The organism is Bradyrhizobium ivorense (assembly GCF_900696085.1).
Taxonomy (GTDB): domain Bacteria; phylum Pseudomonadota; class Alphaproteobacteria; order Rhizobiales; family Xanthobacteraceae; genus Bradyrhizobium; species Bradyrhizobium ivorense.
This window is the reverse complement of the sequence record NZ_CAADFC020000022.1, coordinates 112,500-167,573: the sequence shown is the minus strand read 5'-3', so window position 1 is coordinate 167,573 and position 55,074 is coordinate 112,500. Positions and strand designations below refer to the sequence as shown.

At 65.5% G+C, this 55,074-nt stretch carries 55 protein-coding genes (2 of these 55 running past the window's edge); 21 read left to right on the top strand and 34 right to left on the bottom strand.

Features of this window, described 5'->3' with window-relative positions:
• From CI41S_RS28475 to CI41S_RS28430, 11 genes are all read right to left on the bottom strand, one after another.
• Positions 1-572, bottom strand: partial view of a tripartite tricarboxylate transporter substrate binding protein BugD gene (locus CI41S_RS28475; protein ID WP_139862594.1) — the 5' portion only. It extends 397 nt beyond the left edge of the window; 572 of the gene's 969 nt are visible here — the first part of the coding sequence; it begins with the start codon at positions 570-572; its stop codon lies beyond the left edge, outside the window.
• A gap of 127 nt (positions 573-699) precedes the next feature.
• Positions 700-1,941, bottom strand: a complete 1,242-nt coding sequence (locus CI41S_RS28470) for a threonine synthase (protein WP_139862593.1) — start codon at positions 1,939-1,941, stop codon at positions 700-702.
• A gap of 168 nt (positions 1,942-2,109) precedes the next feature.
• A complete protein-coding gene (gene lpdA, locus CI41S_RS28465; protein WP_139862592.1) occupies positions 2,110-3,531 on the bottom strand; it encodes a dihydrolipoyl dehydrogenase in 1,422 nt (473 codons plus the stop codon).
• A 17-nt stretch (positions 3,532-3,548) separates the two neighbouring features.
• Complete coding sequence (locus tag CI41S_RS28460; protein ID WP_139483780.1) at positions 3,549-3,791, bottom strand: hypothetical protein; 243 nt, start codon at positions 3,789-3,791, stop codon at positions 3,549-3,551.
• Positions 3,791-3,967: a hypothetical protein gene (locus tag CI41S_RS43710; protein ID WP_172626934.1), complete on the bottom strand. Its 177-nt coding sequence runs from the start codon at positions 3,965-3,967 to the stop codon at positions 3,791-3,793. The genes CI41S_RS28460 and CI41S_RS43710 overlap by 1 nt, the downstream gene beginning before the upstream one ends.
• 12 nt (positions 3,968-3,979) lie before the next feature.
• Positions 3,980-5,341, bottom strand: a complete 1,362-nt coding sequence (locus tag CI41S_RS28455) for a pyruvate dehydrogenase complex dihydrolipoamide acetyltransferase (RefSeq protein WP_139862591.1) — start codon at positions 5,339-5,341, stop codon at positions 3,980-3,982.
• 2 nt (positions 5,342-5,343) lie between these two features.
• Positions 5,344-5,649, bottom strand: coding sequence for a DUF5076 domain-containing protein (locus tag CI41S_RS28450; protein WP_139862590.1), 306 nt, complete (start codon positions 5,647-5,649; stop codon positions 5,344-5,346).
• A 5-nt stretch (positions 5,650-5,654) separates the two neighbouring features.
• Complete coding sequence (locus CI41S_RS28445; RefSeq protein WP_139862589.1) at positions 5,655-7,055, bottom strand: pyruvate dehydrogenase complex E1 component subunit beta; 1,401 nt, start codon at positions 7,053-7,055, stop codon at positions 5,655-5,657.
• Between the two features lie 44 nt (positions 7,056-7,099).
• Positions 7,100-8,119: a pyruvate dehydrogenase (acetyl-transferring) E1 component subunit alpha gene (pdhA, locus tag CI41S_RS28440; protein ID WP_139862588.1), complete on the bottom strand. Its 1,020-nt coding sequence runs from the start codon at positions 8,117-8,119 to the stop codon at positions 7,100-7,102.
• Between the two features lie 159 nt (positions 8,120-8,278).
• Positions 8,279-8,596, bottom strand: a complete 318-nt coding sequence (locus CI41S_RS28435; RefSeq protein WP_139483785.1) for an FtsB family cell division protein — start codon at positions 8,594-8,596, stop codon at positions 8,279-8,281.
• 55 nt (positions 8,597-8,651) lie between these two features.
• Positions 8,652-9,203, bottom strand: coding sequence for an NADPH-dependent FMN reductase (locus CI41S_RS28430; RefSeq protein WP_139862587.1), 552 nt, complete (start codon positions 9,201-9,203; stop codon positions 8,652-8,654).
• A gap of 267 nt (positions 9,204-9,470) precedes the next feature.
• Between CI41S_RS28430 and CI41S_RS28425 the strand changes: the two genes are divergently transcribed.
• Positions 9,471-10,580 (top strand): D-alanine--D-alanine ligase family protein, encoded by a 1,110-nt coding sequence (locus CI41S_RS28425; protein ID WP_139862586.1) that lies wholly within the window; start codon positions 9,471-9,473, stop codon positions 10,578-10,580.
• 23 nt (positions 10,581-10,603) lie between these two features.
• Here the strand turns inward: CI41S_RS28425 and CI41S_RS28420 are convergent, their stop codons facing one another.
• Entirely contained in the window at positions 10,604-11,743 is a 1,140-nt protein-coding gene (locus CI41S_RS28420) for a zinc-binding dehydrogenase (RefSeq protein ID WP_139862585.1), read from the bottom strand.
• Between the two features lie 45 nt (positions 11,744-11,788).
• Positions 11,789-13,072, bottom strand: a complete 1,284-nt coding sequence (gene eno / locus CI41S_RS28415; RefSeq protein ID WP_139862584.1) for a phosphopyruvate hydratase — start codon at positions 13,070-13,072, stop codon at positions 11,789-11,791.
• Between the two features lie 122 nt (positions 13,073-13,194).
• Between eno and queF the strand changes: the two genes are divergently transcribed.
• Positions 13,195-13,671 carry a preQ(1) synthase gene (queF, locus tag CI41S_RS28410; RefSeq protein WP_139862583.1) on the top strand — a complete coding sequence of 159 codons (477 nt, stop codon included), beginning with the start codon at positions 13,195-13,197 and terminating at the stop codon, positions 13,669-13,671.
• A gap of 40 nt (positions 13,672-13,711) precedes the next feature.
• Here the strand turns inward: queF and CI41S_RS28405 are convergent, their stop codons facing one another.
• The 5 genes from CI41S_RS28405 to kdsA all read right to left on the bottom strand — a co-directional run bounded on the left by CI41S_RS28405 (position 13,712) and on the right by kdsA (position 18,694).
• Positions 13,712-15,463: a SulP family inorganic anion transporter gene (locus CI41S_RS28405; RefSeq protein ID WP_139862582.1), complete on the bottom strand. Its 1,752-nt coding sequence runs from the start codon at positions 15,461-15,463 to the stop codon at positions 13,712-13,714.
• Between the two features lie 212 nt (positions 15,464-15,675).
• Positions 15,676-16,116: a VOC family protein gene (locus tag CI41S_RS28400; protein ID WP_139862581.1), complete on the bottom strand. Its 441-nt coding sequence runs from the start codon at positions 16,114-16,116 to the stop codon at positions 15,676-15,678.
• 127 nt (positions 16,117-16,243) lie between these two features.
• Positions 16,244-16,504: a hypothetical protein gene (locus CI41S_RS28395; RefSeq protein ID WP_139483793.1), complete on the bottom strand. Its 261-nt coding sequence runs from the start codon at positions 16,502-16,504 to the stop codon at positions 16,244-16,246.
• Positions 16,505-16,611: 107 nt separating this feature from the next.
• Positions 16,612-17,820, bottom strand: a complete 1,209-nt coding sequence (locus CI41S_RS28390) for an MFS transporter (protein ID WP_139483794.1) — start codon at positions 17,818-17,820, stop codon at positions 16,612-16,614.
• Between the two features lie 16 nt (positions 17,821-17,836).
• Positions 17,837-18,694: a 3-deoxy-8-phosphooctulonate synthase gene (kdsA, locus tag CI41S_RS28385; RefSeq protein ID WP_139862580.1), complete on the bottom strand. Its 858-nt coding sequence runs from the start codon at positions 18,692-18,694 to the stop codon at positions 17,837-17,839.
• Positions 18,695-18,859: 165 nt separating this feature from the next.
• Between kdsA and CI41S_RS28380 the strand changes: the two genes are divergently transcribed.
• A complete protein-coding gene (locus CI41S_RS28380) occupies positions 18,860-19,198 on the top strand; it encodes a PAAR domain-containing protein (protein WP_139483796.1) in 339 nt (112 codons plus the stop codon).
• A 127-nt stretch (positions 19,199-19,325) separates the two neighbouring features.
• Here CI41S_RS28380 and CI41S_RS28375 read toward each other — a convergent pair whose 3' ends face one another.
• Complete coding sequence (locus CI41S_RS28375; protein ID WP_018271819.1) at positions 19,326-19,652, bottom strand: NIPSNAP family protein; 327 nt, start codon at positions 19,650-19,652, stop codon at positions 19,326-19,328.
• A 180-nt stretch (positions 19,653-19,832) separates the two neighbouring features.
• Between CI41S_RS28375 and CI41S_RS28370 the strand changes: the two genes are divergently transcribed.
• The 3 genes from CI41S_RS28370 (at position 19,833) to CI41S_RS28360 (ending at position 22,667) form a co-directional block, all read left to right on the top strand.
• The gene (locus tag CI41S_RS28370) at positions 19,833-20,507 is read left to right on the top strand and encodes a response regulator transcription factor (RefSeq protein WP_139483797.1); all 675 of its coding nucleotides are present in this window, start codon (positions 19,833-19,835) and stop codon (positions 20,505-20,507) included.
• A 19-nt stretch (positions 20,508-20,526) separates the two neighbouring features.
• Entirely contained in the window at positions 20,527-21,906 is a 1,380-nt protein-coding gene (locus CI41S_RS28365; protein WP_139862579.1) for a sensor histidine kinase, read from the top strand.
• A 92-nt stretch (positions 21,907-21,998) separates the two neighbouring features.
• Positions 21,999-22,667 carry a class I SAM-dependent methyltransferase gene (locus tag CI41S_RS28360; protein WP_139862578.1) on the top strand — a complete coding sequence of 223 codons (669 nt, stop codon included), beginning with the start codon at positions 21,999-22,001 and terminating at the stop codon, positions 22,665-22,667.
• A gap of 8 nt (positions 22,668-22,675) precedes the next feature.
• Here CI41S_RS28360 and pyrG read toward each other — a convergent pair whose 3' ends face one another.
• Together pyrG and secG are read right to left on the bottom strand one after the other, a co-directional pair.
• Entirely contained in the window at positions 22,676-24,307 is a 1,632-nt protein-coding gene (gene pyrG / locus CI41S_RS28355) for a CTP synthase (RefSeq protein WP_139483800.1), read from the bottom strand.
• Positions 24,308-24,474: 167 nt separating this feature from the next.
• Positions 24,475-24,867, bottom strand: a complete 393-nt coding sequence (gene secG / locus CI41S_RS28350) for a preprotein translocase subunit SecG (protein WP_139483801.1) — start codon at positions 24,865-24,867, stop codon at positions 24,475-24,477.
• 205 nt (positions 24,868-25,072) lie between these two features.
• Here secG and CI41S_RS28345 point away from each other — a divergent pair, with 205 nt between their 5' ends.
• Both CI41S_RS28345 and CI41S_RS28340 read left to right on the top strand, forming a co-directional pair.
• Positions 25,073-25,639: a helix-turn-helix domain-containing protein gene (locus tag CI41S_RS28345; protein WP_139862577.1), complete on the top strand. Its 567-nt coding sequence runs from the start codon at positions 25,073-25,075 to the stop codon at positions 25,637-25,639.
• Between the two features lie 3 nt (positions 25,640-25,642).
• Positions 25,643-26,173: a GNAT family N-acetyltransferase gene (locus tag CI41S_RS28340; protein ID WP_139862576.1), complete on the top strand. Its 531-nt coding sequence runs from the start codon at positions 25,643-25,645 to the stop codon at positions 26,171-26,173.
• A 124-nt stretch (positions 26,174-26,297) separates the two neighbouring features.
• On the opposite strand, the gene tpiA is transcribed toward CI41S_RS28340, so the two are convergent.
• A complete protein-coding gene (gene tpiA / locus CI41S_RS28335) occupies positions 26,298-27,047 on the bottom strand; it encodes a triose-phosphate isomerase (protein ID WP_139862575.1) in 750 nt (249 codons plus the stop codon).
• Positions 27,048-27,265: 218 nt separating this feature from the next.
• On the opposite strand from tpiA, the gene CI41S_RS28330 reads away from it, so the two are divergent.
• From CI41S_RS28330 to moaC, 4 genes are all read left to right on the top strand, one after another.
• The gene (locus CI41S_RS28330; RefSeq protein WP_172628223.1) at positions 27,266-29,167 is read left to right on the top strand and encodes a peptidylprolyl isomerase; all 1,902 of its coding nucleotides are present in this window, start codon (positions 27,266-27,268) and stop codon (positions 29,165-29,167) included.
• 88 nt (positions 29,168-29,255) lie between these two features.
• On the top strand, positions 29,256-30,269 hold the full coding sequence (gene trpD, locus CI41S_RS28325; RefSeq protein ID WP_139862573.1) for an anthranilate phosphoribosyltransferase: 1,014 nt from the start codon (positions 29,256-29,258) through the stop codon (positions 30,267-30,269).
• A gap of 57 nt (positions 30,270-30,326) precedes the next feature.
• Positions 30,327-31,148, top strand: coding sequence for an indole-3-glycerol phosphate synthase TrpC (trpC, locus tag CI41S_RS28320; RefSeq protein ID WP_139862572.1), 822 nt, complete (start codon positions 30,327-30,329; stop codon positions 31,146-31,148).
• A gap of 4 nt (positions 31,149-31,152) precedes the next feature.
• Positions 31,153-31,662 carry a cyclic pyranopterin monophosphate synthase MoaC gene (moaC, locus tag CI41S_RS28315; protein ID WP_139862571.1) on the top strand — a complete coding sequence of 170 codons (510 nt, stop codon included), beginning with the start codon at positions 31,153-31,155 and terminating at the stop codon, positions 31,660-31,662.
• Positions 31,663-31,773: 111 nt separating this feature from the next.
• Here the strand turns inward: moaC and CI41S_RS28310 are convergent, their stop codons facing one another.
• Together CI41S_RS28310 and CI41S_RS28305 are read right to left on the bottom strand one after the other, a co-directional pair.
• Positions 31,774-33,753 carry an autotransporter domain-containing protein gene (locus tag CI41S_RS28310; protein ID WP_172628222.1) on the bottom strand — a complete coding sequence of 660 codons (1,980 nt, stop codon included), beginning with the start codon at positions 33,751-33,753 and terminating at the stop codon, positions 31,774-31,776.
• Between the two features lie 108 nt (positions 33,754-33,861).
• Positions 33,862-34,731 carry a helix-turn-helix domain-containing protein gene (locus tag CI41S_RS28305; protein ID WP_172628221.1) on the bottom strand — a complete coding sequence of 290 codons (870 nt, stop codon included), beginning with the start codon at positions 34,729-34,731 and terminating at the stop codon, positions 33,862-33,864.
• 311 nt (positions 34,732-35,042) lie between these two features.
• Here CI41S_RS28305 and CI41S_RS28300 point away from each other — a divergent pair, with 311 nt between their 5' ends.
• Positions 35,043-37,778, top strand: a complete 2,736-nt coding sequence (locus CI41S_RS28300) for a bifunctional diguanylate cyclase/phosphodiesterase (protein ID WP_139862568.1) — start codon at positions 35,043-35,045, stop codon at positions 37,776-37,778.
• A gap of 169 nt (positions 37,779-37,947) precedes the next feature.
• Here CI41S_RS28300 and CI41S_RS28295 read toward each other — a convergent pair whose 3' ends face one another.
• Both CI41S_RS28295 and CI41S_RS28290 read right to left on the bottom strand, forming a co-directional pair.
• Positions 37,948-39,312, bottom strand: a complete 1,365-nt coding sequence (locus CI41S_RS28295; RefSeq protein WP_139862567.1) for a S41 family peptidase — start codon at positions 39,310-39,312, stop codon at positions 37,948-37,950.
• A 125-nt stretch (positions 39,313-39,437) separates the two neighbouring features.
• On the bottom strand, positions 39,438-40,622 hold the full coding sequence (locus tag CI41S_RS28290; protein WP_139862566.1) for an NADH:flavin oxidoreductase/NADH oxidase: 1,185 nt from the start codon (positions 40,620-40,622) through the stop codon (positions 39,438-39,440).
• Positions 40,623-40,906: 284 nt separating this feature from the next.
• Here CI41S_RS28290 and CI41S_RS43705 point away from each other — a divergent pair, with 284 nt between their 5' ends.
• The gene (locus CI41S_RS43705; RefSeq protein WP_172628220.1) at positions 40,907-41,062 is read left to right on the top strand and encodes a hypothetical protein; all 156 of its coding nucleotides are present in this window, start codon (positions 40,907-40,909) and stop codon (positions 41,060-41,062) included.
• Positions 41,063-41,108: 46 nt separating this feature from the next.
• Here the strand turns inward: CI41S_RS43705 and CI41S_RS28285 are convergent, their stop codons facing one another.
• The 3 genes from CI41S_RS28285 to CI41S_RS28275 all read right to left on the bottom strand — a co-directional run bounded on the left by CI41S_RS28285 (position 41,109) and on the right by CI41S_RS28275 (position 42,845).
• Positions 41,109-42,125 carry an ABC transporter substrate-binding protein gene (locus CI41S_RS28285; RefSeq protein ID WP_244622315.1) on the bottom strand — a complete coding sequence of 339 codons (1,017 nt, stop codon included), beginning with the start codon at positions 42,123-42,125 and terminating at the stop codon, positions 41,109-41,111.
• A gap of 177 nt (positions 42,126-42,302) precedes the next feature.
• The gene (locus CI41S_RS28280; protein WP_139862565.1) at positions 42,303-42,533 is read right to left on the bottom strand and encodes a transcriptional regulator; all 231 of its coding nucleotides are present in this window, start codon (positions 42,531-42,533) and stop codon (positions 42,303-42,305) included.
• Between the two features lie 99 nt (positions 42,534-42,632).
• Positions 42,633-42,845, bottom strand: a complete 213-nt coding sequence (locus tag CI41S_RS28275; protein ID WP_139483815.1) for a cold-shock protein — start codon at positions 42,843-42,845, stop codon at positions 42,633-42,635.
• Positions 42,846-43,110: 265 nt separating this feature from the next.
• On the opposite strand from CI41S_RS28275, the gene CI41S_RS28270 reads away from it, so the two are divergent.
• On the top strand, positions 43,111-43,344 hold the full coding sequence (locus CI41S_RS28270) for a DUF6894 family protein (RefSeq protein ID WP_139862564.1): 234 nt from the start codon (positions 43,111-43,113) through the stop codon (positions 43,342-43,344).
• 40 nt (positions 43,345-43,384) lie between these two features.
• Here the strand turns inward: CI41S_RS28270 and CI41S_RS28265 are convergent, their stop codons facing one another.
• The 4 genes from CI41S_RS28265 to CI41S_RS28250 form a co-directional block, all read right to left on the bottom strand.
• Positions 43,385-44,308 carry an amino acid ABC transporter substrate-binding protein gene (locus CI41S_RS28265; RefSeq protein ID WP_139862563.1) on the bottom strand — a complete coding sequence of 308 codons (924 nt, stop codon included), beginning with the start codon at positions 44,306-44,308 and terminating at the stop codon, positions 43,385-43,387.
• Positions 44,309-44,432: 124 nt separating this feature from the next.
• Positions 44,433-45,611, bottom strand: coding sequence for an MFS transporter (locus CI41S_RS28260; protein ID WP_139862562.1), 1,179 nt, complete (start codon positions 45,609-45,611; stop codon positions 44,433-44,435).
• A gap of 27 nt (positions 45,612-45,638) precedes the next feature.
• Positions 45,639-46,823, bottom strand: coding sequence for an MFS transporter (locus CI41S_RS28255; protein ID WP_172628219.1), 1,185 nt, complete (start codon positions 46,821-46,823; stop codon positions 45,639-45,641).
• Positions 46,824-46,966: 143 nt separating this feature from the next.
• Positions 46,967-47,284 carry an ArsR/SmtB family transcription factor gene (locus CI41S_RS28250; protein ID WP_139483870.1) on the bottom strand — a complete coding sequence of 106 codons (318 nt, stop codon included), beginning with the start codon at positions 47,282-47,284 and terminating at the stop codon, positions 46,967-46,969.
• A 205-nt stretch (positions 47,285-47,489) separates the two neighbouring features.
• Between CI41S_RS28250 and CI41S_RS28245 the strand changes: the two genes are divergently transcribed.
• From CI41S_RS28245 to CI41S_RS28225, 5 genes are all read left to right on the top strand, one after another.
• Positions 47,490-48,128: an HAD family hydrolase gene (locus tag CI41S_RS28245; RefSeq protein ID WP_139483871.1), complete on the top strand. Its 639-nt coding sequence runs from the start codon at positions 47,490-47,492 to the stop codon at positions 48,126-48,128.
• A gap of 12 nt (positions 48,129-48,140) precedes the next feature.
• Positions 48,141-49,352 carry a molybdopterin molybdotransferase MoeA gene (locus tag CI41S_RS28240; RefSeq protein ID WP_139862560.1) on the top strand — a complete coding sequence of 404 codons (1,212 nt, stop codon included), beginning with the start codon at positions 48,141-48,143 and terminating at the stop codon, positions 49,350-49,352.
• 207 nt (positions 49,353-49,559) lie between these two features.
• Positions 49,560-50,264, top strand: coding sequence for a transcriptional repressor LexA (lexA, locus tag CI41S_RS28235; protein ID WP_139483821.1), 705 nt, complete (start codon positions 49,560-49,562; stop codon positions 50,262-50,264).
• Positions 50,265-50,589: 325 nt separating this feature from the next.
• Positions 50,590-51,018: a hypothetical protein gene (locus CI41S_RS28230; RefSeq protein WP_139483822.1), complete on the top strand. Its 429-nt coding sequence runs from the start codon at positions 50,590-50,592 to the stop codon at positions 51,016-51,018.
• 184 nt (positions 51,019-51,202) lie between these two features.
• Positions 51,203-51,430, top strand: coding sequence for a hypothetical protein (locus CI41S_RS28225; RefSeq protein ID WP_139483823.1), 228 nt, complete (start codon positions 51,203-51,205; stop codon positions 51,428-51,430).
• On the opposite strand, the gene CI41S_RS28220 is transcribed toward CI41S_RS28225, so the two are convergent.
• Entirely contained in the window at positions 51,427-53,712 is a 2,286-nt protein-coding gene (locus CI41S_RS28220; protein WP_139862559.1) for a ComEC/Rec2 family competence protein, read from the bottom strand. The two genes, CI41S_RS28225 and CI41S_RS28220, sit on opposite strands and share 4 nt — an antisense overlap.
• Before the next feature lie 433 nt (positions 53,713-54,145).
• Between CI41S_RS28220 and CI41S_RS28215 the strand changes: the two genes are divergently transcribed.
• Positions 54,146-55,074: the 5' portion of an MFS transporter gene (locus CI41S_RS28215; RefSeq protein WP_139483825.1), read on the top strand. The gene runs 400 nt beyond the window's last position; 929 of the gene's 1,329 nt are visible here — the first part of the coding sequence; the start codon lies at positions 54,146-54,148; the stop codon falls past the right edge of the window.

Genomic DNA, 55,074 nt, shown 5'->3' with positions numbered 1-55,074 from the left:
ACGAGATCGTTCAGCGCCGGACCGGTGCCGCGATACGGCACGTATTGCAGCTTGATGCCGGAGACGTTTTCAAAGTAGAGCCCGGCGATGTGGCTGCCGCTGCCCGCCCCGGCGGTGCCCGCGGTCGGTGGCTGCGGCCGCGACTTCAGCCAGTCCAGGAGCTCCTTCAGCGACTTGGCCGGCACCGCGTTCTTGCTGACGATGATCATCGGATTGCTCGGCAGCAGCACCACCGGCTCGAGGTCCGCCACGAGGTCGTAGCCGAGCTTGTAGATCGCACCGTTCGCGACATGGGTGCCGAGATGGCCGAACGAAACGGTGTAGCCGTCAGGCGCGGAGCGCACCGCGCGGCCGACGCCGATCGAACCGCCCGCGCCGGTGACGTTCTCGATCAGCAGCACCTCGCCGAGCGACTGCTTCATGCGCTCGCCGAGCACGCGCGCCATCGCATCCGACGGCCCACCGGCCGAGAACGGCACGATGATGGTGATCGGGTGCGCCGGATAGCTTTGCGCCAAACCGGCCCCGGTGAACGCCAACATCGCCAGCACGGCCAGAACCAGTCTCCGCATCGCTCACTCCCTCAAAATGACCTCGTCTTTGCAAGGAGCGAAGCGACGAAGCAATCCATGCTTCAGCATATGCGGTGAGATGGATTGCTTCGCTTCGCTCGCAATGACGACCTACAAATGATCGCGCTTAAAACTGCGAGAAATCGATCGGCTTGTGCCGGTCCAGCGTGCGCGTCACCGGCGGCAGCGGGTATTTCAGGCCGCTGGCGCAATTGAACAGCATCACGCGGTCATTCTTGTTGACCCGGCCATCGGCGAGGCTCGCCTTGTAGGCGGCGTAAGTCGCGGCGCCCTCGGGGCACAGCAAAAGCCCCTCCTCGCGCGCGACCTCGTTGAGCGCGGCCGAAATCTTGTCGTCGTCGACCGCGATCGCAAAGCCCTTGCTCTCGCGCACCGCGCGCAGGATGAGGAAATCGCCGATCGCCTGCGGCACGCGGATGCCGGAGGCGATGGTGTGGGCGTCCTCCCAGCGCGCGGCGTGCTCGGTGCCGGCCTCAAAGGCGCGCACCATCGGCGCACAGCCGGAGGCCTGCACCGCCACCATGCGCGGGCGCTTGCTTCCGATGAATCCGATCTTCTCGAGCTCGTCGAACGCCTTCCACATCCCGATCAAGCCGGTGCCGCCGCCGGTCGGGTAGAAGATCACGTCGGGCACGTCCCAGCCGAGCTGCTCGGCGAGCTCGAGGCCCATCGTCTTCTTGCCCTCGATCCGGTACGGCTCCTTCAAGGTCGAGGTGTCGAACCAGCCGACCTTGGCTTTGCCCTCGCCGACGATCTTGCCGCAATCGTCGATATAGCCGTTGACGCGATAGACGGTGGCGCCCTGCAGCTCGATCTCGCTGACGTTCACCTCAGGCGTATCGGCCGGACAGAAGATCGTGGTCTTGATGCCGCAGGAGGTGGCGTAGGCGGCGAGCGCAGCGCCGGCATTGCCGTTGGTCGGCATCGCCATGTGCTTGATGCCGAGCGCCTTGCCCATCGACACCGCCATCACCAGCCCGCGCGCCTTGAACGAGCCCGTCGGCAACCGCCCCTCGTCTTTCACGATGATCTCGCCGCCGCCGAGCTTTGCGGAGAGCTTCGGCAGCCGGATCAGCGGCGTCGTAACCTCGCCGAGCGAGACGATGTCCTGGCACTTGCGCACCGGCAGCAGCTCGCGGTAGCGCCACAGATCGGCCGGACGCTCGGCGAGCGCCTGTTTGGTCAGCGCCTTTTTCACGCCGGCGAGGTCATAGCGCACCAAGAGCGGCTTGCCGGCCTTGGAGAGATTATGCACCTGGTCAGCCGGATAGTGATCGCCCTCCATCGCGCATTCGAGATGGGTGACGAAGGTCGGGCGTTCGATGGTGAGGTTGTCGTTGTCTTTCACGGTTTCCGTCTTTCTTGTTTTTCGGTTCACCACTCCAAGACCCGTCACCCTGAGGTGGCCGCTCCTTCAGCGGCCCTCGAAGGGCGACGAGCCCGGCTGCTAGATCTCGGCCGTGCATCCTTCGAGGCTCGCTTCGCGAGCACCTCAGGATGACGGGGACGGCGTTCGTCAAATATTCAGCACCCGGCCATACGCGTCGAGCACCGCTTCCTTCATCATTTCGGATAGGGTCGGATGCGGGAACACGGTGTGCATCAGCTCCTCTTCCGTGGTCTCCAGGTTCATCGCGACGACATAGCCCTGGATCAGTTCGGTCACCTCGGCGCCGATCATGTGCGCGCCGAGCAGCTGCCCGGTCTTCTTGTCGAAGACGACCTTGACCAGGCCATGGTCCTCGCCGAGTGCGATCGCCTTGCCGTTACCAACGAACGGGAAGCGGCCGACGCGGATCTCGCGGCCGCCCTCCTTCGCCATGGCTTCGGTGAGCCCGACGGAGGCGACCTGCGGGTGGCAATAGGTGCAACCCGGGATCATCAGCTTGTCCATCGGATGCGGATGCAGGCCCTTGATCGCCTCGATGCAGATCACGCCCTCATGCTCGGCCTTGTGCGCGAGCATCGGCGGGCCGGCGACGTCGCCGATCGCGTAGATGCCGGGCACGTTGGTTTTGCCGAGGCCGTCGATCACGATGCAGCCGCGGTCGGTCTTCACCCCGAGCTTCTCCAGCCTGAGATTCTCGATATTGCCGACCACGCCGACCGCGGAGATGACGCGCTCGAACTCCTTGGCCTGCGGAGAACCCTTGCCGTCGTCGATGGTCGCGACCACGCTGTCGGCCTTCTTCTCGAGTTTTGTCACTTTGGTCGAGGTGAGGATCTTGATCCCCATCTTCTCGAACCGCTTGCGCGCTAGCCCCGCGATCTCGGCATCCTCGACGGGAAGGATCTGCGGCAGCACCTCGACCACGGTGACGTCGGCGCCCATGGTGTGGAAGAACGAGGCGAACTCGATGCCGATCGCGCCCGAGCCGACAACCAGCAACGACTTCGGCATCCGGTCCGGCACCATCGCCTCAAAATAGGTCCAGACCAGCTTCTTGTCGGGCTCGAGCCCCGGCAGCACGCGCGGCCGCGCGCCGGTCGCGATGATGATGTGCTTTGCCTGGTACGCGCCCTCGCCGAGCGCGCCCTTCGGCGCCTCGACCGCCGACTTCTTCACTGTGATCTTGCCGGGCGCATCGATGCTGGCATCGCCCCAGATCACAGCAACCTTGTTCTTCTTCATCAGGAAGCCGACGCCGTCGTTGAGCCGCTTGGAGACCCCGCGCGAGCGCTGCACCACGGCCTTCGGATCGAACGAGACGTTGTCGGCCGACAGCCCATAGTCCTTGGCGTGCTGCATGTAGTGATAGATCTCGGCCGAGCGCAGCAGCGCCTTGGTCGGGATGCAGCCCCAGTTCAGGCAGATGCCGCCGAGATAGGATTTCTCGACGATCGCGGTCTTGAAGCCGAGCTGCGCGGCACGGATCGCCGTAACGTAGCCGCCGGGACCGGAGCCGATGATGATGACGTCGAAAGATGTGTCGGCCATGACGGCTCCCATTCAACTCAACTTGTGACACCGCGGGCGCGGCTTCTTGTGATCAACAACCTGACCAGCCATTCGAGGGCGATGACCAGGGCCATGATGACCACGGCGATCAGCACGACGGCCTGGCCGATGCTCCGCGCCAGCTGCTCGCCGGCAAAGAACGCGGAGCGCAGAATGTCCAGCCCGACCGGATTGAGCGCGGCGGCGGCCGACAGCAGCAGCGAGATCCAGGGCCAGCGCGTGATCCGTCTGTCGGCCATTATCCATGTTCCGGCCAAAACACGCCGAGGATCACCGTCCAGATCAGCGCGAGCACGCCCGCGCCGATGATCATGACCCTGAACTGGATCGTGGATACGAGGTCACGATTGACCGCAATGATCGACGCAACGGCGATGGCGGCGAGCAGGACGTACGGACCGTAGATCGCGTACATGACCGATGCCCGTCAGACCATCATCATCACGGGGTTTTCGATCAGCTGCTTGAAGGCGCCGATCAGCTCGGCGCCGAGCGCGCCGTCGATCGCGCGGTGATCGCACGACAACGTCACGCTCATCATCTGCGCGATCTCGATCTTGCCGCCGCGCACCACCGGCCGCTCCTCCGAGGTGCCGACCGCAAGGATCGTCGCATGCGGGGGGTTGATGACAGCGGTAAAGTGGTTGATGCCGTACATGCCGAGGTTCGACACCGCCGTGGTGCCGCCCTGGTACTCTTCCGGCTTCAGCTTGCGGCCGCGGGCGCGCGTCGCAAAATCCTTCATCTCGTTGGAGATCGTCGACAGCGTCTTGGTCTCGGCCTTGCGGATGATCGGGGTGATCAGGCCGCCCGGCATCGCCACCGCAACGCCGACGTCGGAATGCTTGTGCTTGACCATGCCGCCTTCGGTCCAGCTCACATTGCAGTTCGGGATCTTCTGCAGCGCAACCGCCATCGCCTTGATGACGAAATCGTTGACCGAGATCTTGTAGAGCGGCTTCTTCTCCTTGTCCTTCGGCGCAGCGGCGTTGATCTCCTCGCGCGCGGCGAGCAGCTTGCCGATGTCGCAGTCGATGGTGAGGTAGAAATGCGGGACGCTCTGCACCGACGCCGTCAGGCGCTGTGCGATGGTCCGACGCATGCCGTCATGCGGCACGACTTCGTAGCTGCCGGGCTCGAACAGCGCCAAAATCTGCTTGTCCGACATCGACGGCGCGATGCTCGGCCCCGCGGCAGGCGCGGCCGCCGGCGCCTTCAGGCCCTTGCCGGATTTTGCCTCCTCGACGTCGCGCGCGATGACGCGGCCGTGCGGCCCGGTGCCGTTGATGCGGCCGAGATCGATCCCTGCATCCTTGGCGAGACGGCGCGCCAGCGGCGAGGAGAAGATGCGGCCGTGACCATTGGCCTGCGCGGCAGCGGGCGCTGCGGCAGGCTGCGGCGCCGGTGCGGGAGCCGGCTTGGCATCCGGCGCGGGTGCGGGCCCCGGTGCCGCGGCGGCCGGCTTCGGCGCTTCGGCGGGCTTTGGCGCCTCGGCCGGCTTCGCTGCCGGCGCGCCACCGGCGCTGGCCGCCGCCTTGACGTCCTCCCCGTCGCCGGCGAGCACGGCGATGATGTCGTTGACCGGCACGTCCTGGGTGCCCTCGGGCACCAGGATCTTTGCGATCGTGCCCTCGTCGACCGCCTCGACTTCCATCGTCGCCTTGTCGGTCTCGATCTCCGCGATGACGTCGCCGGACTTGACCTTGTCGCCCTCCTTCTTGAGCCACTTGGCAAGGTTGCCCTTTTCCATCGTGGGCGACAGCGCGGGCATGAGAATGTTGATCGGCATTGTCAGTGACCTTGTTGCGACCGTGGCATGGTCTTGCCCATGTCGGTCGGCCGGGCGATTTCGGCTTCGAACATCTCGACGATGCGCGCGAGCGCTTCGTCCTCGGTGAATTCGCTCTCGCGGGCATAGGCGCGCGCGGCGTGACGGGCGATGTCGACGAGCATCAGCCCCCACATGTCCGGCTCCTCGAACGCGCGCTGGAACGCGATCGACAGGCCGCCGTCGACCACGAAAGCGCGCAGCACCTCGATGGCGTCGTCGCGGCCCATCACGTCGGGCGGCAGCGGCTGCTCCTTGGGACCGGCCATGGGGCTTACCGGTAGGACACGGCCTTGGCGGCCGCGACCACCTCGGCGACGGACGGCAGGGCGAGCTTCTCGAGATTGTGGGCATAGGGCATCGGCACGTCCTTGCCGGAGACGCGCGCGACCGGCGCATCGAGGTAGTCGAAGGCGTGCTCCATGATCCGTGCTGCGACCTCGGCGCCGACGCCGCTCTGCTGCCAGCCCTCTTCCACCGTGACCGCACGGCCGGTCTTCTTCACCGAGTTGACGACGGTCTCGGTGTCCATCGGACGGATGGTACGGAGATCGACGACCTCGGCCTCGATGCCCTCCTTGGCAAGCTCTTCGGCGGCCTTCAGCGCATAGGACATGCCCATCGCCCAGGAGACGAGGGTGACGTCCTTGCCGGGGCGCGCGATCTTGGCCTTGCCGATCGGCACGATGAAGTCGGCGAGCTTCGGCACCTCGCCGGTGTGGCCGTACAGCACCTCGTTCTCGAGGAAGATCACCGGATTGGGATCGCGGATCGCAGCCTTCAGCAGGCCCTTGTAATCGGCGGCCGAATACGGCGCGATCACCTTGAGGCCGGGGATCTGGGAGTACCAGGCGGCGTAGTCCTGGCTGTGCTGCGCGGCGACGCGCGCGGCGGCGCCGTTCGGCCCGCGGAACACGATCGAGCAGCCCATCTGGCCGCCGGACATGTACAGCGTCTTGCCCGCAGAGTTGATGATCTGGTCCATCGCCTGCATCGCGAAATTCCAGGTCATGAATTCGACGATCGGCTTCAGGCCCGCCATCGCCGCACCGATGCCGACGCCGGCAAAGCCGTGCTCGGTGATCGGGGTGTCGATCACGCGCCGCGCGCCGAATTCCTGCAGCAGGCCCTGGGTCACCTTGTAGGCGCCCTGATATTCGGCGACCTCCTCGCCCATGATGAAGACGTCGCCGTCGCGCCGCATCTCCTCGGCCATTGCGTCGCGCAACGCTTCGCGAATGGTCTGCGTCACCATCTCGGTGCCTTCGGGCACTTCCGGATCGGCAGCCGCAACAGCTGCCGGCGCGGCCGGTGCCGCCGCAGGCTTGGGTGCCGGCGCCTCGGCCTTGGCTTCCGTCTTCGCTTCCGCCGGCGCGGCTTCGGCCTTCGGCGGCGGCGCGGCGGGCGCCTTGGCGAGATCGGCGGCGCTTTCGCCGTCGGCGAGGATGGTGGCGATCGGCGTGTTCACCGCGACGTCGGCGGTGCCTTCCGGAATCAGGATCTTGCCGAGCGTGCCCTCGTCGGTCGCCTCGACTTCCATCGTCGCCTTGTCGGTCTCGATCTCGGCGATGACGTCACCGGACTTGATGGTCTCGCCTTCCTTTTTCAGCCATTTGGCGAGGTTGCCCTTCTCCATGGTGGGCGACAGCGCAGGCATCAGCACTTGAATGGGCATATCGGCTCCCGAAATCGGTCTTGAAAGTTCTTCTGCGCGGGGAATCAGCGGTAGACGTCGGTGTAGAGCTCGGACGGATCGGGCTCCGGATCGTGCTGCGCGAAGTCGGCAGCGGCGTTGACGATCTCGCGGACCTCGGCGTCGATCGCCTTCAGATCCTGCTCGCTGACCTTGGCCTCCAGCAGACGGTTGCGCACCTGCTCGATCGGATCCTGGTCGTGACGGACCTTCTCGACCTCCTCACGGGTGCGGTACTTCGCGGGATCGGACATCGAGTGGCCGCGATAGCGATAGGTCTGCATCTCCAGGATGATTGGGCCGTTGCCGCCGCGGCACCAGGCCACGGCCTCGTCGGCGGCGGCCTTCACGGCACGCACATCCATGCCGTCGACCTGCTTGCCGGGAATGTTGAAGGAAGCGCCGCGCTTGGAGAAATCCTGCTGCGCCGAGGCGCGCGACACCGAGGTGCCCATGGCGTAGCGGTTGTTCTCGATGACATAGATCACCGGCAGCTTCCACAGCTCCGCCATGTTGAAGCTTTCGTAGACCTGGCCCTGGTTGGCCGCGCCGTCACCGAAATAGGTCACACTGACGGAATCGTTACCGCGATAGCGGTTGGCGAAGCCAAGCCCGGTGCCGAGCGACACCTGCGCGCCGACGATGCCGTGACCGCCATAGAAGTGCTTCTCCAGGCTGAACATGTGCATGGAGCCGCCCTTGCCCTTGGAATAGCCGCCGCGGCGCCCGGTCAACTCGGCCATCACGCCCTTGGCCTCCATGCCGCAGGCCAGCATGTGGCCGTGGTCGCGGTAGCCGGTTATGACCTGGTCGCCGAGCTTCAGCGCCATCTGCATGCCGACGACGACCGCCTCCTGGCCGATATAGAGATGGCAGAAGCCGCCGATCGCACCCATGCCGTAGAGCTGGCCGGCCTTCTCCTCGAAGCGCCGGATCAACAGCATGTCGCGCAGCGCCTTGAGTTCCTGCTCCTGGCTCAGGTCGGGCGGAGATCCCGCCTTCTCCTGCCCTGATTCTTTTGCGGCGGATTTCTTCGGTGCGGCCATGGCAATTCCGGGTGAGAGAGGTCGGAAAGCCCTCTCTAACCCAAGTCAAATCGCCTTGGAAGCAGTGCGTTCGCTGGATGGAATTTTGCTATGCCGCAGTGCAACGCGGCGCGACACTTTTGTGATAGCACGCGAGAATTTTTGAAATTTGCGAACGCGTCAATTCGCCTTGTTGATCCGGACGAGATCGCGCGGATTGACGTAGTCGAGCTGGAAGCGCGCACGCTCGTCGAGCATGTCGGGATCGACCCGATCGGACCGCAACAGCGACACCCGCTGCTCGCCCTCGGCGCGCTCCTTCTTCAGCCGCGCCAGCTCCGAGGTCAGCGCGATGATTTCCTGATCGAGCTCCTGCCGCGCGTTCAGGCCATACTTGCCGGTATAGGCATTGACCCCGAAATAGCTGACCATCAGCGCCGCTATCGTGTAGAGCGCAAGCCCGGTCAGGATCGATTTGAGTCGTGTGCGGGAGACCATGGCCGCCACCATGCGGCGGCCATGTTAATGGACGCTTAAGAGCGCGCGGTCCTGCTTACCTGTTGTGCGCCTCGACGTGGGCCGCGAACGCCGTAATGTACTGCTGCAGCACGGTCTTCAGCGCTTCCTTGACCAGCGCGCCCTGCTCGTCAAAAGCGTCGCCGACGCCGTTCAGATAGATTTCGGGCTGCTGCAGGATCGGGCCCGAGATGCCGGGCAGGATGTTCTGCAGGTGCTTGGCCGCGCTGACGCCGCCGAGTGGACCCGGCGAGTTGGAAATGATGCCGGTCGGCTTGCCGTTGAACGAGCTCTTGCCATAGGGACGCGAGCCGACGTCGATGGCATTCTTCAGCACGCCCGGGATCGAACGATTGTATTCGGGGGTCACGAACAGCACGCCGTTCGACTTCTGCAGCTTGTCGCGGAACGCGAGCCAGTCCGCCGGCGGCGCGGCCTCGAGATCCTGGTTGAAGAAGGAAATGCCCTGCAGCGTCGTGACGTCGAGTTTCAGCGTGTCCGGCGCGAGCTTGGCGAGCGCATTGGCGATCTTGAGCGAAAAGCTCTGCTTGCGGATGCTGCCGACGATGGTGACGATGTTATAGGCCATAGCAAATCCCCCTCGGGTTGTGCGTGAAGCGAACGGTCCGCCTTCACCTACCGGTGCGGCAAGAAAGATGCAAGTGCATGGATTGTGCAATTCCGGAAACGCAGCGTTTTGGAAACTTGGCCGAACGCCGCCGCGATGCCGCCCCACAGACCGCCGATCGCATCACCGTATCGGGGCAAATTATCGACATGTTCGTTTAAACATATTGCAGGCGGATCGCGCGCATCATCCGGCCTATCCAGAGCAGCAAGCCCAGAGAACTAATCCATGGCAGAGCACAAGATGAGGGTTGCCATCCTGTTCGGCGGGCGGTCCGCCGAGCACGACGTCTCGCGGGCGTCCGCAGCCAACGTGCTGCGCGCCCTCGACCCGGACCGCTACGAGGCGACCGCGATCGGGATCACGCGCGACGGCCGCTGGATCGTCGTGCCTGCAGGAAACGGCGCCGGCACGGGCAGCGGCGCGCTGACCATTCCGGACGATGGACCGCGCCTCGCTTTGCTGCCGGGCGGACAAGGCCGCGCGCTGGCGCTCGAAGGTCATGGTGTTCAGGAATTGCCGGCATTCGATGTCGTCTTCCCGGTGCTGCACGGCCCGAACGGCGAGGACGGCACGGTGCAGGGCGCGCTCGAACTGTCCGACGTGGCCTATGTCGGCTCGCGCGTGATGGGATCGGCCGCCGCGATGGACAAGGATTTTGCAAAACGGCTGATGCGCGAGGCGGGATTGCCTGTTGTCCCCTGCGTCGTTGTGTCGGCCGCAGCTCCGATCACCTACGACGCCGCGGTCAGCGCCCTCGGATCGCAGGAGGTCTTCGTCAAGCCGGCCAACATGGGCTCGTCGGTCGGCGTCTCGAAGGCGCGGACCGCTGCCGAATTCGACGCCTGCTGCCGGTTGGCGTTTCGCTTCGACAGCAAGATCCTGGTCGAGCGATGCATCGCACCGATCCGCGAGGTCGAATGTTCGGTGCTCGAGGACGCCGAAGGCCGGGTCCGCGCCTCGGAACTCGGCGAGATCGTCCCCTCGGACAAGCACGGCTTCTATTCGTACGATGCGAAATATCTCGATGCCGAGGGCGCCCTGCTCCGCGTGCCCGCCGATGTGAAGCCTGCGATCGCCGATCAGATCCAGGAGCTCGCCATCAGGACGTTCACTGTGCTCGGCTGCGAAGGAATGGCGCGGATCGACTTCTTCCTGCACGGCGAACAGGCCTACGTCAACGAGGCCAACACGCTGCCCGGCTTCACCAACATCAGCATGTATCCGCGGCTGTGGGAGGCCAGCGGCCTGCCACAACCGCAGCTGATGGACGTCCTGATCGGCCACGCCATGGCGCGTCAGCAGCGCTTGAGGAAACTGGCGTTCGATCGCGACTAGACGATGCGATGTGGCGCGCGCCGTCACATCGCCTTGTTCGGGTTGATCAAAAATTTCTCGCCGGTGGCGCGCTTGTTGTAGACCGCGATGTTGTCGGGCTGCAGCACTTCCTGCAGCGACACCACCTTGGTGTAGTGGCTGGCGAAGGTGGTCTTCAGCTCGGCGACCACGCGCTGGCGCAGCTTGTTGCCCGCCTCCGGGCCGATCTTCATCAGGAACGGGAACAGCAGCCAGCCGCCGACGCCCCAGGCCATGCCGAAGCCGCGCGGCAGCGTGATCTCGCGGGTGTCGAGGCTGCCGTAGACATAGACCTGCTTGTGCACATTGGAGCCGTAGCGGCTGTAAGCTTTTGCGCTTCTGTTGATCGCGGTCTCCATCGCGACCAGGATCTGGCCGGCCAGCTTGCCGCCGCCGATCGCGTCGAAGGCGATGGTCGCGCCGGTCTCGACCAGCGCATTGGTGAGATCGTCCATGAAGGTCGGCGCGGTGGAATCGACCACGTGCTTGGCGCCGATCTTGTGCAGGATGTCGGCCTGCTCCTTGTTGCGCACGATATTGACGAGGCCGATGCCGTCCTTGAGGCAGATCTTGTTGAGCATCTGGCCGAGGTTCGAGGCTGCGGCCGTGTGCACCAGCGCCTTGTGGCCCTCGCGCCGCATCGTCTCGGTCATGCCGAGCGCGGTCAGCGGATTGACGAAGCAGGATGCGCCGTCGGCCGGCGTGGTGCCCTCGGGCAGCGGCAGGCATTCGCCGATCCGCAGCGTGCGGTATTGCGCATACATCGCGCCACCGATCATCGCGACGGTTTTGCCCATCAGCGCCTTGGCGGCATCGGACGAGCCGGTTCGGATCACGACGCCGGCGCCCTCATTGCCGACCGGCATCGACTCATCGAGCCGCGCCGCCAGCGCGCCCAACGCCGCCTCGGGCACCCGCGCGGTCACCACAGGCAATTCCCTGGTGCCGGAGACCTTTGCCGCCGACATGTCGGCCGGGCCGATCAACAGGCCGAGGTCGGACGGATTGATCGGCGTGGCCTCGACACGGACCACGACCTCGTCGGGTCCGGGCTCGGGGGTCGGGACATTGACCAGCGATAGCTCCAGTTCGCCATTCTTCTTGAGCAGCGAACGCAGCTGCAATCCGCTCTTGCCGTCGCTCATCCCGACCTCCCTGCTTTACATTATCGGTTCCGATCAGTTGGGGCGCTAGGCCAACGCCTTCAAGGCCGCCCTGCCCGCATACTTGGCCTGGGTGCCGAGCTGCTGCTCGATCCGCAGCAGCTGGTTGTACTTGGCGGTGCGGTCGGAGCGCGCCAGCGAGCCGGTCTTGATCTGCCCGCAATTGGTGGCGACGGCGAGGTCGGCGATGGTGGAATCCTCGGTCTCGCCGGAGCGGTGCGACATGACCGCGGTATAGCCGGCCTTGTAGGCCATCTCGATCGCCGCCAGCGTCTCGGTCAGCGTACCGATCTGGTTGACCTTGACCAGGATCGAGTTGCCGCGGCCGTGCTTGATGCCGTCGGCGAGCCGGGTGACGTTGGTGACGAACAGATCGTCGCCGACCAGCTGGCACTTCTTGCCGATCGCATCGGTCAGCTCCTTCCAGCCGTCCATGTCGTCCTCGGACATGCCGTCCTCGATGGTGACGATCGGATAGCGGCTGACCAGATCGGCGAGATACTTCACCTGCTCGGAGCGCGAGCGGGTCTTGTTCTCGCCGCCATAGACGTAGGAGCCTTCCTTGAAGAACTCGGTCGAGGCGCAGTCGAGGCCAAGCATGACGTTGTCGCCCGCCTTGTAGCCGGCCTTGCCGATCGCGTTCATGATGAAGTCGAGCGCGGCGTCGGCGGTCGGCAGGTTCGGTGCAAAGCCGCCCTCGTCGCCGACATTGGTGTTGTGGCCGGCCTTCTTCAGCTCGCCGCGCAGCGTGTGGAAGATTTCCGAGCCGCAGCGCAGCGCCTCGGCGAAGCTGGTGGCGCCGACCGGCAGGATCATGAACTCCTGGAAGTCGATCGGATTGTCGGCATGCACGCCGCCATTGATGATGTTCATCATCGGCACCGGCAAGGTCCGCGCCGAGGTGCCGCCGACGTAGCGATACAGCGGCATGTCGAAGGATTCGGCGGCGGCCTTGGCGCAGGCCAGCGAGACACCGAGGATGGCGTTGGCGCCGAGCCGGCTCTTGTTCGGCGTGCCGTCGAGATCGATCATGATCTGGTCGATCGCGACCTGGTCCTCGACCGAGTGATCGCTGAGCGCCTCGAAGATCTCGCCATTGACGGCCGAGACCGCCTTCTGGACGCCCTTGCCGAGATAGCGCGCCTTGTCGCCGTCGCGCAGCTCGACCGCCTCATGCGCGCCGGTGGAGGCGCCCGACGGCACCGCCGCGCGACCGATCGACCCGTCTTCCAGCACCACATCGACCTCGACCGTGGGATTGCCGCGGCTGTCAAGGATTTCGCGGCCGATGATGTCGATGATGGCAGTCATGAGAACCTCTTCTGGCAGTGGTCGGGTCGGATTGCGGTGCTTCTACCGCAATGCGTCGGGGCCGAAAAGGCCGGGTGACGGGCCCCGGATCATTCGCTAAGAGGACGCCACGGAGCACCTGAATGGCGAAAAAATCCAGCAAATCGAAGCCCTCGGGCGACCTGCAACTCGGCCGTGACGTGGAATGGCCGGACACCCCCGAAAAGGCAAAGCTCGACCGGGTGCCCAATCCGCAGGCCGGCACCGATTATCTGGTGCGTTTCACCGTGCCCGAATTCACCTCGATCTGCCCGGTGACGGGACAACCGGATTTCGCGCATCTGGTGATCGACTACGTGCCGGGCCGCTTCCTGCTGGAGTCCAAGTCGCTGAAGCTGTTCGCGGCGAGTTTTCGCAACCATGGCGCGTTCCACGAGGATTGCACGGTTCTGATCGGCCGGCGGATCGCCGACGAGATCAAGCCGAAATGGCTGCGCATCGGCGGCTACTGGTACCCGCGCGGCGGCATCCCGATCGACGTGTTCTTCCAGACCGGCCGGCTGCCGAAGGGCATCTGGGTTCCCGACCAGGCCGTCGCGCCGTATCGCGGGCGGGGCTAGAGACCCATAGACCCTCGCCACCGGCGGTTCGAATTGTGAGCTAGAGGCCAGACGCGGGTTTTCGGTCCGCGATTGTGACCGGGGCCAGCCCATCCTCATCTTCCCAGTCCTCCCACTCGACATTGTTGGTTTCGAGATAGCGCGCCACCGCGACGCCGATCGTCGGGAAGAAATAGTGTTCTCCAAGCTGCGCGAACAAGCCAAATCGTTTCAGCTTGTCTTTCACCGGATCCTTGAGCTCGGCGAAACAAAACTCAATCCCCTGCGCGTGCAGTGCCTGGTCCAATTCGGCAACCACGTCGCAGGCGGTGACGTCGACGCTGGTCACCGGCTCTGCGGCGACCACCAGCCAACGTGCCGGAGTCGGCGACTTCGCGACGGCATCGAGGACACGCTCCTTGAAGAATTCCGCGTTGGCGAAGAACAGCGGCGCATCCCACCGAAACAGCACCAGGCCGGGGATGCGGCGTGCATCCGGATATCGCGTGATATCGTGATAACCTTTGACGCCGTGGGCGCGCCCCAACACGGCGGAGTGCGGGCGCCAGCCGTCCCATAGGAACTCGATGATGGCGAGTGCGATTGCAAGACCAATTCCCGGGATCACCCCGAGCACCGCTACACCGATAAAGCAGACGATCGCGAGCCAGAATTCCCAGCGCTGAATGCGATAGATACGCTTGAGGTCGGCGACTTCAATCAGGCCGATCGCCGCCGCGATGACGACGGCGGCCAATGCCGCGTTGGGCAGATGTTGCAGGAGGCTCGGCGCGACCAACAGCAGCAAGGCGATGGCAAGCGCGCCGACGACGCTGGTGAGCTGGGTGCGGGCGCCGGCGGCTTCGGCGACCGGAGTACGGGAACTGCTGCTGCTGATCGGAAAGCCCTGGAAAAAGCCTGCGGCCAGATTGGCGGCACCAAGCCCGACCATCTCCTGGTTCGGATCGACCCGGTACCCCAATCGCGCGGCGTAGGCACGTGAAAGTACGCTCGTATCGGCAAACGAAACCAGTGCGACTGCGCAACCGCCGATCAGCACCGGGACGATGTCGTCGTAGCTGATCCACGGCACAACGAACGCCGGCAAACCTTGCGGAAGCGGACCCAGGACCTTGACGCCGTACAGCGTCCCGAGATCAAGCATCCCGACGGCGATGGTTGCTCCAACGACCGCGATCAGAATGCCAGGCAGCTTGCTGTTCTTGAGAAGCAGGATCACGATCAACGTAGCGGCCCCAATTCCGCACGCGACCCAATTTATCTTTCCTGCGAGGATCGCGCCGCCGATCGCCCACAAGCTCCGCAGCGGTCCCTCGCTGTCGATGGAAAACCCGAAGAACTTGGGCAACTGGCTGATCAGCACCGTGAGCGCAATTCCGTTCATGTATCCGTAGCGGATCGGCTTGGAAAGCAGCTCGGTCACAAAACCGAGGCGCGCGACACCTGCGAGAATGCAGGCCGCCCCCGAGACAATCGCCATCATGCCGGCGAGCATCACGGTGCGCGCGGGGTCGCCGTGAGCCAGGGGAGTAATGACTCCCAGCAGGATTGCTGCAAGCGCCGAGTCGGGACCCAGCACGAGAATGCGGCTAGGGCCGAACACCGCGTAGGCCAGGAGCGGCACGATCGTTGCGTACAAGCCATAGATGCCAGGCAAGCCCGATGCCGTTGCGTAGGCAATTCCAACGGGGACCAGCATCGTCGCCAGGACGAGGCCGGCGAAGATATCGTGCGGAAGCCATGCTGCCTCATATCGACGGAGTGTCTCTAGTCCGGGCAACCAGTGCTTCATTGTGGCAAATCCCGCTGGCACGTCACGCATCCGTCGCGCGGTTCACTGCCCGCCTCTGCTGCGTCGCAGCAACCATCCTTGGTCGAAGGGCATCGAGTTGAGCAATCGCCGCGCAGCGATGCTTGATCAGGATCAAGGCTTGCGCATCAAGGGCTGGGCAGCTTGAAGGCTTGTCCGCCATGGCAGCCGCAAAACGCACCAGCGAGAAGCGTCTAAGCGTCCCGCTGGACCAGCTCGAAGGTGATGCCTTCGGGACCCTCGAACAGCCGGAGCTTTCTCGAGATGTAGTCCATCTCGTCGCTCAGCATGGTGACACCGTTGGCCACAAGGTGCGCAGTGGCCGCTTCAATGTCATCGACGCGGAACGCGAGGTGATTGAAGCCAAGCTTTCGCAGGTTAGTAGGATGCACACCCGCATCGGTCCCTTGCGGCAGGTCGAACTCGAGCAGCTGGATTTCGAAAGGAGACTCCGCTCCTTCGAGTGCGAGGGTGATGTGCTGCGCCTTCATGTTCGGCATACCCATGTACTTCGCGGGAATGCCACCGTCGATGGTCGCGACGTGAGTTTTTCTGAAGCCAAGGAGCGCGAAGAATTCGATCGCCCGGCCTGCGTCCGCCACCGCGATCGTCACATGATCCGGACTGAGTATCATCGCATCGCTCCCGCGCTCGGCCGTGCCGGCTTGGCTGCACCGGCTAAACCGCCGACGCCTTCCCCCTTCGCGAGCGCAAGGTTACCAGCTCGCTCCCTGGAGCGGTAGGCGGGGCATCTGATGGATGTTAGCCGTCGCTGCTGTGATCGGAGCCATCGCCGCCGCCGGTCTTCGGTCTGGAGATCGGTGGGATGCAGCTGCCGAAGCGCTGATCGAGCGGATCGTAACGCGACCTTGACCTTGCCACGATATACAGCACAGCCAGCGCGAGGGATCCTAGCAGCAGCAGGATCCACGCAGGTGGCCGGCTTGCGATCAAGGCGATCAGAAGCACTGTTGCTCCGACCAGCAGCAACGCGACAGTGCCCGAAGACATCCTTGAAGCCATGATCGGCTCCGCGCGATAGCTCGACGGCGGAACATTAGCGCTGAATTCGAGATGTTTGGAGCGGTCGGATGCGACACACCAGCGCAGCTACGCGCGTGCGGGATCGCTTAAGGTTCTACGTCGGGCCGTGCGTCGGCATCGGCCGGACGGCGCTGCTTCAAATATTTCGCGCAGACAAAGCCGAGCACGACCATCACGGCGGCGGCCGAGACCAGCGTCGGCGTCTTGCCGGCGTGCTGCAGGCCGAAACCGTAGGCGATCGGGCCGACGGTCTGGCCCATGAAAAAGAAGAAAGAATGCAGCGACAGCGCGGTGGCGCGGGCTTCGACCGAGAGCTCGCTGGCGAACACCTGCAGGCAGCCATGGATCATGTAGAAGCCGAGGCCCATGACCAGCAGGCCCGCCATCTGCAGCTTCCAGAGCGGCCCAAACGCGACACCGACGAGCTGGATCGCGACCAGCGTCGCACCCGCGATCATCATGCCGCGGACGCCGAGCCACGGCAGCAGACGGGCCACCGTCAGGGTGTAGAGCAAGCCGCCGATCGCAAAGCCGGCGATCACGATGCCGGCGATCGACAGCGAGGTCTCGCCGAGCTCGAACAGGAACGAGGCGATGAACGGAAACAGCCCGAGCACGCAGCAGCCTTCGACGAACACCGCCGAATAGCAGATCCGCGCATTGGGGTTGGTGAAGATGGTGCGATAGCCGTGGCGAAGTGCCTTCAGGCTGGTCCGCGGCGGACGGTTCAGCGCAGCGCCGCGGAAGCCGGCCGCCACCGCAAGCGCGACGATGATGACGAGCGCGCCGAGCACCGCGAGCACGCCGCGCCAGCCGAGCAGATCGCCGATCAGGCCTGACGCCGTCGCACCGAGCAGATTGCCGGTCATCGAGCCCGCCAGCGTCCGCCCGATCGCCAGTTGCCGTTTCTCCGGGCCGACCAGATCGGAGGTCAGCGACAGCGCCACCGGAAACACGCCGCCGGAGCCGATGCCGGCGAGAATCCGGGTCACGAACAGCATCGGGAACGAGGTCGAGAGCGCGCCCAGAATATTGGCGAGGCCGAGCAGCGCGAGGCAGATCGTCATCAGCCGCGCCTTGCCGAACAGGTCCGCGGCGGCGCCGATTGCCGGCTGGACCGCTGCGAAGGTGAAGGCGAACACCGCGGCAAAGCTCGCCGCGGTCGCGATGCTGACGGAAAAATCGTCGGCGACATGCGGCAGCACCGGATCGAGCGCGCGCACCGACAGGCTCGCCGCGAACGTCGCCAGCGTGATGACATTGAGGGCCGGCGGCATGCCGCTCGTTGCGGTCATGTCCGGATCCGCCGCGTCAGGCCATCGTCTTGGCGAGCGAATCGAAATCCATCAGCCGCTTGACCAGGGATTCGAAATCACGCAGCGGCACCATGTTGGGGCCATCGGACGGCGCATGATCGGGATCGGGATGGGTCTCGATGAACACGCCGGCAACCCCGACCGCGACCGCGGCGCGCGCCAGCACCGGGACGAACTCGCGCTCGCCGCCGGACGAGGTGCCCTTGCCGCCGGGCTGCTGTACCGAATGGGTGGCGTCGAAGATCACGGGCGCGCCGGTGGTGCGCGCCAGGATCGGCAGCGCGCGCATGTCCGAGACCAGCGTGTTGTAGCCGAACGAGGCGCCGCGCTCGGTGACCAGCACATTGGCGTTGCCGGCGCCGGTGATTTTCGTCACCACATTCGCCATGTCCCAGGGCGCCAGGAACTGGCCCTTCTTGACGTTGACGACCTTGCCGGTCGCGGCCGCCGCCAGCAGCAAATCGGTCTGCCGGCACAGGAAGGCCGGAATCTGCAGCACGTCGACCGCCTGCGCGACATCAGCGCACTGGCTCGCCTCATGCACGTCGGTCAGCACAGGCAGCCCGAGCGAGGAGCGGATCTCGGCGAAGATCGGCAGCGCCTGCGCAAGCCCGATGCCGCGTGCCGCCGAGGCGCTGGTGCGGTTGGCCTTGTCGAACGAGGTCTTGTAGACTAGCCCGACTTTGAGCCGTCCGGCGATGTCCTTGAGCGCCGAGGCCACCTCGAGCGCATGGGCGCGGCTCTCGAGCTGGCAGGGGCCGGCGATGATCTGGAGCGGCAAATGGTTGCCGAACTGCACCGATCCAACGGCGACGACGGGCGCTGTGGCCTGCGCGGAAACGTGACTGGTCAAAATGCTGCATCCTTTCGCGGGCGACCATGCAATCCGGTGCGTGATGGATCAAGCCATCCCACCGCTTGAGGGGGTTGCGCTGACGCCGTGGGCCGGTCCGTGCTATCACAATCCTGCCCTATCAGCCCCTATAGACTGACCGGGAACAGATGCAATGAGGCACCCATGCGCATGGCGCTTGTGATCGGAGTTTTGGCCGGCCTGTCCACACTGCCGGGCCTGGCCTACGGACAGGCGAGCAGCCAGCAGCCCGGCGTCGTCACCAGCGGCGCCACCGGCGTTATCGTCAACGGCAAGCCGGCCGCGCGCAGCGGCGACACCACCAGCAATGGCGGCCCGCTGATCGAAGGCGTGCCCAACGTCCTGATCAACGGCAAGCCGGCGGCCGTGATCGGCGACCGCACCCATTGCGGCGGCAAGACCACCTCGGGCAGCCACGGCGTCTTCATCAACGGCAAGCCGATGGTCCGTGAAGGCGACCAGACCTCGGGCTGCCCGCAATAGCTCCGTTACCCGCCTCTCGTCATTGCGAGCGCAGCGAAGCAATCCATCGTGCGGCATATGCGGCGCGATGGATTGCTTCGCTTCGCTCGCAATGACGGGGATAGAGCCCCAATGCTCCGGCGTCAGCTCACTTCACCGACGAGAACGCCGTCGGCACCAGGAGCTGGTTGACGATGTTGAGAACGATCTGGCCGTCCTCCTCGGTCTTGGCGCGTGCGGTGATCCATTCCGGGTCGGTCTGGAACGCGGTCCATTTCTTCTCGCGCTCGGCGAGCGATTCCCAGGCCAGCAGATAGGTCAGTTCCTGGTTGGATTCGCCGACCAGCGTCGTGAAGAAGCCGGCCTGCCTGATGCCGTGCTTGTCCCACAGCTTCAGCGTAATGGTCTCAAAACGCTTCAGCAGCGCCGGCAGCCGGCCCGGCAGGCAGCGGTAGACGCGGGTCTCGTAGATCATTGGCGGTCCTCCCATATCGTTGGCGCGGGCGGTTATAGCGAGCGGGTTCCCCCCTGTCTTGAGGGGTGACAACATGGCACCCCTGCCCGCCCCGTCAGCGCCATTCTCGCAATGTTGCTGCAATGTTGATGGCGCTAGAACCGACCGTTTGAGACCTGCGAGGACTGGATCGCGAACAACATGCGGATTTTGCTGGTGGAAGACGAGGTCGAAATGGCGGCGGCATTGTCACAGGCGCTCAAGGGCTACGACATGGTGGTCGACCATGTGCCGACCCTTGCCGAGGCCGAAGAGGCGATTTCCGCCGACGTGCATGCCGCGGTGCTGCTCGACCGCCAACTGCCCGACGGCGACGGGCTGGCCCTGATCCCAAAGCTGCGGGCCCGGGCCGACGGCGTGCCGATCATCGTGCTGACCGCGCGCGGCGACCTCGCCGACCGCATCATCGGCCTCGACAGCGGCGCCGACGACTATCTGGCAAAGCCGTTCGCGGTCGAGGAATTGCTGGCGCGGCTGCGCGCCGTGCTGCGCCGCCCCGCCGGGCTGCAGCTCGAAATCATCAAGGCCGGCCGCGTCGCGTTCGATTGCAGCCATCGCGAGGTCAGCGTCGACGGCCGGCCGCTCGACCTGCCGCGGCGCGAGCTCTTGGTGCTGGAGGCACTGCTGCGCCGCATGGGCCGCACCGTGTTGCGCGCGACGCTGGAGGAAGCGGTCTACACTTTCGACGACGAGATCCAGTCGAACGCGCTCGACGCCCATGTCTCGCGCCTGCGGCGCAAGCTCGCCGACAATGACGCCGGGATCGAGATCCACAGCATCCGCGGCGTCGGCTATCTCCTGAAGCAGGTATCATGAGCGAAGCGGTGCTTACCTTATGAGCGAGATCGCCGATCACTATTGTCTGCGCACCAAGCTGAGCTGGCGGCTGGTGACGCTGCAGGCCGCGCTGCTGGCCGCCATCATCGCGCTGGTGGTCGGTGCGCTGTGGACCTGCGGCCTGCCGGTGATCAACCGCGACGAGGACCGCGTCATCGACGTCGTGCAATGGTCGCTCGGGCGCGAGGCCGACGGCAGACTGGTGCTGCGCCCGACGGCGGCGCTGAAGCAGCTGCGCGAGGAAGCCCCCGATCTCTGGTTCATCGTGCGCGACCGCCAGGGCAACACGCTGTCCGAAGGCAGGGTGCCCGACGAGTTTGCAAACCTCGGCGCTGCGCTCGACCATATCAGCCAGGCGCGGCTCGGCTGGCAGATGTTCGAGGACGACCCGCGCAAGCCGCCGGCGCGCCTGAAGCGCGTCAACACCGACGCCGGCAACGTTCAGATCGTGACCGCCACCCAGGGCCGGATGCTCGGCGCCAAGGCGCTGTTCACGGCCTCGCTGACCTTCCTCGCCGTCACCGTGCCCGGCCTCTTGCTGATGGCCGCGGCGACCTTCGTGGCGACGCCGATGGTGATCAAGCGCGCCTTCGCCGGCCTTGCCACCACGGCCGATCAGGCGCGCCGGATCGATTTCCGCCAGCGCGGCAGCCGGCTGTCCGCAGATCATCTGCCGCTCGAAGTGGTGCCGATGGTGACCGCCATCAACGACGCGCTGAAGCGGCTCGACGACGGTTATTCGCGGCACCAGCGCTTCGTCGCCGATGCAGCGCATGAATTGCGCACGCCGATCGCGATCCTCAACACGCGGCTGGAATCGCTGCCGCCGAGCCCCGAAAAGACCCATCTGCTCGAGGACGCGGCCCGCCTCGCGACGCTCGCCGAGCAGCTGCTCGACATCCAGCGCTTCGACCAGTGCCGCAACCCGTTTGTCCGCGTCGACCTCGTCGCGGTCGCGCGCGGCGTTGCCGCCGATCTCGCGCCGCTGGCGATCGCCGCCGGTTACGAATTGTCGCTGGAGACTGCGACCGAACGTGTCGAGACGACAGGCGACCGCGCCGCGCTGGAGCGCGCGCTGACCAATCTGGTGCAGAACGCGATCCAGCATGGCGGCCGCCGCGGCACCATCACCATCCATGTCGGCAGCGCCGCGACCATCGACGTCACGGACGAAGGCGACGGCATTCCGCCGGAGCAGCGCGCGCAGATCTTCGATCCGTTCTACCGGCTGAAGCCGCTCGATCGCGGCGCCGGCCTCGGCCTCAACATGGTGCGCGAGATCGCAAGACTGCATGGCGGTCACGTCTCCGTGCTCGACGGGCCGAACGGCGGCGCGTGCTTCCGCCTGACGCTGCCGCCGGCGCCGATCGTGGCGTGACACCGCGCAATGTTGCTGCAATCCAGCTCCCGCAAAACAGCTCACGCCCCGCACTGGAATCGGGGCGCGAACTCACCTTGCTGGGAAAGCAAATGGCACACGACTTCCTCTCGTTCTTCACGGCCTGGATGGCGGCGCCCGGCCGCGTCGGCGCGATCGCGCCCTCGGGCGCAGCGCTCGCCGAGCTGATCACGCGCGACATCACGGCTGCGACCGGTCCGCTCCTCGAGCTCGGCCCGGGCACCGGCGCGTTCACCTATCAGCTGCTGAAGCGCGGCGTGCGCCAGCAGGATCTGACGCTGATCGAATACGGCTCGGATTTCATGCGGCTGTTGCAGCTGCGCTTTCCCGGCGCGCGCGTACTGTGGATGGATGCGGCGCGGCTGGCCTCGGAGCAGCTCTACCGGGGATCGCCGGTCGGCGCCGTGATCAGCGGCCTGCCGCTGCTCAACATGTCGCCGCGCAAGGTGATCTCGATCGTCAGCGGCGCATTCAGCTATCTGCGTCCCGGCGGCGCGTTCTATCAGTTCACCTACGGGATGCGCTGCCCGGTGCCGCGGCCGATTCTCGACCGGCTCGGCCTGCGCGCCACCCTGGTCGATCGCGCGCTGCTCAACGTGCCGCCCGCTGCGGTCTACAAGCTGACGCGGCGGCCGCAATACAAGCTGATCACGCGCGATAGCGCGCCGGCGGACGATTCATCCGTCGCGCGCATTACCGGCGAGCGCCGGGCCAGCGAGGATTGCACCGTGCCGGCGTGAGCGCCGGATCAGACCAGCCGGCTCTGCTTCGCCGCCGCCTCGATGAACGAGGCAAACAGCGGATGCGGCTCGAACGGCCGCGACTTCAGCTCGGGGTGGAACTGGACACCGATGAACCAGGGATGGTCCTCGTACTCGACGATCTCCGGCAGCACGCCGTCGGGCGACATGCCGGAGAAGCGCAGGCCGTGCTGTTCGAGCCGGTCCTTGTAGGCGGTGTTGACCTCGTAGCGATGGCGGTGCCGCTCGGAAATCTCGGTCGCGCCGCCATAGACCTGCGAGACCCGGCTGCCGCGGTTGAGCGCCGCGGGATAGGCCCCGAGCCGCATGGTACCGCCGAGGTCGCCGCTCTGCGAGCGGCGCTCGAGCTCGTTGCCGCGCAGCCATTCCGTCATCAGGCCGACCAAGGGCTCCTTGGTCGGGCCGAACTCGGTCGAGTTGGCGTCCTCGATGCCGACCAGATTGCGCGCCGCCTCGATCACGGCCATCTGCATGCCGAAGCAGATGCCGAAATACGGCACGTCGCGCTCGCGGGCGAACTGCGCCGCCTTGATCTTGCCCTCGGCGCCGCGCTGGCCGAAGCCGCCGGGCACCAAAATGCCGTTGACGTGCTCGAGGAACGGCGCCGGGTCCTCGTTCTCGAACACCTCGCTCTCGATCCAGTCGAGATTGACCTTGACCTTGTTGGCGATGCCGCCGTGCGAGAGCGCCTCGATCAGCGACTTGTAGGCGTCCTTCATGCCGGTGTACTTGCCGACGATCGCGATCGTCACCGCGCCTTCCGGGTTGCGGACGCGCTCGTTGATCACGTTCCAGCTCTGCAGCGCCGGCGGAATCTTTGCGGTGATGCCGAAGGCGGCCAGCACCTCGTCGTCGAGGCCGGCGGCGTGATAGGCCTCGGGCACCGCGTAGATGTTGTCGACGTCGCGCGCCTCGATCACGGCGCTTTCGCGCACGTTGCAGAACAGGCCGAGCTTGCGCCGCTCTTCCTTGGGGATTTCGCGGTCGGTCCGGCACAGCAGGATGTCCGGCTGGATGCCGATCGAGCGCAGCTCCTTCACCGAGTGCTGGGTCGGTTTTGTCTTGAGTTCACCGGCACTTGGAATGTACGGCAAAAGTGTCAGGTGAATATAGACGGCGTGATCGCGCGGCAGCTCGTTCTTGAGCTGGCGGATCGCCTCGAAGAACGGCAGGCCCTCGATGTCGCCGACCGTGCCGCCGATCTCGACCAGCACGAAATCGTACTCGTCGTTACCATCAAGCACGAATTCCTTGATCGCGTTGGTGACGTGCGGGACCACCTGGATGGTGGCGCCGAGATAGTCGCCGCGGCGCTCCTTGGAAATGATGTCCTGGTAGATCCGACCGGTGGTGATGTTGTCGGCCTTGGTGGCCGGCCGCCCGGTGAAGCGCTCATAGTGACCGAGATCGAGATCGGTCTCCGCGCCGTCGTCGGTCACGAACACTTCGCCGTGCTGATACGGCGACATCGTTCCGGGATCGAGGTTGAGATAGGGGTCGAGCTTGCGGAGACGGACCTTGTACCCGCGAGCCTGAAGCAGGGCGCCGAGCGCCGCTGAAGCCAGACCCTTGCCGAGCGATGAGACCACGCCGCCGGTGATGAATATGTACCGCGCCATGGGACTTTACCTTTAATCCGCTTCCTGTGATTCGCAAAACGAATCGGCTCTCCGCGGCAAACTACCGACCGGGCTGTGGGTGACGTTAAATTTGAAGCGATTTCAGAGTATTAATGGGGGTTCTCGAAGCAGAATGCCAGCGCGGCATCCCGCATGGCCACCCTGCTTTATTGCGACCGTGGCGCCTGCGGACCGCTCGGTGCCTGCTGGCCCTGCTGCTCGTCGGCCTTCTTCAGCGAATCGAGGATGCCGCCGGAGGTCGGCGCGTTCATCGGCGTGCCGCCGGCCGGCTGCTGTTGCTGCGCCGGCGCGCCGGTCCCGATGATCGAACTCGGCTTGCGGTCGTAGCCCGCATACCAGGACAGGAACAGGCTGGTGATGAAGAAGCCGACCGCCAGAATCGCCGTGGTCCGCGTCAGCAAATTGGCGGTGCCGCGGCTCGACATGAAGCCGGCGCCGCCGCCCATGCCGAGGCCGCCGCCTTCAGATTTCTGCAGCAGCACGGCACCGATCAGCACGGCGACGATCATGAGATGGATGATGATAACGACAGTCTGCATCGCAAGCCTTCCGTCACAAGCCGCCAAGCGGCCAGACAAACGGCGCTATCGGCTTTACGGGTTTTCGTGAAGTCGCGCCCTGTTACACGATTGCACCGGGCATTGTCACCCCCGAGATAGTCGCAGCGGCGACGTTCACAAGCGAGGCGGAGCGCAGCCCACAGAGGCCCTTGAACGCCGCCTGCATTTCCATAATAATAGACAAATGGATACTTTGATAGACGATCTGAGCCAGCGCCTGGCGCAGCGCATCCGGCTCGAGCGCGACGGCCGCGGCTGGTCGCTGGCCGATCTCGCCGAGCGCTCCGGCGTCTCCAAGGCCACGATCAGCAAGATCGAGCGCGCCGAGGTGAGCCCGACCGCGGTCGTGCTGGTGCGGCTCGCCGGCGCCTTCGACCTCACGCTGGCCGGGCTGATGCTGCGTGCCGAGGGCCACGGCGAAAGCCTGTCGCGCGCCGCCACGCAGCCGGTCTGGCGCGATCCGGAAAGCGGCTATCTGCGTCGCCAGGTGTTCAGCCGCCCCGACCATCCGGTCGAGCTGGTGCGGGTCGAGCTGCCGCCGAAGCAGGCGGTCACCCTGCCCGCCTCGTCCTACGCCCATATCCGCCAGCTGGTCTGGGTGCTGAGCGGCAGCCTCGTCATCACCGAAGGCGGCACGCGCTATCCCCTCGCCGCCGGCGATTGTCTCGGCTTCGGGCCGCCGGCCGAGACGACCTTTGCCAACGAGAGCAATGCCCCCTGCACCTACGTCGTCGCGCTGGCCCGGAGCTGATCGATGGCTTCCTTTGTCATCAAGCCGCTCGACGATACGCCCGCAATTCGCGACGCGCTCGCCGAACTGCTGGTCGAAACCGTCGCCGGCGGCGGCTCGGTCAGCTTCATGCATCCGCTGTCACTGGATGACGCCCTTGCCTTCTGGCAGGACTCGCTTCGGGCCGCTGCGCAGGGCGAGCGCATCGTGCTCGGCGCGTTCGACGGCGCTGCGCTGGTTGGTACCGTCACGCTGCTGTTAAGGCTGCCGCCGAACCAGCCGCATCGGGCGGAAATCGCAAAAGTGATGACGCGCGTCGCGCACCGCAAGCGCGGCGTGGCGACGGCGCTGATGCAGGCCGCCGAGCAGCTTGCGGTCGCGCATGGCCGCACGCTGCTGGTGCTCGACACCGCCGAGGAGGACGGCGCCGCCCCGCTCTACGAACAGCTGGGCTTTCAGCTCACCGGCCTCATCCCGGACTACGCGCTGAAGCCGCATGGCGGCCTCACCGGCACGCTGATCTACTGGAAGCGCATCGGCGCGGCTGCGGCCTAGTCTAGCTCCGCTGCAACCCCGTCATTGCGAGGCGCGAAGCGACGAAGCAATCCATCGCTCCGCACGTGCGGCGGCATGGATTGCTTCGCTTCGCTCGCAATGACGTGGGTGGAGCTGTGGCCGCCTAGCAGCCCGCCGCGATCGCCAAAAAGTCTGACGCGTTCAGGCTGGCGCCGCCGACCAGTGCGCCGTTGACATTGGCGACCGCCATCAGCTCGGCGGCGTTCGACGGCTTGACCGAGCCGCCGTAGAGGATCCGCACCTTCTCACCCTCACCCTTGAAGCGATCGGTGAGTACACCGCGGATGAAGGCGTGAACTTCCTCGACATCCTTTGCGGTCGGCGTCAGGCCGGTACCGATCGCCCAGACCGGCTCGTAGGCCACCACGAGATTCGCCGACGTCGAGCCATCCGGCAGCGAGCCCTTGAGCTGGGTGCCGCAGAGATCGAGCGTCTTGCCGGCATCGCGCTGCTCGCGCGTCTCGCCGATGCAGACGATCGCGGTCAGGCCGGCGCGCCAGGCGGCCTCGGCCTTCTGCCGGATCAAGGCATCGGTCTCGCCATGATCGGCGCGCCGCTCGGAATGGCCGACGATGATGGCGACCGCGCCAAGATCCTTGAACATCTCGGCAGAGAGGTCGCCGGTATGGGCGCCCGATGCCTTGGGATGACAATCCTGGGCGCCGACCGCGACCTTGCTGCCGCGCGCCTTGGCGGCGAACGATCCGACCAGCGTCGCAGGCGGGCAAACCAAAAGATCGGCTTTGGCCACGCTGCCGGCCCCAGCCAGCATCGCCTCGAACTCGGCCATCGATGACGTCAGGCCGTTCATTTTCCAGTTACCGGCGATCAGCGGCCGGATGGTGTTGGTCATGTCAGAATTCCCCATCGATCAAGCGCGCCCACGGGCTACCAGACGCGGGCGACCACTTCCAGAGCGCGGCGTCGCGGCGATTCACCGCTTCAATCCGCCCACAGCCTTAAGGTTGCGGGGGGACATCAGCCACTTTATAAGCGTTTTCAATCCGGTGACGCCCTGCGGCCTTGCTTTGGGCACGACCCGGTTCCCCACCTGCAAAACAAGTTGGACCCATGCTTCGAGGAATGCGGAAAGCCTCATCAAACTGGCTCGGCAAGACGATTATGGCCGTTGTGATGGGCGTTTTGATCATCAGTTTCGGCATTTGGGGCATTGCGGACATCTTCAGGGGATTCGGCCAGTCGTCGCTCGCCAAGATCGGCCGGACCGAGATTTCGGCCGATCAGTTCCGCCAGATCTACAACGACCGCCTGCAGCAGATCGGCCGCCAGTTCGGCCGTCCGCTAACCCCGGACCAGGCCCGCGCCTTCGGCGTCGATCGCCAGGTGCTGCAGCAGACGCTGGCGGAAGCCGCGATGGATGAAGAGGCGCGCCGGATGGGCCTCAACCAGTCTGACGCCGAGGTGCTGCGCCAGATCTACAACGATCCGAACTTCAAGGGCCTCAACGGTCAGTTCGACCCGCAGCGCTTCCAGGCGGTGATCCGCAACGCCGGCTACACCGAAGGCCGCTACATCCAGGAGCAGCGCCGGGTCGGCCTGCGCCGGCAGATCGCGGGCACCATCTCGTCCGGGATCGAGCCGTCCAAGCCGCTGATCGAGGCGCTGACGCGCTTCCAGAACGAGCAGCGCTCGATCGACTACATCACGCTCGGCGCCGCGCAGGCCGGCACCATCGATCCGCCCTCGCCCGAGACGCTCGCCGCCTATTTCGAGGACCACAAGGTCCAGTTCCGCGCCCCCGAATACCGCAAGATTTCCTTCGTCGCAGTCACGCCCGAAGAAATCGGCAAATGGACCACCGTCTCCGACGAGGACGCCAAGAAGATTTTCGAGCAGCGCAAGGACCGGCTCAGCTCGCCGGAGAAGCGCGAAGTGTCGCAGATCGTGTTTCCGAACGCCGGCGAGGCGCAGGCCGCGCGCGCCCGCATCACGTCGGGCACCCCGTTCGACGACATCGCCAAGGAGCGCAACCTCAATCTTGCCGACGTCAATCTCGGCCTGGTGGCGAAGTCGGCGATCCTCGATCCCGCGGTCGGCGATGCCGCCTTCGAGCTGCCGTCCGGCGAGGTCAGCCAACCCGTGCAGGGCCGTTTCGGCGTGGCGCTGGTCAAGGTCGGCAAGGTCGAGCCCGGCGTGACGCCGAGCTATGAGAGCCTCGCGCAACAGGTGAAGACCGAAATCGCGACCGAGCGCGCCCGCAACAAGGTCGCCGAGCTGCGCGACAAGATGGAGGACGAGCGCGGCGGCGGCGCCAGCGTCGTCGAGTCGGCGCAGAAGCTCGGATTGACGCCGGTCACCATCGATGCGGTCGACCGTTCGGGCCGGCTGCCGAACGGTCAGCCCGCGGCCAATATTCCGCGCGGCCTCGACGTGGTGTCGCCGGCGTTCTCCAGCGACGTCGGCGTCGACAACGACCCGATCCAGTTCAATGGCGGCTGGGTCTGGTACGAGGTAGCAGGCATCACCCCGTCGCGCGAGCGCCCGCTCGAAGAGGTTCGCGACCAGGTCGAGGCGAAATGGCGCGAGGACCAGATCTCGGCCAAGTTGCGCACCAAGGCGACCGAGCTGGTGCAGAAGCTCGACGGCGGCGGCAAGCTCGCCGACGAGGCGGCCGCGCTTGGCGTCAAGGTCGAGACCGCCGCCAACTTCCGCCGCGACGCGACCCCGCCGGGCGTGCCGGCTGCTGCGATCACCGCGGCATTCCGTACGCCGAAGGACAGCGACGGACAGACGCCGGCGGCCGGCGGCAGCCAATGGGTGGTGTTCCGCGTCACCGACGTGACGCTGCCGCAGGTCGACTTTGCCTCCAACGAGGTCAAGCAGCTCCAGGAGGCGCTGCGGCGCTCGCTCAGCGACGAGCAGGTCGCGCAATACGTCACCAAGATCGAGTCCGACATCGGCGTGACCGTCAACCAGGCTGCCTTCGCGCAAGTGACAGGCGCAAATAATTGAGCATGATCCGGAACCCCTCCTCTCCGCGCGGCCAACGCGATGGCATCGCGCGGAGATCAAGCTCCAGCAACAGACCCTGAGCCAGCGAATGGACGACCTGAAATCGATCATCGGAAAAGTCGCCACCGGCGCCACGCTGACGCGTGAGGAGGCGGCGTCCGCGTTCGACGCCATGATGTCGGGCGAAGCTACGCCCTCGCAGATGGGCGGCCTGTTGATGGCGCTGCGGGTGCGCGGCGAGACCGTCGACGAGATCACCGGCGCGGTTGCGGCGATGCGCGGCAAGATGCTGCGGGTCAGCGCGCCGGCCGAGGCCGTCGACATCGTCGGCACCGGCGGCGACGGCTCCGGCTCGGTCAACGTCTCGACCTGCGCGGCCTTCATTGTCGCCGGCGCCGGCATCCCCGTCGCCAAGCATGGCAACCGCGCGCTGTCGTCGAAGTCCGGCTCGGCCGACGTGCTGGCCTCGCTCGGCGTCAAGATCGACCTGACGCCCGATCAGGTCGGACGCTGCGTCAAGGAGGCCGGCATCGGCTTCATGTTCGCGCCCGCGCATCATCCGGCGATGAAGAACGTCGGCCCGACCCGGGTCGAGCTCGCCACCCGCACCATTTTCAATTTGCTCGGCCCGCTGTCGAACCCCGCCGGCGTCAAGCGCCAGATGGTCGGTGTGTTCTCGCGGCAGTGGGTGCAGCCGCTGGCGCAGGTGCTGAAAAATCTCGGCGCCGACAAGGTCTGGGTCGTGCACGGCTCCGACGGCCTCGACGAGATCACCCTCACCGGCCCTACCTTCGTCGCCAGCCTCGAGAACGGCGAGATCAGGACCTTTGAGGTGACGCCTGACGAAGCCGGCCTCGGCCGCGTCGGTGGCGAGGCGCTGAAGGGCGGCGACGCCGATGCCAACGCGATCGCGCTCTCGAGCGTGCTGAACGGCAAGCCGAGCGCCTATCGCGACGTCGCGCTGCTCAACGCGGCTGCGGCGCTGATCGTCGCCGGCCGCGCCAAGGATTTGAAGGAAGGCGTTGCGATCGGCGCGCAGTCGCTCGACAGCGGCGCGGCCGCGGCGCGGCTGAAGCATCTGGTCGCGGTTTCCAACGGTTGAGCATGATTTGAAAAAGCGTGAACCGGTTTCGACACGATCATGCTCTAGAAAGGCGCCATGTCCGACATCCTGACCAAGATCGAGACCTACAAGCGCGAGGAGATCGCCGCCGCGAAGCGCGCGCGTCCGCTCGCCGAGATCGAGGCGCAGGCGAAAGCAGCCGCAGCTCCGCGCGGCTTCGTCCGCGCCCTCAAGGACAAGCATGCGCGTGGCGAGTATGCGCTGATCGCGGAAGTGAAAAAGGCCTCGCCCTCGAAGGGACTGATCCGCGCTGATTTCGATCCGCCCGTGCTGGCCAAGGCTTATGAGGCCGGCGGCGCGGCGTGCCTGTCGGTGCTGACCGATGCGCCCTCGTTCCAGGGCCATCTCGACTTCATGGTCGCGGCGCGCGCGGCGACCAATCTGCCGGTGCTGCGCAAGGATTTCATGTTCGACACCTACCAGGTGGCGGAAGCCCGCGCCCACGGCGCCGACTGCATTTTGATCATCATGGCCGCGCTCGACGATGCCGCGGCGAAGGATATCGAGGACGCCGCGCTCGGCTACGGCATGGACGTCCTGATCGAGATCCACGACCGCGCCGAGCTCGACCGCGCGTTGAAATTGCGGTCGCCGATGATCGGGGTCAACAACCGCAATCTGCGCACCTTCGAGACCACGCTCGCCACCAGCGAGGCGCTGGCGTCGCTGATCCCGCCGGACCGCCTGATGGTCGGCGAGAGCGGCATCTTCACGCCTGACGATCTCGCCCGGCTCGAGCGCGTCGGGATGTCGACCTTCCTGGTTGGCGAAAGCCTGATGCGGCAGCAGGACGTCACCGCGGCGACCCGCGCGCTGCTGACACGGCAGGCCGCGCCGCGTGCCACCGGCACGCGCTGACGCGATGGCGCGAAAGGCCAAAGCCACCGGGTCCGGCGCCGCCCTCACCCATATCGACGCCAAAGGCGAGGCGCGGATGGTCGACGTCTCGGCCAAGCCGGCGACCGAGCGGACCGCGGTCGCCGAAGGCCGCGTCATCATGAGCAAGGCGACGCTGGCGCTGATCTCCTCCGGCCAGGCCAAGAAAGGCGACGTGCTGGCGACGGCGCGGATCGCCGGCATCATGGCCGCGAAGCGGACCTCGGAGCTGATCCCGCTCTGTCATCCGCTGGCGCTGAGCAAGGTCACCGTCGATATCGAAACCGACGCCAAGCTGCCGGGCTGCATCGTGCGGGCCACCGTCAAGGTGACCGGGCCGACCGGCGTCGAGATGGAGGCGCTGACCGCGGTGTCGGTCGCGTGCCTGACGATCTACGACATGATCAAGGCGGTGGAGCGCGGCGTGCGCATCGAGGGCATCCACCTGATCGAAAAGATCGGTGGCAAGTCCGGGCATTTTCGCGCCGGTGCATGAAGCCGCCGATCCGCAGTCTATCCCGATGGATCGGTTTTGCGGAGCGCCATCGCCCGACCAGGCATTGGCATGGTCGGACGGGGCTTTTCCCTACCAGCTCCCGCTGACGGCCTATCGCGCTGCGAAGGCCAGCTTGAGGCTGCCACCGACACCAAAATCGTTGCCGCTCGCGCGTGCAAATGTGCTGGCCGCGTGCAATTCGGCGCTGAACCGATCGCTGAATTGTGCGCTGAGCCCGCCCGCCACCTTGCCATAGGTGCCGGCGGTGAGGCCGGGCACGGCCGAATAGATCGGCAATAGCGGCGCCTGCGTCTCGATCGAAAGGATCGTTCGATCGCTTCCGATGAAGTCATGCTCGGCTGTCAGGTTCAGGAACGGGCTCACCCTCGTGGTGTCGATGTAAAACGGTGCCCGCAACTGGATGCCCGCGCTCGCTATCAGGGATTCGAGGTCGGGTTGCGACACGCTGAACGTCAGCAACGGGTCGCCGGCTTCGGTATAGCCGCCGATGTGGGACCTCGCATAATTCAGCGCTGCGATGGGCCCCAAACGGACCGATCCGAGGTCGAACAGATAACCGCCTTTCGCCCCGATCGTGAACGTATCGCCTGACGTCGTGGCTCGCACCACATCCAATATGCCGGCGCGTTCGAGCCGGTACTGGTTGTGGCCATAGGTTGCCACCGCGTCGACGAACCAGTTCCTGTATTCGGAGGAGACGAATGCACCGAACTGATAGGTGTTGACGTCGATCTTGCCGGCTGAATGCGTGAGATCGGCCTTTGGATTGGAATAGTTGAAGGCGACGCCAACCTGCGTATTGGGGTTGACCCGATAGGCCGATCCGAAGGTGGCCCCCTCTACATCATAATCGAAGCCGTTGGCCCCTACGCTGTCGTCGCGCCGACCCGAATAGTGGCTGCCTTCGAGATAAACGGACAGAGGCATCTCGCTGCCTGGAGGAGCCTTCACATATTTCGTCGGCGTGCCCGCCGGAGCATAGGCGAGCGCATTGTTCAGCGACTCGCCGTAGGAGCCGACATTGCGGTAGGCGTCCAGCCGCTGGAAGATCGAACCGGCAAAATTCGCCGCCACCAGTTGCGAAATCTCTCCCTGGGCCGCGACCGTGTCGGGAGCCTTGATGAGGTTCGTCATGTATGCCGCCAGCACCTCGAAGCCGTGTGTGGTGAGATGCACGCCTTCGGGCTGGAAGAGGCTTTGCTGGGATGCATTGACGTATTGATAGGAGTTGAAGCCGTAACCGGCTAGGTTGGCGCCCACCTGCCGGATCAGCTTCGCCTCGTCGACAAGGAAGATGCGGATGCCCGACTGCGCCAGGGGCTGCAGACTCGTCTGCAGCCCCTGGAAATATACCTGACTGTAGAGCGTCTGATTGGCGGGAAACGGAGCTGCGGCCGATTGAGGCAAACCGTTCATATCGGAGAAGCCAGCCAGGACGAAATTCCGCGCGCCGGCAGCCGCGAGCTGTTTGATGGCCGCGGTGGCGTTTGCGGTCGACTGGCTCGCAAGCGTGGTCGCCGCACTCGCCGTGAATTGCTGCCCGGTCGGCCCAAAGCCGAGCAGAGGATAGACCGCACCGCTTGCGGTGAGCGCATCATTCCCCCCGATCGAAATCGTGACGAGGTCATTCGGTCCGAATGTCTTCCCGTTCCAGTTGGCGAGCTGGAACGGAAGGCTGACCGAAGTTCCGTAGGCGTTCAGAACCTGGGTCGTCGATCCTCCGATCGCATAGTTCTTGACCTGCGCATCGGCGAGCCCGAGCTGGCTCTGGATCCAATACGGGTACGCGACATAAGGCGTCGCTGCGGCTACCGCCGAGGGCGACGCACCGGAAGACGGATACGCCGAAGGATTGGCGACGACCTTGAGAAAGTTGTTTATGCCGCTATCTGCGTAGCTGTCGCCGAACGCGGTCAAGCTGACATATCGCGATTGGGCGTGGCTTGCAGAGGTGTCGAGCATCAGCAATGCAGCAGCAAGCAGAAGCACGCCGCCGGACGTGATCGTGGGTTTCCGCAGAAATCTCCCGTTTGCTTTTGCAAATCGAACAGAGACGAAATCGAGCATCATGTTTTCCTCCCAGAAAAACATGATCAGTTAGCAACACGGCTCAGCCTCGCCCGACCTTGAAAACGTCACGCGTATACAAAGCGGACACGCCACGTGTCCGCACACCAACTATTTTTGCCGGCTGTGACGAAAATGCGACGGCGCGACGCCCAGCACCCTGCCGAAAGCGGTTGCCATGTGATTACGACTGGCGAAGCCGACCGACCAGGCAATCTCATCGAGCGGCTCCTGCGTCGATGAGATGAGATGGCGAGCCCGTTCGACGCGCGCATTGACAACGTACTGATGCGGGGAAACCCCCTTTGCATTCTTGAACAGCCGCGAGAACTGGCGAATGCTCAGATCTACAGCTTTTGCGAGATCCTCCAGGTGCAGGGGAGCCGACAAGCGCGCATCGATCAATTCCGTTACCGTCCGCAAATCCTTCGAGCAAAGCGCCGCCCGGCGCCGGTCGCGAATCTCCATCTTTCCAAGCTCAACCGGATGAAGAACCTGGATGATCGCCGCGATGATCGACTCACCCAGCAACGGCCCGCCCGGGCTGGCGGCCTGCGCATCCTCGATCAGTGCCTGCATCAAGTGCGCGACGACGCCGGCGGTCCGGACCTTAGTCAGATTTTGAACGCTGACCGACGGCGTGTAGGTCATATCGAGCGCCGTTTCCAACAGCGGCCGGGTCAGGAAAAGTGTTGCGCATGTCATCGGCGCCGTCACGCGGGCGCGGTAATCCTGCTCGGGGACGTTCGCGGAAAGAACACCGCCCAGGTCAATTCTGGCAGGGCGCAAGGCGTCGGTCAGGCTTCTTGTCGCCCTTTGGATGGTGAGCGAACTGAAGGCCGCTTCCGAGGAGAACGCGAAGTTGGTCCGCGCGCAGGTCAGACCGGCGCCTCGCCAGACATCGGCGCTGACCGGTGAAAAAGCGATCGGGCGTGAGACCTGGTACTTCAGGCTGCCCAGCAGGACGCCCAGGTTCGACATATGACCCCCATTGAAATGCATTTCCTCCAATTGCTGTCCCTGACCCGCCGTTCGACAGCGCGGTTGTTTGGCTTTTTCATTCAGGGGACTGATCTCAAGTCTACAGGCTCCCCGTCGATATGCAAACGCCGCATATACGGGGCCGAAAGCCTGCTTGCTGCGGGACGGCGGCCCCTGTTTCGCGATCACCGGCAACCGTTCGTTAACCAGTCTCGCTAACCGCAGCTCCATCTCGATTGGATACGACTTTCGCGGGCCGGAAGTGCACGCAAGCTACTTCCGGGTGAAATGCCTGGAAGCGATCGGATCCCATGAAGTCAGACGGCAGCGCCTCGTTCAACGTCAGCTCGGTGTTTCGCAGCGGACCGATCCGCTGGCTGATCCTCGGCGGCGCCGTGCTGATGGCCGCGATCGCGATCGGCGCGACGCTGATGGCCGGAAATTTTCGCGAGCGCGCGCTGCGCAACAGCGAGCGCGAGCTGGAAAACACCGTGCTGCTGCTGGCGCGGCATTTCGACCAGCAGCTCGAGGATTTCGAGGTGGTACAGAGCGACCTGATCGCCTTCATGCGCATCAACGGGATCGCGACGGCCGAGAACTACCGGCACCGGATGGCGAGCGCCGACATCCATGCCATGCTCAAGTCCAAGATCGACGCGCTGTCCTATGTCGGCAGCCTGAACGTGTTCGACGCCGACGGCGCGCTGATCAACAGCTCGATGGCATGGCCGCTGCCGCAGGCGAACATTGCCGATCGGGACTATTTCCGCCTGTTCAAGTCGAGCACCTCGTCGCCGGACATGCTGGTTATCCCCCTGCACAGCCGCGTCACCGGCAACTGGACCACCGTGATCCTGCGCAAGGTGACCGGACCGAACGGCGAGTTCCTCGGCGTGGTCGGCCGCGGCATCGAGCCGGCCCATTTCGAGCGGTTCTTCGCCACCGTCGCGCTCGGCGAAGGTGCCGCGATCTCGATGCACCATCGCGACGGCACGCTGCTGGCGCGCTACCCGCATGTCGAGGAGCTGATCGGCAGGAATTTTCGCGCCGGCCCGCCTAGCCAGCTCAACGTGTTCGACCTGCCGCAAAGCACCTCGCGACTGACCAGCCCGATCGACGGCGAGGACCGCTTGGTGTCGTCGCGGGCGCTGACCAGCTTCCCGATCGTCGTGGTGGCGACGACGACCACGACGGCGGCGCTGGCGATCTGGCGCGAGCAGATCGGCATTCTGATCGCGGTGACCAGCGCTTCGGTGCTGGCGATCGCGATCCTGCTGACGCTCGTGGTGCGCAAGCTGCTGCAGCAGCACCGGGCCCAGCAGCAGCGCCTGACGCTGGAAAAACTCCGGCTCGACACCGCCGTCAACAACATGACGCAGGGGCTGCTGCTGTTCGATGCCTCGCAGCGCCTGGTGATCTGCAACAAGCGCTATATCGAGCTGTACGGCCTGTCCGCCGACGTGATCCGGCCCGGCTGCAGCTTCCACGACGTCATCGCCCATCGCCACGCCACCGGCTCGTTCCGCGGCGACGTCGAGCGCTATGTCGGGCTGGTGCTGCGCGACGTCGGCACCCGCAACACCATGGTGATCTCGACGCCGGACGGACGCTCGATCCAGGTGGTCAACGAGCCGCTCGCCGACGGCGGCTGGCTCGCCACCCACGAGGACATCACCGAGCGCCGCCGCGCCGAGGAACGCATCACCCACCTCGCCCATTACGATGCGCTCACCGACCTGCCGAACCGCACCCTGTTCCGCGAGCAGATCAAGCGCGAGCTGCCGCATGTGACGCCGGCCAGCCAGCTCGCGGTGCTCTATATCGACATCGACGAGTTCAAGGGCGTCAACGATTCGCTCGGCCACATGGTCGGCGACGAGCTTTTGAAGTCGGTGGCCAAGACCTTGAACCGCGTGATCGGCGAAGGCGATTTCGTCGCCCGCCTCGGCGGCGACGAGTTCGCCATCGTGCAGACCGGGTTGAAGAGCCCGGCCGAGGTCACCGAGCTCGTCGCGCGGATCTATGAGGCGATCCGTGCGCCCTATCAGTGCCTCGGCCACCAGCTCACCACCGACGCCAGCATCGGCATCGCGCTGGCGCCGCAGCACGGCACCGATCTCGACACGATCCTGAAGAACGCCGACCTTGCGATGTATGCGGCGAAGTCGGCCGGCCGGCGCACCTCGCGCTTCTTCGAGCCGGCGATGGACGCCGACGCCCGCGCCCGCCGCGAGCTCGAGATGGAGCTGCGCCAGGCGATCGCCGCCGGCAGCGGGCTCGAAGTCTACTATCAGCCCTGCCTCGATCTGCGCAGCAACGAGATCAACGGCTGCGAGGCGCTGGTGCGCTGGCGCCATCCGCTGCGCGGCATGATCTCGCCGGCCGATTTCGTGCCGATCGCCGAGGAAACCGGCCTGATCAACCAACTCGGCGAATGGGTGCTGCTGACGGCGTGCAGAGAAGCGGTGAATTGGCCCGACCAGGTCAAGCTCGCGGTCAACGTCTCGCCGGTCCAGTTCCGCAGCGGCACGCTGGCGCTGAAGGTGATCGCGGCGCTTGCGGCCTCGGGCCTGCCGGCCGGCCGGCTCGAGCTCGAGATCACCGAGGCGGTGCTGATCCGCGACGACGAGACCGCGCTGTCGGCGCTGCATCAGCTGCGCGCCATCGGCATCCGCATCGCGCTCGACGATTTCGGCACCGGCTATTCGTCGCTGAGCTATCTGAAGCGTTTTCCGTTCGACAAGATCAAGATCGACCGCTGCTTCGTCACCGACATCGCCGATCCGCAGGGCTCGGCCGGCATCGTCGAGGCCGTCGTCAACATCGCCACCGAGCGCTGCATGACGACGACGGCGGAGGGCGTCGAGACCGCCCAGCAGCAGCAATTGCTGCGCGAGCTCGGCTGCTCCGAGATGCAGGGCTATCTGTTCAGCGCGCCGAAACCCGCCGCGCAGATCCGCGAGCTGCTCGCCGCGCACCGCCACGGCCCGCCCGCCGCCGGTCCAACCCGCATGCGCCGGCGCAAACCGTTCGCCGGCGCGGCGTGAGCTCGTGGGCTCCCTCGCCCCGTTCTTACGGGGAAAGGGTTGGGGTGAGGGGCTGCCTCCGCGCATACGGTGGGAGCTGGATTCGCGGAGAGTCCCCCTCACCCGGATTGCATCTGCGATGCAATCCGACCTCTCCCCGCAAGCGGGGCGAGGTGAAGCAGAAGCAGGCCTAGTTCGGCACCGGCCGCTTCTGCACGGTCTTGCTGTCGGCGTTCTTGGCGTCGGCGTTCACGGTGACGCCGCGCAGCTGTTTGAAGGCCGCGGCCAGTGCCTTGTCGTTCTTCTCGTCCGGCGGCACGTAGGACTGCGAGCCGGCCGACAAGCCGGCCTGCTCGGGGCCTTCGCCGAGGAGATGCCCGGGCATCGAGATCTCGCCCTTGATCTCCGCGCGGGTCTTGAACTCGTCGGGCACGTCCTGCAGCACCTCGACGTCGGGCTTGATGCCGAGCGCCTGGATCGAATGGCCCGACGGCGTGAAGTAGCGCGCCGTGGTCAGCGCCAGCGCGCCGTTGCCGGGGCCGAGCGGAATGATGGTCTGCACCGAGCCCTTGCCGAACGAGCGGGTGCCGATCAGCGTCGCGCGCTTGTGGTCGTGCAGCGCGCCGGCGACGATCTCGGAGGCCGAGGCCGAGCCGCCGTTGATCAGGACGACCAGCGGCTTGCCCTTGGTCATGTCGCCGCCATGCGCGGTGAAGCGCTGGGTCTCCTCCGGCAGGCGGCCGCGGGTCGAGACCACCTCGCCGCGCTGCATCAAGGTCGAGGTCACCGACACCGCCTGGTCGAGCAGCCCGCCCGGATTGTTGCGCAGGTCGATGACGTAGCCCACGAGCTTGTCCTGCGGGATCTGCTTCTGGATGTCGGAGATCGCCTTGCGCAGTCCCTCGGTGGTCTGCTCGTTGAACGAGGAAACCCTGATGTAGCCGATGTCGCCGCCCTCGGCGTGATACTTCACCGGGCGGACGCGGATGATCTCTCTGACGATCGCCAGATCGATCGGCTTGTCGGCGTCCTTGCGGATGATCTTCAGCCGGATCGAGCTGTCCGGCGTGCCCTTCATCTTGTTGACGGCCTGGTCCAGCGTCATGCCCTGGATCTGCTCGTCGTCGATCGCGGTGATCACGTCGCCCGACATGATGCCGGCGCGCGAGGCCGGGGTGTCGTCGATCGGCGCCACCACCTTGATCAGGCCGTCCTCCATCGTGACCTCGATGCCGAGCCCGCCGAACTCGCCATGCGTGGTCTCCTGCATCTCCGCCCAGCCCTTCTCGTTCATGTAGCGGGAGTGCGGATCGAGCGAGGAGATCATGCCGTTGATCGCGCCCTCGACCAGCTTGGCGTCGTCGGGCTTCTCGACATAGTCGGACTTGACCTTCTCAAACACCTCGCCGAACAGATTGAGCTGCGAATAGGTGTTGTCGGAGCGCGCGGCGGCCTTGGCTGCGTTGACGAGATGCGCACCCTGCGGCGAGGTTACGAGCAGGGTGAGGCACGCCCCCGCAACTGAGCCGAGGAAAAAGCCAACGTTCTTGCGCATCATCGATCCCTTTTCGCTATGGCCGGACATGTTTCGCAACAATCGGCCCCACCCCGACCGGGGCACCACACAATGGCTTTTTGGTCGCATCAAGGCCGCGCCGTCGCCGGTGCGTTACGGTCTTGTCACGATGCCTTTTCGTCTCCCGCAAGCCGTTCGGCCAATCCGTTCTGCCAGGTCGACGGCGCCGTCCCGAACCCGCGCTTGGCCCGCGTGCCCAGCCAATAGCCGAACTGCGGCGGCACGTTGCGGAACGGGCCGTCGACGCCGAGCTTGAGCGCGGCATCCATCGGCCAGTTCGGGTTATTGAGGATTTCGCGGCCGACGGCGATCAAATCTGCTTGTTTATCACGCAGGATTTGTTCGGCCTGGTCGCCATGGATGATCAGCCCGACCGCCATGGTCATGATATCGGCATGGAAGCGGACATATTCCGCCAGCGGCACCTGATAGTTGTACTTGATCTCCTTGCCGAGGATCGGCGCCAGCTCGGTGATGCCGCCCGAGGAGCAGTCGATCACGTCGACGCCCTTTTGCTTCAATATCTTGGCCAGCCGGACGCTCTGCTGCGGCCCCCAACCGGCATGGTCCTCGACCGACAGCCGCACGAACAGCGGCTTGTGATCCGGCCAGTGCGCCCGCACCGCTTCCGTCACTTCGATCAGGAAGCGCATCCGGCCGGCTTCCGAGCCGCCATAAGCGTCGCTGCGCTGGTTGGAGCGCTCGGACAGGAACTCGTGCACGAGGTAGCCGTGGGCGCCGTGCAGTTCCAGCACCTCGAAGCCGGCTTGATGCGCGCGCCGGGCCGCCTGCCCCCAGGCCGCGACGAGGTCTTTCACCTCGGCCGTTTCCAGCGCCCGTGGCACCGGCCAGCGCTCGCTATGGGCAATTGCGCTCGGTGCCACCGGCGTCCAGGCGTCCCAGTCCTCGATCTCGGGTGTCCGCTGCAGCGGCCGATCGCCTTCCCATGGCCGGCTGGCGCGCGCCTTGCGGCCGGAATGGCCGAGTTGGATGCCGGGCACCGCGTTCTGCTGCTTGATGAAGCCGGCGAGGCGCTTCAAGGGTTCGATGAACCTGTCGTCCCAGATCCCGAGATCGCCGACCGTGCCGCAGCCGCGCCGCTCCACCTTTGTCGATTCGACAATGACGAGCGCGGTGCCGCCGGCGGCAAACTTGCCGGCATTCATCAGGTGCCAGTCGGTCGGAAAGCCCTGCTCCGCCGAATACTGGTGCATCGGCGGCACCACGATGCGGTTCTTCAGCGTGACACCGCGGATCGACAGCGGCGAAAACAGGAGTGTGTCGGACATCGGGCTTCCTCGCGTCTTGGTCGCTGCCCGGCGGGGGCCGGAGCGATCTTCTGTTGGCGCCAGACGATATACGCGCCGCGTCATGGCCGATAGAGCGGCAAGGCCGGAACTGCCCCGCGAGCAGGTCAACGCGATCGCCATCGACTAACGGACAGAAGACAGATCAGCCAGCAGGCGCAGCCCGGATGGGCGCAGCGACATCCGGGGCCATTCCATCAACCGATCGTGCACCATCAAGGCTAGTTTGGAGCGTTCGGCCGCCATGATCTCTCCCACCATATGAGATGAGAGAGGATTTCGTCGAAGGTACCCTCCAGTTCGGCGATGTGCGGCTTCGAGTTTACTACGAACACTCGCTCAGCTATCTCGCGCTGGCGAGCGAGAACGAGGCGAAGCTCCGTCAGGCCGCCGCCCGTATTCAGGAGTACGTCGCCGGCTGAAACGAACGACAGCACTCTCGATTTCGCGCGTGCGGCCTTCTTGCTTTTAGAGCGTCGCCAGCTTCGCCGCGCCCTTTGCGATCGCCTCGTTGAAGCTCGTATCCCAGAACTTTCCGACCTCGGTGCGGACATCGAGGACGCCGAGCTTGAGGAAGGTATCGGCGACCCGCTGGTGCGTCTCCGGCACATCCGGCGTCACGCCGGCCAGCGCGTAGTCCTCGCTGCGATGGGCGAACTGGTCGAGAAGGTCCTCGACCGGCAGATGGGTGTCCGCCGCCACCGCGGCGGCGTAGACCGGGAAATTCCTGTTGGCGAACGCATAGGCGCGCTGGACGCGCAGCAGGAAGTCGGTCACGGCCGCATGGCGCAGCGGGTCGTCGACCGCCTTCGGGTTGGCGTAGATCGGAAAATTTCCGGAGAGATAGCCGACGCCGGTCTTGAGCACGCGCGCGCCCTGCTTTGCGATCGCGAGCCGGCCGTTGTAGCCGTAGATCGCCCAGGCATCGAGCTTGCCGGAGGCAAACGCCGAGTAGCCGTCCGACGGCGTCAGGTTGATGGCCTCGATGTCGGCGAACGACAGGCCCGCTTCCTCGAGCTGCCGGGCGAGGAAATAGTGCGCGGTGGTCGCGCGCACATACCCGACCCGCTTTCCCCTGAGGTCGGCGATCGAACGGATTGGCGCATCCTTCGCTGCCACGGTCACTTGTGTGTTGAGGTCTTCATGCGTGACGGCGATGAAGCGCACCTTGGCGTTCTGGCGCGCCGCGAACATCGCGGGGATCTCGCTGCCAGACCCGATGTCGAGCGCATCGCCGTTCAGCGCCTCGATATGGAGCACGCCATTGTTGAGCTCCTTCCAATCGATCCGGTACGGCGTTTTGTCCTCGCCGGCAGCCTGCAGCAGCGGCCGCCAGCCGCCCTTGTAATAGGCGACGCGCAGCGTCACGCCGCCGAGATCGGCCCCCGCTCCCGCACCGGTCTCGGCGCGCGCTGCCCCCGCAAGCAGGCTTCCGGCGAGCACGCCGAGTGCAGACCGTCGTGAAATGGAAATTGGCGTGGTCACCGGCAGCGCTCCCGATCAGCAGTCACAACGCCGCAAGCTTTGCGGAAAAACCCGCCGATGTATATGAGACGCTATTTCGTTTTTGGCATCGCGCGCGAAAGGCCGTTCCAAGAGTCGCCGTCATGCGCGGCGATCCGTTTTCCGGAGCCGGAATCCGCCGACACCCGCAGCCTGCTGTCACCCGATCGTCTTGCGCTTCTTCTTGAGCGCAACGGGGGCGTCCGCTTGGGCACCGGCCTCCGCCGCCTCCTTGGCTTCTCTCAGGATGCGAAGCCGTGCCATGTTCTTGCGGACCGCCGCGGCCTGCCGGTCGACTTCGGCCATGGCGCGCGCGCCTTCCTCTGCGGCCAGACGTTGACGCTCGGCGCGAGCGACGCTGGTCGGCGAGAGCATCTTCTTCCCGTCCATGCTGATCCTCGTCTGCACGAAACAAGGCTCGCTCGCTCAATCGCGTGATCGAGCGAGCCGCCAGCGTTCCGCTACGTCCGTGATGATGTAACGGAACCGTTACTCGGACAGCGAAAGATTGTCCGCGCTGTCTTTCCCGCTCTTGCGGTCGGTTCTGATCTCGTAGTTCACGCGCTGTCCCTCGGCGAGACCGCCGAAACCTGCCCGCTCGACGGCGCTGATGTGAACGAACACATCCTTGCCGCCGTCGTTCGGCTGGATGAACCCATAGCCCTTTTGGCCGTTGAACCACTTCACTGTACCGGTCGCCATTTGTCTTTCTCCAAAAACACGTTCGCTCGACCATCCTCTGGCCGGATTCAACTGGTGCGATGTCTTTGGGAAGGTAGCCCGCGGGCACATTCAAAAAGGCACGGCGGCTAATCGAACGAGGCCAGCATATGGGTGTTGGCACCGCGGCGCAAGTAAGCGAAGACTCACCGGGCGGTGAGCACGGGATGGCTTGGTTCCCGGTTGTTTCGTCAGGACAGGAACGGCTTTGCAGGCCTTTCGTTGTACGTTGCCCCGCGAGGTCGGCATGATGCGCTACTTCTTCGACATCAGAGACGGAAAAAACCTCTACCCCGACGAAGGATTGGACCTGCCGAACCAACTCGCGGCCGAGGTCGAAGCGACCGATGCTTTGGCTGCCTTGGCCCGCGATGCGGCGGACGAGAATAAACGACGGGACGTGGCGATTGAGGTTCGCTCCGAGACCACGCCGTTGTTTCACGCCTCACTGGTGTTCCAGTCAGACCGAGCGAAGCAGTGAGACTGCCTCATTCTGTTGATTCCGGCAGCGATCGCTCGGCCTATTTGGCGACCTGATAGGCGTCAGGATCGTAACTTGAATTCGGATTCTTGAATGCGTTGCGCAGCGCCGGCGACATCGGGACGTTGTAGTTGATGCCAACCGGCGGCGTCGGCTGCTCCAGCCACCTTTTGTACATCACCTCGATCTCCGGGCTCTTGTAGAGCTCGGCGGTGGCGCGGTCGGCCAGCGCCTTGAACGGCGCGTCCTCGCGCCGCAGCATGATCCCGAACGGCTCCGCCTTCGAGAACGCCTCCTCGCTGATCATGTAGAGCGCCGGCTGCTTCGAGCGCGCGATCGCCACCGCGAGCTGCACATCGTCGAGCGCATAGGCCTGGGCGCGGTCGGTCTCCAGCATCAGGAACGCCTCGGCCTGGTCCTTGGCCGGCAAGACATTGACGCCGAGTTTGCGCTCGGTGTTGACCTTGATGAGCTGCGTCAGGTTGACCGACCCCGCCACCGCCGTGACCGACTTGCCCTTCAGGTCGTCGATCGTGTTGATGTTGGCCGACTTCTTGGCGGCGAATTTGGTCGCACTGAGAAAGTGCGTGTTGGTGAACGTCACCTGCTTCTGGCGATCGGCGCTGTTGGTGGTCGCCGAACAATGCAGGTCGATCGTGCCGTTGACCATCAGCGGAATCCGGTTCGACGAAGTCACCGGAAGATAGTCGACCGCGATGTCGGGTGTGCCGAGCTCCTCCTTCACGGCGTCGACGATTTTGAGGCAGATATCGAGCGCAAAGCCGATCGGCCGCTGCTGGTCGTCGAGATAGCTGAAGGGAACGGAGGCCTCCTGGTAGCCGAGCGTGATCTTCTTCGTCTCCTTGACCTTCTGCAACGTGCCCGAGAGCTCTTCGGCGGCCGCGGAACTTGCGGCGAGCGCGAGCGACAGCAGAGCGGACGAGAGGACGGCAGGCAAGCGCATCAACGGCTCCTGGGCGATGCAAGGTGCGGGATTTCGTGCCCACAGGGAGACGTGAGCCGAGATATGATCATTGCGGTGATAGCTCACGCCGCGATGTGGAGGTAGACGAGGATGTGTCTACCAGCTATCGCGCTTTGCTATGTGCTGTTGCCCCGGCCGAGCGCCCATGCGGCAACAGCGCCAGCGCGATCAATGCAGACAGGCTGAGCCCGGCCGACACGACGACCACCGCCCTTCCCATCGGCTCAATCAGAAGCCCGAAAGCCAGCGGCGCCAGCGCCTGGCAGATCCGGGACGGCGCGCCGATCAGCCCGAGCCGGTACGCGTAATTCTCGGGCCCGAAGATCGCGAGCGGCAGCGTCCCGCGCGCGATGGTCAGGATGCCGTTGCCCGCGCCGTGCAGCAGCGCGAAGGCTGCCGCCGCGCCGCCGCCAAAGACGCCGATCACGCAGGCGCCGACCGGATGGGTGATGCAGGCGAGCCGCGTGGAGAGCAGCGGATGGAATCTGCTGAGAAAGCCGGCCTCCAGGATGCGGGCGCCGACCTGGGCCGGCCCAATCATCATGCCGGCGAACACCGCCTGCGCCGGAGTCGCGCCGAAGGTTTCGACGATCCGCGGCAGATGCGCGGCCATCGCCGAGGTCACAGTCCAGGCAGCAGCGAGCGCGAATGACAGCAACACCATGGTCCGGTCGATCGGAATGGCGGGCTTGGCGGCAGAGCCATCGGAAGCGGCCGCCGGCACGGTCCGCGGCAGCAGCAGGTTGAGCGGCAACCCGATGACGAGATGCGCGATCGCCCAGGCGTAGCAGGTCTCGCGCCAGCCAATGGTCGCAAGGCCGAGCGAACTCAGCGGCCAGCCGACCGTGCTGGCGAAGCCCGCGATCAGCGTGATCCCGGTGATCGCGGACCTCGCGTCGCTGCCATAGATGCGGCCCAGCGCACCGAACGCGGCGTCATAGAGCCCGAGGCCCATGCCGATGCCGAGCAGCAGCCAGGCCGCCGACATCGTCCACACCGAGCCAGAGGCGCCGAGCAGCGCCAAGCCTGCCGCGAGCACGACGTTCGAGGCGCAGAGCACCTGCCGTCCTCCGACGCGATCGATCTGGCGGCCGATGCGCGGGCCGAGCAGCCCCGAGATCACCAGCGATGCCGAGAACGCCGCAAAGAACCAGTTGCTGGAAATCCCGAGATCGTGCGCGATCGGATCGGCGAGAATCGCCGGCAGATAGTAGCTCGACCCCCAGGCCAGCGTTTGCGCGGTGCCGAGCGCCGCGATGATGCCGAGCCGTGATCGATCCACCCGCATTCTCCCTGTGTCCAAGCGCGGTTATTTCGCGGCAATCGCGCTTTTCGTCTCGCCGGCGCGCGACCAGAGAAGCGCGAGCGGGCCCATCGCGATTCCGCCCGCGAGGACGATGAAGACCAGCATCCATCCGGCGGCACTCTGCGGACCGCCGGCGACATCGAGCGCCACACCCGTTCCCCAGGCGCCGGCGGCGGAAAGCCCGAAGCCCACCGTTGAATGAAGCGCGAGCGTCGCACCCCGATGTTCGCGGGTTGCCGCAGCCGACATGCCGGCGGTCAGCGCTCCGGAATCGGCGGGAACGGTCAGGCCGTAGGCCAACAGCAGCAACGCGACCACCCACGCCGGCGCAGCGACGTTCAAGCCGATCAGCACCGCCACCGAGGCAGATGCGATCATCACCGCCGTGATGGCGCGGTGGCGACCGAACTTCAGCGCGGCCTCATTGCCGAGGATGCTGGCAGGCATGGAAATGACAGCGAACACGACACTCACGACGACCGGGGACATCCAGGACGGCGCGCCCTGGTGCGCGGTCACGTAGGCCCAGAACCCCACCAGCCAGGTCCTGACGCCGTAGAGCTCGAAGCAGTGGGCGCCATAGCCGAAGATGTAGCCCAGCGCCTCGCGGTTCGCGAAGACAGGTTTGAAATTCAAAAGCCGCCCGGGCTTGTGCTCCGACCTGCGTTCTTCCATCGCCAGGCACACGACGGCCATCACGGCGGGCCCGATGCCGGTGACCACAAAAGCCGCCCGCCAACCCCAATGTTCAGCGACGAGTTGCGCCACCAGAAAGGAAAGCCCGACGCCCAGCGAGAAGCTGGATGTGTAGAGTGTCACGGCCCGGGAGGTGTTCCCCGCTGGCAGCCGATCTGTCAGAGCCTTCAGCCCCGGCATGTAGGCGCCGGCGAAGCCGAGACCCGCGAGCGACCAGATGACCACGCCCGACCAGAAGCCGACTGCGAACAGACCGAACGCGATCGTGGCAAGTCCGCTGACGATCGATCCGCAGAGAAGAACGAGGCGGGCATCGATCCGATCGGTCAGCGTCGTCAGCACCGGGACCGCCAGCATGTAGCCAAAGGCATAGCCGCTGGCGAGCAGCCCGCCTTCGGCCGCACTCATACCCCAGGCAGGCATGAGGTGCTGCGCGAGATTGGCCGACAGCGCGACATGCGGAAGCAGATTGCCGATCTGTCCGAGGCACATCGCCGCTATCAGCGAACGATGTTCGAGTGCGAAAGGGCGTGTCCTCATCCTGCCGCCGGGACTAGGAACACCCGCAGCCGGCCGACCATCGTTACGCTCATTTTTTCTGTCCTTCTGGAATCATCGAAGAAAGCGCTAAAGGATCAGGCCGCCGTCTTGGCTTCTTTGCATTCCGTTTCGTCGGCGCAGCACTCGGCAGCCAGAAAATCCACCAGGCCCTGCATTGTGTCGTACTGGGCGTGACAGATGAGCGTGGTGCCCTCGCGCACCTGCGAGATCAGCCCCACGGAGACCAGCGCCTTGACGTGGTGCGACAGCGTCGACGCCGGAATCCTGAGCCGGTCCTGCAGACGCCCGACCGGCATGCCGGCATGTCCGGCGCGGACCAGCGCCCGGTAGATCCTGAGCCTGGTCGGATTGCCGAGGGCCTCCAGGCGTGCTGCGGCGTCATCGATCTTCATGATGCGACCATGCTTTGCCCTTGACGCCGCGTCAATCGGTATTTCTAGAATGTTCGAAATAACGTCCGCTGCGACGAGACCGAGCATGGGCCCCACCCGCACGCATCCCACTCGCAAGCATGTGAGCCGGACGATGCTCCCCCGCTCCCGCCAGCCCGTCGAATCCATTGCCGCCTGCCCGCAATTTTCGTACACCGTCGGCGCAATGACCCCAGATCTCTCCCCCAATTCCGTCGACGTGCTGCTGTTCGATATCGGCCGCGTCGTGCTCGACATCAGCTTCGACAAGGTGATGGCGTGCTGGGCCGGCCACGCCGGCTGCGCGCCCGCCGACCTCGCCGGCCGCTTCGTCGTCGACGACAGCTTCAAGCATCACGAGATCGGCCGGATCGATGACGCCGCGTTCTTCGCCAATCTGCGCGACACGCTCGGCGTCAGGCTCACTGACGCCCAGTTCCTCGAGGGCTGGAACGCGATCTTCGCCGGCGAGATGCCGGGCATCGCGCCGCTGCTCGCCGGCGCCGCCCAGCGGATGCCGTTGTACGCGTTCTCCAACACCAACCCGGCCCACGTCGCGCATTTTTCGGTCGCCTATGCCGATGTGCTCAGCCATTTCCGCACCGTGTTCCTGTCCTCGACGATCGGGCTGCGCAAACCCGACGCCGCGGCCTATGATCATGTGGTAAAAGCCATCGGCGTGCCGGCGTCGCGGATCCTGTTCTTCGACGATACGGCGGCCAATATCGAGGGCGCGCGGGCGCGCGGCCTTCATGCCGTCCACGTGACATCGACGGATGACGTGGCAAGGGCGCTGTCCGCGCTTGGGATCGAGAGCAAAATCTGAGGAGGTCCGCGCGTGGCCTTGATGCCGGTTGCCGATGCCCTGTCCGCGATTCTCGCCGGCGCCGAGCCGCTGCCTGAGGAGATGGTCGGCCTCGATGCCGCCTATCACCGCACGCTGGCGCGCGACGTCGCGGCGCTGCGCACCCAGCCGCCGCAAGCGATGTCGGCGATGGACGGCTATGCCGTGCGCGCGATCGATGCGGCCGACCTGTCGGCGCGGCTGAAGGTGATCGGCGAGGTCGCCGCCGGCCGCCCGTTCGAGCGCACCGTCGGCGCCGGCGAAGCGGTGCGGATCTTTACCGGCGGCGTGATCCCCAACGGCGCCGACGCTGTGATCATCCAGGAAGACACCAGGGTCGATGGCGACCACATCACCATCACCGAGACGGCGGTCACCGGGCGGCATATCCGTCCCCCCGGTGTCGACTTCCGCGAAGGCGACGTGCTGCTTGCGGCCGGCAGCCGCCTCTCCGACCGCGCGCTCTCGCTTGCCGCCGCCATGAACTATCCGGAACTCGCGGTGCGCCGCCGTCCCAGAGTCGCGGTGCTGGCAACCGGCGACGAGCTGGTGATGCCGGGTTCCAAGCCGGGTCCCGGCCAGATCGTCTATTCCAACGGCTATGCGCTGCGGGCGTTGGCCCGCGCCGAGGGTGCCGAGACGATCGATCTCGGGATCGCCGCCGACACCGTGGCCGCAACGACCGCAGGCATCCGCCGAGCGCGCGATGCCGGCGCCGACGTCCTGATAACCACCGGCGGCGCCTCGGTCGGCGACCACGACCTGGTCAAGCAGTCGCTGGAGGCCGAGGGCGTCACCATGGCGTTCTGGCGGATCGCGATGCGGCCCGGCAAGCCGATGATGCACGGCCGGCTCGGCGCGATGCGGGTGATCGGCCTGCCCGGCAATCCGGTGTCGTCCTATGTCTGCGCCTACCTGTTCCTGGTGCCGCTGATTCGGGCACTGAGCGGCCGCAAGGTGATTCATCACGTCCGCGCGCGCGCATTGCTCGGCCGCGATCTCGCCGCCAACGACCAGCGTGAGGATTACTTGCGCGCCCGCCTCGAGGCGCGCGCGGACGGCACGCTGATCGCAACGCCCGTGCTGAAGCAGGACTCATCGCTGCTGGGGAATCTCGCTGCGGCGCAGGCACTTCTCGTTCGTCCGCCGTTCGCGCCCGCGGCCGCGAGCGGCGCCGAATGCGAGATCCTCACGATGCCGGAGTGAGCCTCGCGCGGCCGCCACTTCGCCGATTGCCCGTTACGTTCACCTGAAATTAAGTGGTTGCGGAACACATATCGAACATATAGTGTCCGTTCATGATTTGTTTCGAGTACTGGTGTCTACAATCGGGAGTTCATCGCGGAGCGCCGTGCTCCGGGTCTTCCGAAGTCTCGGAATCGAACGACGCTATCAACCGGGGGAATACTCGAGATGCTCACGCGCAAACAGTACGAACTTCTGCGTTTCATCAATGAACGTCTGAAAGAGGCCGGCGTGCCGCCCTCCTTCGACGAGATGAAGGATGCGCTCGACCTGCGCTCGAAATCCGGTATCCACCGCCTCATCACCGCGCTGGAGGAGCGCGGCTTCATCCGCCGCCTGCCGAACCGGGCGCGCGCGATCGAGGTGATCAAGCTGCCCGAACTGGCCGCCGGCGGCGGCAATGGCCGCCGCGGCTTCACCCCGAGCGTGATCGAGGGCGCGCTCGGCAAGCGCTCCTCGACGCCGCCGGTGGCCGAGGACGACGGCAACCGTCCGGTCGCCGTCCCCGTGATGGGCCGGATCGCGGCCGGTACGCCGATCGAGGCGCTGCAGACCCGCAGCCACACCATCAGCGTGCCGCCGGACATGCTCGGCGCCGGCGAGCACTACGCACTCGAAGTGCGCGGCGACTCCATGGTCGACGCCGGCATCCTCGACGGCGACATGGCGCTGATCCAGCGCAACGACACCGCCAACACCGGCGACATCGTGGTGGCGCTGATCGACGAGGAGGAAGCCACCCTGAAACGCTTCCGCCGCCGCGGTGCATCGATCGCGCTCGAGCCGGCCAACACCGCCTATGAAGTGCGCATCCTGCCGCCGAACCGGGTGCGCATCCAGGGCAAGCTGATCGGCCTGTACAGGAAATACTAGGCGCCGGCGGCACTTGATCGTCTGCGCGGAGATCATGCTCAAGCAAAACTATCGGGCGGGATGACGATTCGAAGAAAAGTCATCCCGATCGAGGAACGGAGCGACACATCGGACCGTTGCTTGGCGGATAGCGCGACGTGTGACTTGCACCAGATGCGCCCAGATACCGCCGACGCGCTGTAGCGTGTTTGTGATTGAGGCCGTCCGTGGCCAGTCGTACAATCGCCTCGAAACGAGAAAACACTCGTTCGCTATCGTCCACTCTGGTAGAGGCCCGCGCCTCAAGGAGAGGCACGGGTCGCTACCTCGACAGAGGAGCCTTCCGATGTGTGACTATAGCCTGCATGCGGTGCAATCGCGTCCCGCCGTCGTCGGAGAGACGCTGATCAGCACGACTTTCCGCGGCACGTCGACCCGCGGTTTTGCCTCGGAGAACGATCCCAACGTCGCGGTCTGCATGCTGCCCGGCACCGAACTCGCCTTCGTCGAGAACGTCCGCTACGACAGCCGGTGGATCTGGACCAAGACGATCGGCTATCGGGTCGGCGTGTTCAACGAGGTCGAGCCCGACGTGCCGGATCGCCATCACGACGCGGTCGAATTCCCCGACGGCAGCCATGTGCTGGTGACCCAGCTCGTCGAAGGCCAGCGCGTCACCGTGCTGCAGCTGCCGGCGCTGCATCCGACCGTCGAGCACAAGCCCAAGGTCGCAGAGCGGCGGCCCTCCGCATTCGCATCGCTGTTTTTGGGTTGAGCGCATCGTCGCCGCAGGATGAGCTGTCCCGCGGCGGGTGACCAAAGCGATTTCGAGCGACCCCGGAGTTCCGTTCCGGGGCGCATCAGTGAGGTTGCGCCGGACGCCGGCTCGGTTGCGCTGGACGGCACCTTGGTTGCGCCGAACGGCACCTTGGCGCATCATCCCGCGCGGAGGACGTGCGGTGGTCGACAAGGTCACATGGCAGCGAGCTGGACGCGTCACGGAACCGGGCCGCTACATGTTCCGGTTCGGCTGGCTGACCGTGACCGCCGATGACCTCAAGGTCTGGCAGCAGTTTCCCGAAGCCGTCTTCACCCTGGTCAAGAAGCCTGACGCCGGCCCCGATGCCGACGAATACCACCTCGGCCTGTTCGAGCTGCCGACCGCCCCCTCCTCCGACCACCACTAATCATCGACCTGCAGATCGGCCTCGGCCGGCGTTGCATCGACGGCGGGGCGTGCCGCGCTGGCGGGCAGCCGCAGCGTTGTCTCGCTGTCGCCGTCGCCGGGAACCGCCGGCGACCACGGCCGGTCGATGCCGCCGGGCTTGACCGCATCGATCGCAAAGCCGTCGCTGATCCGGCGCAGCGCCAGCGCGCCGTGCCGGCGCAGCCGCTCGGCATCGATCACCGACGCCGCGCAGCCCTGGGCGACCTGCCGCGCCGTCACGATCACCGCAGCCCGCTCGCAATCGTCGGCCAGCGCCTCCGGCCGCGTCGACAGCGCGACAAAGCCGCCGCCGCGGTGCCGGGTGACGCAACCGGCCTCGTCGCAGGAGACGCCCTCGCCGAGCGACGCATCGCCCGCGGTCCGCGCGTCGGCATCCGCCGCCAGCCATTCCTTGACCACGAAGGCGTCCCGCGCGCTGTGCATCAGATGCAGCCGCCCGTCGCCGCCGCGCACCGCGACATTGCGGCCATCGGCGGAGATCAGAATGTCCGGCAGCGGCGCCCGCACCGCCCAAACCAAGGCCGCCACCAGCAACGCCGCGCCCGACCAGCGCAGCGGCGTGCGCAACAGCCCGAGCAGGATGATCCCGGCGCTCGCCGCGATCAGCGGGGTGGTGCCGAATGCCGCCATCCGGCCGACTGCGCCCGGCAGTGCGGCGACCCACTGCGTCACCACGATCATCCAGTCGATGCCAAATCCCATGATCGCCCAGAACACGCCGTCGAACCCGAACGGCATCGCGGCGAGCCCGAGCAGGCCCGCCGGCATCACGATCGCGGAGACCACCGGCATCGCCGCGAGATTGGCGAGCAGCCCGTAGGGCGTCACCCGATGGAAATGGAACGCGGCATAGGGCGTGGTCGCGAGCCCCGCCACCAGCGAGGCCAGCACCAGCACCGCAAGCTCGCGCCCGCCCCACAGCGCGACGCGTGCCGTCACCGAATGGTCGGGCGATGCCAACAGGCTCGGCATCCCGATCTGCACCAGCGCCACCAGCCCGAGGGTTGCGGCAAACGACATCTGAAAGCTCGGATGCACCAGCGCTTCCGGCGCGATCGCGAGCACGATCAGCGCCGCCACCGCCAGCGTCCGGAACGTGATGGCGCGGCGATCCACCATGACAGCGATCAGCACCACCGCCGTCATGAAGAATGAGCGCTGCGTCGCGACCTCCGCGCCCGACAGCGCGAGATAGAAAGCGGCGGCGAGCAGCGCGGCCGCAGCCGCCCATTTCTTGATCGGATGCGCGGCCGTCAGCGCCGGAAACAGCGCCAGCAGCGCCCGCACCGCAAAGAACACCACGCCGGCGACGACCGCCATGTGGTAGCCGGAGATCGACAGCACGTGGCCGAGCCCGGAGATGAACATCGCATCGTTGACCGGCGGCGAGATCGCATCGCGCCGGCCGGTCAGCAATGCGGTCGCGATCGCGCGCCGGTCGCCGTCGAGCGTGGTGCGGATCCGCGCATCAATGGCGTCGCGCAGGCCCTGCATGAAGGCGGCGTAGCGCAGCGCGAAGCCACCGCTCGCCGGCGCCTCCTTACTCTTGACCGCGCCCATCACGAAGCCGGAGGCGCCGATGCCCTGAAAATACAGGTCGCGGCCGAAATCATAGGAGCCCGGCCGCTGCGGCCCGAGCGGCGGCAGCAGCCGCGCCTTCAATTCGACGAAGCTGCCGACCTCAGGCGCGGTGCCCTTCTTCACCGACAGCCGCACGCGCTCAAGTTTTGTGGTCTCCCGCGGGCTCTCCATCGTGACCACGCGCAGCACGAAGCGGTCGGTCTTCTCCCTGATGTCGCGCGTCTCGACGAAGCCGGTCAGCGCCACCGAGAACATCGGCCGCGCCAGCACGCCGTGCGCGACGCGCGCCGTCTTCCAGGTCGCGGTGGCAAATCCCGCCGCAACCGCCGCTACCATGACGATGACGGGAAACAGCCGCTGGCGCCGCAGCAGGACGGCAAGCGCGCACAGCGCAATCGCAACGGCTGCCGCGGCGGGCAGCATCGGTTCGCGCTCGGCCGCGAAATAGAAGGCGATGCCGGTGCCGAACGCCACCGGCACCCAGGGCAGCAGCCGCCCAGCGCCCGCCTCCGCGCGCGCCCATTGCCGCAGCGTCTCGACCAGCGGCGGCCAGATGCTGGGACGGTCCGGCGCGTAGCCGCCGGCCGGCGCGGCCGCGCGCGGCGGCCACGTCCCCGCGTAGCCGCGTTTGCCGCCCGGCGTCGTGCCCTGCTCCGCCATTCCGCTTGCGATCCCTGCCGGGACGCCAAGCTACCGGAAGCTGTGACCTTGCCGCTAGCGGAACGGATCCAGAATACGAACCGGCAAGGCTCGATACCAGGACCGGCCTGCGCCGCGGCTCCCGCGCCGGCCCCTCTCCTGCGGCCTGCGTCAAACCGATCGAGCCGAAAGTCTCATTAGGTACCGAATCCCATTGGGATTAGACTGTCCGGATGCCTCCACTCCCGATCAGACAGGGATGAGGCAGTAACGGCTCGCGGCACGTGAAGGCCGCTGGAGCTCTTCTCAGGTGGCCCAGAACTCCGCCTGAGACCAGGCGTTGCGGACGAACTCGCCAATCTCGCCTGTAACGCCGTGCACCACGCGCACGCCGCGAGCGGATCGATCGCTGAAAAACGCGAGGCGTAGTGTTTGCATTTGATAGGAGCAGCACATGGCTATTCAAGTACCAAGCGATTTTCGTCGCGTGATTGTTGCTGCGTCAGTGGGAAACATCATTGAGTGGTACGATTTCTACATTTTCGGCAGCCTGGCCGCAGTGCTGTCGGTCAAGTTCTTTGAGCAATCCCACCCCGTCGCAGCCCTGCTGAGCACGATCGCGCTGTTCACTGCGGGATTCCTGATCCGTCCGCTCGGGGCTTTCCTGTTCGGATGGATGGGCGATCGGATCGGCCGCAAATATACATTCCTCATTACGCTGAGCGGAATGGGCCTGGGAACGGGCGCGATCGGACTGATCCCGACCTATCAGTCGATCGGCCTGACGGCCGCTTTCGTTCTGTTCGGCTTGCGGATGGTCCAGGGTCTATGCCTGGGCGGCGAATATGGCGGCGCCATCACCTATGTCGCCGAGCATGTTCCGGACGACAGCCGCGGCTACTATACCGGCTGGCTCCAAACCTCGCCGACGCTCGGGATCGTGGTGTCGCTGGCCGTGATCGTCCTGACCCGGACCTGGGCAGGCAATCAGGCCTTCGACGAATGGGCATGGCGCGTTCCATTCCTGGTCTCGTTCCTGCTGGTGGCCATCGCCATCTACATCCGCCTTCAGCTCCAGGAGACGCCGATTTTCCAGGAGATCAAGGCGCGCGGACAGATGACCAGGAATCCCTGGCGGGAAGCTTTCCTCAGCGCCAACATCAAGTACATCCTGATCGCCATCGTCGTCCTGATCGGACAGGGCGTGGTCTGGTACAGCGGTCAATTCTGGGCGCTGTACTTCCTGCAGCAGGTCTCCAAGGTCGATGCGATCACCTCTGCCTACATCGTGGGAACCGCGCTGCTGATCGCAACGCCGAGCCTGATCTTCTTTGGCTGGCTGTCGGATCAGATCGGCCGTAAACCCGTGATCCTCGGCGGAAT

What these genes read in the sequence shown, in the direction of transcription:
- lpdA (WP_139862592.1), bottom strand. Translation starts at nt 3,531, where the DNA reads ATGGCCGACACATCTTTCGACGTCATCATCATCGGCTCCGGTCCCGGC.
- CI41S_RS28460 (WP_139483780.1), bottom strand. Translation starts at nt 3,791, where the DNA reads ATGGCCGACAGACGGATCACGCGCTGGCCCTGGATCTCGCTGCTGCTG.
- CI41S_RS43710 (WP_172626934.1), bottom strand. Translation starts at nt 3,967, where the DNA reads ATGTACGCGATCTACGGTCCGTACGTCCTGCTCGCCGCCATCGCCGTT.
- CI41S_RS28455 (WP_139862591.1), bottom strand. Translation starts at nt 5,341, where the DNA reads ATGCCGATCAACATTCTCATGCCCGCGCTGTCGCCCACGATGGAAAAG.
- CI41S_RS28450 (WP_139862590.1), bottom strand. Translation starts at nt 5,649, where the DNA reads ATGGCCGGTCCCAAGGAGCAGCCGCTGCCGCCCGACGTGATGGGCCGC.
- CI41S_RS28445 (WP_139862589.1), bottom strand. Translation starts at nt 7,055, where the DNA reads ATGCCCATTCAAGTGCTGATGCCTGCGCTGTCGCCCACCATGGAGAAG.
- pdhA (WP_139862588.1), bottom strand. Translation starts at nt 8,119, where the DNA reads ATGGCCGCACCGAAGAAATCCGCCGCAAAAGAATCAGGGCAGGAGAAG.
- CI41S_RS28435 (WP_139483785.1), bottom strand. Translation starts at nt 8,596, where the DNA reads ATGGTCTCCCGCACACGACTCAAATCGATCCTGACCGGGCTTGCGCTC.
- CI41S_RS28430 (WP_139862587.1), bottom strand. Translation starts at nt 9,203, where the DNA reads ATGGCCTATAACATCGTCACCATCGTCGGCAGCATCCGCAAGCAGAGC.
- CI41S_RS28425 (WP_139862586.1), top strand. Translation starts at nt 9,471, where the DNA reads ATGGCAGAGCACAAGATGAGGGTTGCCATCCTGTTCGGCGGGCGGTCC.
- CI41S_RS28420 (WP_139862585.1), bottom strand. Translation starts at nt 11,743, where the DNA reads ATGAGCGACGGCAAGAGCGGATTGCAGCTGCGTTCGCTGCTCAAGAAG.
- eno (WP_139862584.1), bottom strand. Translation starts at nt 13,072, where the DNA reads ATGACTGCCATCATCGACATCATCGGCCGCGAAATCCTTGACAGCCGC.
- queF (WP_139862583.1), top strand. Translation starts at nt 13,195, where the DNA reads ATGGCGAAAAAATCCAGCAAATCGAAGCCCTCGGGCGACCTGCAACTC.
- CI41S_RS28405 (WP_139862582.1), bottom strand. Translation starts at nt 15,463, where the DNA reads ATGAAGCACTGGTTGCCCGGACTAGAGACACTCCGTCGATATGAGGCA.
- CI41S_RS28400 (WP_139862581.1), bottom strand. Translation starts at nt 16,116, where the DNA reads ATGATACTCAGTCCGGATCATGTGACGATCGCGGTGGCGGACGCAGGC.
- CI41S_RS28395 (WP_139483793.1), bottom strand. Translation starts at nt 16,504, where the DNA reads ATGGCTTCAAGGATGTCTTCGGGCACTGTCGCGTTGCTGCTGGTCGGA.
- CI41S_RS28390 (WP_139483794.1), bottom strand. Translation starts at nt 17,820, where the DNA reads ATGACCGCAACGAGCGGCATGCCGCCGGCCCTCAATGTCATCACGCTG.
- CI41S_RS28380 (WP_139483796.1), top strand. Translation starts at nt 18,860, where the DNA reads ATGCGCATGGCGCTTGTGATCGGAGTTTTGGCCGGCCTGTCCACACTG.
- CI41S_RS28375 (WP_018271819.1), bottom strand. Translation starts at nt 19,652, where the DNA reads ATGATCTACGAGACCCGCGTCTACCGCTGCCTGCCGGGCCGGCTGCCG.
- CI41S_RS28370 (WP_139483797.1), top strand. Translation starts at nt 19,833, where the DNA reads ATGCGGATTTTGCTGGTGGAAGACGAGGTCGAAATGGCGGCGGCATTG.
- CI41S_RS28365 (WP_139862579.1), top strand. Translation starts at nt 20,527, where the DNA reads ATGAGCGAGATCGCCGATCACTATTGTCTGCGCACCAAGCTGAGCTGG.
- CI41S_RS28360 (WP_139862578.1), top strand. Translation starts at nt 21,999, where the DNA reads ATGGCACACGACTTCCTCTCGTTCTTCACGGCCTGGATGGCGGCGCCC.
- pyrG (WP_139483800.1), bottom strand. Translation starts at nt 24,307, where the DNA reads ATGGCGCGGTACATATTCATCACCGGCGGCGTGGTCTCATCGCTCGGC.
- secG (WP_139483801.1), bottom strand. Translation starts at nt 24,867, where the DNA reads ATGCAGACTGTCGTTATCATCATCCATCTCATGATCGTCGCCGTGCTG.
- CI41S_RS28345 (WP_139862577.1), top strand. Translation starts at nt 25,073, where the DNA reads ATGGATACTTTGATAGACGATCTGAGCCAGCGCCTGGCGCAGCGCATC.
- CI41S_RS28340 (WP_139862576.1), top strand. Translation starts at nt 25,643, where the DNA reads ATGGCTTCCTTTGTCATCAAGCCGCTCGACGATACGCCCGCAATTCGC.
- tpiA (WP_139862575.1), bottom strand. Translation starts at nt 27,047, where the DNA reads ATGACCAACACCATCCGGCCGCTGATCGCCGGTAACTGGAAAATGAAC.
- CI41S_RS28330 (WP_172628223.1), top strand. Translation starts at nt 27,266, where the DNA reads ATGCTTCGAGGAATGCGGAAAGCCTCATCAAACTGGCTCGGCAAGACG.
- trpD (WP_139862573.1), top strand. Translation starts at nt 29,256, where the DNA reads ATGGACGACCTGAAATCGATCATCGGAAAAGTCGCCACCGGCGCCACG.
- trpC (WP_139862572.1), top strand. Translation starts at nt 30,327, where the DNA reads ATGTCCGACATCCTGACCAAGATCGAGACCTACAAGCGCGAGGAGATC.
- moaC (WP_139862571.1), top strand. Translation starts at nt 31,153, where the DNA reads ATGGCGCGAAAGGCCAAAGCCACCGGGTCCGGCGCCGCCCTCACCCAT.
- CI41S_RS28310 (WP_172628222.1), bottom strand. Translation starts at nt 33,753, where the DNA reads ATGATGCTCGATTTCGTCTCTGTTCGATTTGCAAAAGCAAACGGGAGA.
- CI41S_RS28305 (WP_172628221.1), bottom strand. Translation starts at nt 34,731, where the DNA reads ATGTCGAACCTGGGCGTCCTGCTGGGCAGCCTGAAGTACCAGGTCTCA.
- CI41S_RS28300 (WP_139862568.1), top strand. Translation starts at nt 35,043, where the DNA reads ATGAAGTCAGACGGCAGCGCCTCGTTCAACGTCAGCTCGGTGTTTCGC.
- CI41S_RS28295 (WP_139862567.1), bottom strand. Translation starts at nt 39,312, where the DNA reads ATGCGCAAGAACGTTGGCTTTTTCCTCGGCTCAGTTGCGGGGGCGTGC.
- CI41S_RS28290 (WP_139862566.1), bottom strand. Translation starts at nt 40,622, where the DNA reads ATGTCCGACACACTCCTGTTTTCGCCGCTGTCGATCCGCGGTGTCACG.
- CI41S_RS43705 (WP_172628220.1), top strand. Translation starts at nt 40,907, where the DNA reads ATGAGAGAGGATTTCGTCGAAGGTACCCTCCAGTTCGGCGATGTGCGG.
- CI41S_RS28280 (WP_139862565.1), bottom strand. Translation starts at nt 42,533, where the DNA reads ATGGACGGGAAGAAGATGCTCTCGCCGACCAGCGTCGCTCGCGCCGAG.
- CI41S_RS28275 (WP_139483815.1), bottom strand. Translation starts at nt 42,845, where the DNA reads ATGGCGACCGGTACAGTGAAGTGGTTCAACGGCCAAAAGGGCTATGGG.
- CI41S_RS28270 (WP_139862564.1), top strand. Translation starts at nt 43,111, where the DNA reads ATGATGCGCTACTTCTTCGACATCAGAGACGGAAAAAACCTCTACCCC.
- CI41S_RS28265 (WP_139862563.1), bottom strand. Translation starts at nt 44,308, where the DNA reads ATGCGCTTGCCTGCCGTCCTCTCGTCCGCTCTGCTGTCGCTCGCGCTC.
- CI41S_RS28255 (WP_172628219.1), bottom strand. Translation starts at nt 46,823, where the DNA reads ATGTGCCTCGGACAGATCGGCAATCTGCTTCCGCATGTCGCGCTGTCG.
- CI41S_RS28250 (WP_139483870.1), bottom strand. Translation starts at nt 47,284, where the DNA reads ATGAAGATCGATGACGCCGCAGCACGCCTGGAGGCCCTCGGCAATCCG.
- CI41S_RS28245 (WP_139483871.1), top strand. Translation starts at nt 47,490, where the DNA reads ATGACCCCAGATCTCTCCCCCAATTCCGTCGACGTGCTGCTGTTCGAT.
- lexA (WP_139483821.1), top strand. Translation starts at nt 49,560, where the DNA reads ATGCTCACGCGCAAACAGTACGAACTTCTGCGTTTCATCAATGAACGT.
- CI41S_RS28230 (WP_139483822.1), top strand. Translation starts at nt 50,590, where the DNA reads ATGTGTGACTATAGCCTGCATGCGGTGCAATCGCGTCCCGCCGTCGTC.
- CI41S_RS28220 (WP_139862559.1), bottom strand. Translation starts at nt 53,712, where the DNA reads ATGGCGGAGCAGGGCACGACGCCGGGCGGCAAACGCGGCTACGCGGGG.